The organism is Streptomyces sp. NPDC033136 (genome assembly GCF_055578235.1).
Genome location: NZ_JBVIPD010000008.1, coordinates 1 through 57,671, shown reverse-complemented (window position 1 = coordinate 57,671; position 57,671 = coordinate 1). Strand labels below are relative to the sequence as shown.

General features: G+C 71.9%; 40 protein-coding genes, 1 tRNA gene and 3 pseudogenes (1 of these 44 running past the window's edge). 27 read left to right on the top strand and 17 right to left on the bottom strand.

The window, feature by feature from the left end:
- The 3 genes from ACZ5TL_RS17130 to ACZ5TL_RS17120 all read left to right on the top strand — a co-directional run.
- Window positions 1–3,543, top strand: the 3' portion of a protein-coding gene (locus ACZ5TL_RS17130) for an nSTAND1 domain-containing NTPase (RefSeq protein ID WP_468590585.1). The gene continues 198 nt to the left of window position 1, outside the view; the window shows 3,543 of its 3,741 coding nt (coding positions 199–3,741); its start codon lies off the left edge, out of view; the stop codon is at window positions 3,541–3,543.
- Window positions 3,544–3,720: 177 nt separating this feature from the next.
- Window positions 3,721–4,377 (top strand): hypothetical protein, encoded by a 657-nt coding sequence (locus tag ACZ5TL_RS17125; RefSeq protein ID WP_468590584.1) that lies wholly within the window; start codon window positions 3,721–3,723, stop codon window positions 4,375–4,377.
- 1,291 nt (window positions 4,378–5,668) lie between these two features.
- Window positions 5,669–5,741: transfer RNA gene (locus tag ACZ5TL_RS17120), tRNA-Arg, on the top strand.
- A gap of 309 nt (window positions 5,742–6,050) precedes the next feature.
- On the opposite strand, the gene ACZ5TL_RS17115 is transcribed toward ACZ5TL_RS17120, so the two are convergent.
- From ACZ5TL_RS17115 to ACZ5TL_RS17085, 7 genes and pseudogenes are all read right to left on the bottom strand, one after another.
- On the bottom strand, window positions 6,051–7,481 hold the full coding sequence (locus tag ACZ5TL_RS17115; RefSeq protein WP_468590583.1) for a glycoside hydrolase family 43 protein: 1,431 nt from the start codon (window positions 7,479–7,481) through the stop codon (window positions 6,051–6,053).
- A 100-nt stretch (window positions 7,482–7,581) separates the two neighbouring features.
- A complete protein-coding gene (yjfF, locus tag ACZ5TL_RS17110; protein ID WP_468590582.1) occupies window positions 7,582–8,613 on the bottom strand; it encodes a galactofuranose ABC transporter, permease protein YjfF in 1,032 nt (343 codons plus the stop codon).
- Window positions 8,610–9,704, bottom strand: a complete 1,095-nt coding sequence (locus ACZ5TL_RS17105) for an ABC transporter permease (RefSeq protein WP_468590581.1) — start codon at window positions 9,702–9,704, stop codon at window positions 8,610–8,612. Before ACZ5TL_RS17105 ends, yjfF begins: the two co-directional genes overlap by 4 nt.
- On the bottom strand, window positions 9,701–11,239 hold the full coding sequence (locus ACZ5TL_RS17100) for a sugar ABC transporter ATP-binding protein (RefSeq protein ID WP_468590580.1): 1,539 nt from the start codon (window positions 11,237–11,239) through the stop codon (window positions 9,701–9,703). The genes ACZ5TL_RS17105 and ACZ5TL_RS17100 overlap by 4 nt, the downstream gene beginning before the upstream one ends.
- A 95-nt stretch (window positions 11,240–11,334) precedes the next feature.
- Window positions 11,335–12,339: an ABC transporter substrate-binding protein gene (locus ACZ5TL_RS17095; protein ID WP_468590579.1), complete on the bottom strand. Its 1,005-nt coding sequence runs from the start codon at window positions 12,337–12,339 to the stop codon at window positions 11,335–11,337.
- Between the two features lie 1,127 nt (window positions 12,340–13,466).
- A pseudogene (locus tag ACZ5TL_RS17090) lies at window positions 13,467–13,601 on the bottom strand (IS481 family transposase); the annotation flags it as partial.
- Window positions 13,602–14,101: 500 nt separating this feature from the next.
- On the bottom strand, window positions 14,102–15,442 hold the full coding sequence (locus ACZ5TL_RS17085; protein WP_468590577.1) for a ferredoxin reductase family protein: 1,341 nt from the start codon (window positions 15,440–15,442) through the stop codon (window positions 14,102–14,104).
- A 329-nt stretch (window positions 15,443–15,771) separates the two neighbouring features.
- On the opposite strand from ACZ5TL_RS17085, the gene ACZ5TL_RS17080 reads away from it, so the two are divergent.
- Both ACZ5TL_RS17080 and ACZ5TL_RS17075 read left to right on the top strand, forming a co-directional pair.
- A complete protein-coding gene (locus ACZ5TL_RS17080) occupies window positions 15,772–17,019 on the top strand; it encodes an alpha/beta hydrolase (protein WP_468590576.1) in 1,248 nt (415 codons plus the stop codon).
- A gap of 316 nt (window positions 17,020–17,335) precedes the next feature.
- Window positions 17,336–17,800 carry a hypothetical protein gene (locus ACZ5TL_RS17075; RefSeq protein WP_468590575.1) on the top strand — a complete coding sequence of 155 codons (465 nt, stop codon included), beginning with the start codon at window positions 17,336–17,338 and terminating at the stop codon, window positions 17,798–17,800.
- A 129-nt stretch (window positions 17,801–17,929) separates the two neighbouring features.
- On the opposite strand, the gene ACZ5TL_RS17070 is transcribed toward ACZ5TL_RS17075, so the two are convergent.
- The 4 genes from ACZ5TL_RS17070 to ACZ5TL_RS17055 form a co-directional block, all read right to left on the bottom strand.
- Window positions 17,930–19,150, bottom strand: a complete 1,221-nt coding sequence (locus tag ACZ5TL_RS17070; protein WP_468590574.1) for an alpha/beta hydrolase — start codon at window positions 19,148–19,150, stop codon at window positions 17,930–17,932.
- A gap of 145 nt (window positions 19,151–19,295) precedes the next feature.
- Window positions 19,296–19,841: a sigma-70 family RNA polymerase sigma factor gene (locus tag ACZ5TL_RS17065; RefSeq protein ID WP_468590572.1), complete on the bottom strand. Its 546-nt coding sequence runs from the start codon at window positions 19,839–19,841 to the stop codon at window positions 19,296–19,298.
- A gap of 136 nt (window positions 19,842–19,977) precedes the next feature.
- Window positions 19,978–20,832, bottom strand: a complete 855-nt coding sequence (locus ACZ5TL_RS17060) for a hypothetical protein (RefSeq protein ID WP_468590570.1) — start codon at window positions 20,830–20,832, stop codon at window positions 19,978–19,980.
- Between the two features lie 21 nt (window positions 20,833–20,853).
- Complete coding sequence (locus ACZ5TL_RS17055) at window positions 20,854–21,711, bottom strand: transglycosylase SLT domain-containing protein (RefSeq protein WP_468590569.1); 858 nt, start codon at window positions 21,709–21,711, stop codon at window positions 20,854–20,856.
- Window positions 21,712–22,272: 561 nt separating this feature from the next.
- On the opposite strand from ACZ5TL_RS17055, the gene ACZ5TL_RS17050 reads away from it, so the two are divergent.
- The 8 genes from ACZ5TL_RS17050 to ACZ5TL_RS17015 all read left to right on the top strand — a co-directional run bounded on the left by ACZ5TL_RS17050 (window position 22,273) and on the right by ACZ5TL_RS17015 (window position 31,029).
- Entirely contained in the window at window positions 22,273–22,716 is a 444-nt protein-coding gene (locus tag ACZ5TL_RS17050) for a hypothetical protein (RefSeq protein ID WP_468590568.1), read from the top strand.
- Window positions 22,713–23,003, top strand: a complete 291-nt coding sequence (locus tag ACZ5TL_RS17045; RefSeq protein ID WP_468590567.1) for a hypothetical protein — start codon at window positions 22,713–22,715, stop codon at window positions 23,001–23,003. The genes ACZ5TL_RS17050 and ACZ5TL_RS17045 overlap by 4 nt, the downstream gene beginning before the upstream one ends.
- A gap of 86 nt (window positions 23,004–23,089) precedes the next feature.
- Window positions 23,090–23,374, top strand: a complete 285-nt coding sequence (locus tag ACZ5TL_RS17040) for a hypothetical protein (RefSeq protein WP_468590565.1) — start codon at window positions 23,090–23,092, stop codon at window positions 23,372–23,374.
- A 21-nt stretch (window positions 23,375–23,395) separates the two neighbouring features.
- The gene (locus tag ACZ5TL_RS17035; RefSeq protein WP_468590564.1) at window positions 23,396–24,280 is read left to right on the top strand and encodes a DUF8175 domain-containg protein; all 885 of its coding nucleotides are present in this window, start codon (window positions 23,396–23,398) and stop codon (window positions 24,278–24,280) included.
- A gap of 1 nt (window position 24,281) precedes the next feature.
- A complete protein-coding gene (locus ACZ5TL_RS17030) occupies window positions 24,282–25,538 on the top strand; it encodes a hypothetical protein (RefSeq protein WP_468590563.1) in 1,257 nt (418 codons plus the stop codon).
- A 276-nt stretch (window positions 25,539–25,814) separates the two neighbouring features.
- On the top strand, window positions 25,815–27,308 hold the full coding sequence (locus ACZ5TL_RS17025) for an SCO6880 family protein (protein ID WP_468590562.1): 1,494 nt from the start codon (window positions 25,815–25,817) through the stop codon (window positions 27,306–27,308).
- Window positions 27,309–27,565: 257 nt separating this feature from the next.
- On the top strand, window positions 27,566–29,134 hold the full coding sequence (locus tag ACZ5TL_RS17020; RefSeq protein WP_468590908.1) for an ATP/GTP-binding protein: 1,569 nt from the start codon (window positions 27,566–27,568) through the stop codon (window positions 29,132–29,134).
- Window positions 29,122–31,029 (top strand): type IV secretory system conjugative DNA transfer family protein, encoded by a 1,908-nt coding sequence (locus ACZ5TL_RS17015; protein ID WP_468590561.1) that lies wholly within the window; start codon window positions 29,122–29,124, stop codon window positions 31,027–31,029. Before ACZ5TL_RS17020 ends, ACZ5TL_RS17015 begins: the two co-directional genes overlap by 13 nt.
- Window positions 31,030–31,066: 37 nt before the next feature.
- On the opposite strand, the pseudogene ACZ5TL_RS17010 reads toward ACZ5TL_RS17015, so the two are convergent.
- A pseudogene (locus tag ACZ5TL_RS17010) lies at window positions 31,067–31,573 on the bottom strand (DUF418 domain-containing protein); the annotation flags it as partial.
- A 644-nt stretch (window positions 31,574–32,217) separates the two neighbouring features.
- Complete coding sequence (locus tag ACZ5TL_RS17005; protein WP_468590560.1) at window positions 32,218–32,610, bottom strand: hypothetical protein; 393 nt, start codon at window positions 32,608–32,610, stop codon at window positions 32,218–32,220.
- Window positions 32,611–32,796: 186 nt separating this feature from the next.
- Here ACZ5TL_RS17005 and ACZ5TL_RS17000 point away from each other — a divergent pair, with 186 nt between their 5' ends.
- The 5 genes from ACZ5TL_RS17000 (at window position 32,797) to ACZ5TL_RS16980 (ending at window position 38,693) form a co-directional block, all read left to right on the top strand.
- Window positions 32,797–33,837, top strand: coding sequence for a C40 family peptidase (locus ACZ5TL_RS17000; RefSeq protein WP_468590559.1), 1,041 nt, complete (start codon window positions 32,797–32,799; stop codon window positions 33,835–33,837).
- A 114-nt stretch (window positions 33,838–33,951) separates the two neighbouring features.
- Window positions 33,952–35,133, top strand: a complete 1,182-nt coding sequence (locus ACZ5TL_RS16995; RefSeq protein WP_468590558.1) for a hypothetical protein — start codon at window positions 33,952–33,954, stop codon at window positions 35,131–35,133.
- Between the two features lie 66 nt (window positions 35,134–35,199).
- Window positions 35,200–35,697: a DUF4913 domain-containing protein gene (locus ACZ5TL_RS16990; RefSeq protein ID WP_468590557.1), complete on the top strand. Its 498-nt coding sequence runs from the start codon at window positions 35,200–35,202 to the stop codon at window positions 35,695–35,697.
- Window positions 35,698–35,795: 98 nt separating this feature from the next.
- Window positions 35,796–37,037 (top strand): hypothetical protein, encoded by a 1,242-nt coding sequence (locus ACZ5TL_RS16985; RefSeq protein WP_468590556.1) that lies wholly within the window; start codon window positions 35,796–35,798, stop codon window positions 37,035–37,037.
- A gap of 33 nt (window positions 37,038–37,070) precedes the next feature.
- A complete protein-coding gene (locus ACZ5TL_RS16980) occupies window positions 37,071–38,693 on the top strand; it encodes a glycosyl hydrolase (protein WP_468590555.1) in 1,623 nt (540 codons plus the stop codon).
- A 117-nt stretch (window positions 38,694–38,810) separates the two neighbouring features.
- Here ACZ5TL_RS16980 and ACZ5TL_RS16975 read toward each other — a convergent pair whose 3' ends face one another.
- The gene (locus ACZ5TL_RS16975; protein WP_468590554.1) at window positions 38,811–41,849 is read right to left on the bottom strand and encodes an AfsR/SARP family transcriptional regulator; all 3,039 of its coding nucleotides are present in this window, start codon (window positions 41,847–41,849) and stop codon (window positions 38,811–38,813) included.
- Between the two features lie 192 nt (window positions 41,850–42,041).
- On the opposite strand from ACZ5TL_RS16975, the gene ACZ5TL_RS16970 reads away from it, so the two are divergent.
- The 3 genes from ACZ5TL_RS16970 to ACZ5TL_RS16960 all read left to right on the top strand — a co-directional run bounded on the left by ACZ5TL_RS16970 (window position 42,042) and on the right by ACZ5TL_RS16960 (window position 45,462).
- Complete coding sequence (locus tag ACZ5TL_RS16970; RefSeq protein WP_468590553.1) at window positions 42,042–43,622, top strand: hypothetical protein; 1,581 nt, start codon at window positions 42,042–42,044, stop codon at window positions 43,620–43,622.
- A gap of 390 nt (window positions 43,623–44,012) precedes the next feature.
- Entirely contained in the window at window positions 44,013–45,266 is a 1,254-nt protein-coding gene (locus ACZ5TL_RS16965; protein ID WP_468590552.1) for a lactonase family protein, read from the top strand.
- A gap of 43 nt (window positions 45,267–45,309) precedes the next feature.
- Window positions 45,310–45,462, top strand: a complete 153-nt coding sequence (locus tag ACZ5TL_RS16960; protein ID WP_468590927.1) for a hypothetical protein — start codon at window positions 45,310–45,312, stop codon at window positions 45,460–45,462.
- On the opposite strand, the pseudogene ACZ5TL_RS16955 reads toward ACZ5TL_RS16960, so the two are convergent.
- Window positions 45,448–45,657, bottom strand: a pseudogene (locus ACZ5TL_RS16955) (hypothetical protein); the annotation flags it as partial. The gene ACZ5TL_RS16960 and the pseudogene ACZ5TL_RS16955 sit on opposite strands and share 15 nt — an antisense overlap.
- Window positions 45,658–45,991: 334 nt before the next feature.
- Between ACZ5TL_RS16955 and ACZ5TL_RS16950 the strand changes: the two are divergent.
- Window positions 45,992–47,740 (top strand): PucR family transcriptional regulator, encoded by a 1,749-nt coding sequence (locus tag ACZ5TL_RS16950; protein WP_468590550.1) that lies wholly within the window; start codon window positions 45,992–45,994, stop codon window positions 47,738–47,740.
- A gap of 63 nt (window positions 47,741–47,803) precedes the next feature.
- Here ACZ5TL_RS16950 and ACZ5TL_RS16945 read toward each other — a convergent pair whose 3' ends face one another.
- Window positions 47,804–49,417, bottom strand: a complete 1,614-nt coding sequence (locus ACZ5TL_RS16945; RefSeq protein WP_468590549.1) for an alanine/glycine:cation symporter family protein — start codon at window positions 49,415–49,417, stop codon at window positions 47,804–47,806.
- 532 nt (window positions 49,418–49,949) lie between these two features.
- On the opposite strand from ACZ5TL_RS16945, the gene ACZ5TL_RS16940 reads away from it, so the two are divergent.
- The 5 genes from ACZ5TL_RS16940 (at window position 49,950) to gap (ending at window position 56,795) form a co-directional block, all read left to right on the top strand.
- Entirely contained in the window at window positions 49,950–50,930 is a 981-nt protein-coding gene (locus tag ACZ5TL_RS16940; protein ID WP_468590548.1) for a hypothetical protein, read from the top strand.
- A 63-nt stretch (window positions 50,931–50,993) separates the two neighbouring features.
- Complete coding sequence (locus tag ACZ5TL_RS16935) at window positions 50,994–53,057, top strand: ATP-binding protein (RefSeq protein WP_468590547.1); 2,064 nt, start codon at window positions 50,994–50,996, stop codon at window positions 53,055–53,057.
- Between the two features lie 5 nt (window positions 53,058–53,062).
- The gene (locus ACZ5TL_RS16930) at window positions 53,063–54,697 is read left to right on the top strand and encodes an ABC transporter substrate-binding protein (protein ID WP_468590546.1); all 1,635 of its coding nucleotides are present in this window, start codon (window positions 53,063–53,065) and stop codon (window positions 54,695–54,697) included.
- Between the two features lie 31 nt (window positions 54,698–54,728).
- Window positions 54,729–55,685, top strand: coding sequence for a GlxA family transcriptional regulator (locus tag ACZ5TL_RS16925; RefSeq protein ID WP_468590544.1), 957 nt, complete (start codon window positions 54,729–54,731; stop codon window positions 55,683–55,685).
- Window positions 55,686–55,796: 111 nt separating this feature from the next.
- On the top strand, window positions 55,797–56,795 hold the full coding sequence (gap, locus tag ACZ5TL_RS16920; protein ID WP_468590542.1) for a type I glyceraldehyde-3-phosphate dehydrogenase: 999 nt from the start codon (window positions 55,797–55,799) through the stop codon (window positions 56,793–56,795).
- Window positions 56,796–56,912: 117 nt separating this feature from the next.
- Here gap and ACZ5TL_RS16915 read toward each other — a convergent pair whose 3' ends face one another.
- The gene (locus tag ACZ5TL_RS16915) at window positions 56,913–57,437 is read right to left on the bottom strand and encodes a GNAT family N-acetyltransferase (RefSeq protein WP_468590541.1); all 525 of its coding nucleotides are present in this window, start codon (window positions 57,435–57,437) and stop codon (window positions 56,913–56,915) included.
- Between the last annotated feature and the right edge of the window lie 234 nt (window positions 57,438–57,671).

Here is a 57,671-nt window from a genome sequence, read left to right as displayed (position 1 = left end):
GTGCGGGCCTGTGGAGGAGACCCGGCCGAGTGGGAGTCCCGGTGGAAGGCGGCTCAGGCGGAGGCCGCGGGCACCACACGCGAGGACGACGAGGACGCGGCGCCGCCGTATCGCGGACTGGCGCGGTTCGAGCCCGACGACCGGGCGCTGTTCTTCGGCCGGGACCGGCTGGTGGAGGAGTTGCAGGAGCTGGTGTGCGAGCACCGTTTCGCGGTGGTGTTCGGCGCGTCCGGCAGCGGGAAGTCCTCGCTGCTGCGGGCCGGACTCATCCCCCGCCTGCGGGAGAAGATCCTGGAGCTGGGTTCCCCGGCAGTCCTGCGGATCCTCACCCCGGGGCCCCGGCCCGCCTCCGAGTACGGCCGCCTGCTGGCCCCGGCGCAGGACGAGCCGGAGAGCTGGGTGGTGGTGGACCAGTTCGAGGAGGTCTTCACCCTCTGCCGGGACAGGGAGGAGCGGGCACGGTTCATCGACCTGCTGCTGGCCGCCCGGAAGCCGGACAACCGACTCCGGGTGCTCATCGCCGTACGCGCCGACTTCTACGCCCGCTGCGCAGAGCACCGCGACCTGGCGGACGCCCTGCGCGGCGCCGGACTGCTGGTCGGCCCGATGACCGCGGACGAGCTGCGGAAGGCGGTGGTCAAGCCCGCGCAGGCGGTCGGGCTCCTGGTCGAGCGGGAGCTGACCGCGCGGCTCGTCGAGGAGGTGCTCGACGAGCCCGGCGGACTGCCGATGCTGTCGCACGCCCTGCTGGAGACCTGGCGCCGCCGCAAGGGCAGGATGCTGACGCTGACCGCGTACGAGGCGGTCGGTGGAGTGCGCGGTGCGATCGCGGCCAGCGCCGAGGAGGTGTACGGGCAGCTGTCGGCGGCACAGGCCCACACCGCCCGCCGCCTGCTGCTGCGGCTCGTCGAACCCGGACAGGGCACCCCCGACACCCGCCGCCCGCTCTCCCGGTCCGAACTGGAGGAGTGGGGGGACCCCGACGTGCCGCCGGTGGTGGAGCGGCTGTCCGGCGCCCGCCTGCTGACCGTCGACGAGGAAGCCGTCCACCTCACCCACGAGGCCCTGCTCACGTCCTGGCCCCGGCTGCACGGCTGGATCGAGGAGGACCGCGAGCGGCTGCGCCACCACCGGAAACTGACCGACGCCGCCCGCACGTGGCTCGAGCACGACCGCGACCCCGGCGCCCTGTACCGGGGCACCCGGCTGGCCCGCGCGGAGGAGCTGTTCCCCGACCACGAGCGGGACCCCGCACTGACCGCGGCGGAACGGGCGTTCCTCACCGCCACGCTCGACGTCCGCGATGCGGAAGCCCGGGCCGCCGCCCGCTCCACACGCCGGGCGCGGGCCGCGGTGGGCGTGCTGTCGGCCGTCCTCGTGGTGGCGCTGGTCGCCGGTCTGGCCGCCTGGACGCAGCGCCGGGACAACCAGCACCGGCGCACCGACGACACGGCCCGCCGGATCGCCGACGTCGCGGACGCCCTGCGCACGACCGAACCTCGCGTCGCGCAGCTCCTGGGCGTCGCCGCGTGGCGGGTGGCCCGCCTGCCGGAGACCCGGCGGGCCCTGCTGGGCTCACTTGGCCAGCAGGAACTGGACACCTTCAGCGATCACGCGCCGGGCGACAGCGCCTCCCGCTACCTGACGGACTCGGGTCGCACGTTGCTCAGCGTCGAGGGCCGTACCTGGCGGACCTGGGACGTGGCACGGCACCGGCGGATCGCCTCGGGACGGGTGCCGGTGGGCGGGCTGGTGCTCGGGGCGAGTCCGGACGGCCGGCTGCTGGCGGTCCACGCGGACGACGGCGTACGGCTGTGGGACACGGCCGCCGGACGGTGGAGCGGTGACCGGCTTCCGGCGTCGTCCCTCGTGGACTTCGCCGGGAGCAGCTACGCCGTGAGCGGCCTGGACGACTTCCGGGCGCAGGTGCGTTCGAACGCGGACGGCAGGCTGCTGTTCGAGACGCAGTCGGCGACCGTGGCCCCCAGCGCGGACGGCCGACTGGTCGCGTTCTGCCATGCCGATGACGGGCTGCGGGTGCGGGACCTGCGAAGCGGGCGCACGGTGCCCGGGCGCTGGGAGCATGGCGGCGAGGTCTGCGGCGACGAGCGGGCACAGCTGGTGCTCGGCGACGGGAAGCGGCTCGCCGCCGTGAACGGCACCGGCGTGCGCGTCTTCGACGTCCGGACGGGGCGGCAGCTGGCCGACCTGCACGACGCGGGGGTGAAGCTGGCCGCCTTCAGCAAGGACGGGAACTTCCTGGCGACCGCCGACGGGGAGGAGCTCAGGGTGTGGCGGCTGGGCGTCGACGCCCCGGTGTTCCGGCACTCCCTCAACAACCAGCATCTGTACGGCGCTCTGGCCTGGGACCCGGCCCACCCGGTGCTGCGGTATCTGGAGGGCGGCACGGTGCACTCGCTGGACGTCGCGACGGCCGTGACCTCCGCCTGGCAGGACCGGCCACTGGACAGGGTGCTGATCAGCCCGGACGGCCGTACCGTCGCCACCGCCCGGCGCACCGGCGACCGCTACGGCTTCGAACTGCGCGACACCCGCGACGGGCGGCTGCTGCGGACGCTGCCGTCCCCGCCGCTCCCCGTCTCCCGCGACCCCTCCCGGCCGGTGGACGCCGAACAGACCCTTGCCCTCCTGGCCTTCGGCCCCGACGGCACGTCGCTCGCGTACGGCGTCTCGGCTCCGAGCAGCGAGGCGTCCGCGCAGCGCATCACGATCTGGGACGTCACGCGGGGACGGGCCCGCACGACGGTGGATCTGGCGCCGGGCGGGCCGGACGGGGCGGTGATCACGCTCGCCCTGGGCCCGGACGCCCGCAGGCTCTACGCCGCCCGCACCCTGGCCGAAGGCACGCTGAGCAACGAGGTCTGGGACACCGCGCACCACCGCAGGACGGCGGTCCTCCCGGCGCTGTCCAGCCACCACCTCGCCGTCCGCCCCGACGGCGGGCTCCTGGCCGGCGACAACCGTTCGGCGGTCCTGCCCGGCGGCAAGGTCGCCGGACAGGACCTCGTCCAGGGCGAAGAGCTCGGCGCCCTCGCCTTCTCCCCCGACGGTTCGCGGCTGGCGGCGGGGGACCAGACGGGCCGGGTGGCGCTGTGGGACGGGACGCTGCGCAGGCGGGCGGGAGTCCTGCGGAGCGTCTTCCCCCCACTCCCGGAGGGCCTCTCCGACTCACTCCTCGGCGACACCTCGGAGGCCGTCAGCGCCCTCGCCGTCAGCCCTGACGGCAGCACGCTGGCGGTGGGCGGCGAGGCAGGGACTCTCCAGCTGTGGGACATCGCCACGCAGCAGCCGATCGGCGGTCCGCTGACGACACCGGGCGAGGCGATCGACACGGTGGCATTCGCCAAGGACAGCTCCACGGTGTACGCGGGGAGCGCGCACGTACCCCTCCAGCGCTACACGATCCGCCCGTCGGAGGCCGTCGAGTCGGTGTGCGCGCGAGCGGGCGGCGGCGACCTCACTCGGGCGCAGTGGCGGACGTACGTGCGTGACGTGCCGTACCGCGAGGTGTGCGGCGACTGAGCCGTCCGGCGTTGATTTCCCTGGTCAGAGGCGATTGATTGACCTGATGGAAAGGCTGGCCGATCAACCCCCCCGGGCCTGACGATCGACCCGTCGCTGCCCCGGTCCGACTCCCCCCTCGGCCGGGGCAGTGGCCGACCCGACCAGCGGGTCGAGGAATCGACGGGAGAACCACCCATGAAGATCCGGAAGACCGGCCGCCGCCGGACGGCCGTGCTGACATCGGCCCTCGCCCTGGCACTGATCCCCCTCTCCACGGGCACGGCCAGCGCCAACACCAGCCCTGGCTGGGGTGACGACAAACCCGACGTGATCTGGGACTGCAACAACGGCAAGGCCGACCTGTGCCAGTACCACGAGGTCAACGCCTGGACCCAGCTGGGCAAGCGGCGTCAGGTCGGCAACCCGGTGTACAACTGTGCGGGCAGCAGGGACCTGGGCTTCGACCTCGCCTTCAGGACCGACCGCAGAACCTCGTACTCCTTCCAGCAGGAGACGAAGGTGGAGGTCAAGGCCGGCTTCTCGGACGTGCTCGAAGGGGGCATGTCCGCCAGCCTGTCGCAGACGGAGAAGTGGGAGGTCGGCAGGACCACCAGCGCCGGCACCACGCTCAAGGGCGTCATCCCGCCCCGTATGGCGGGCGGGTACTGGTTCGCGCCGTACTGGCGGAAATCCCAGGGGTGGCTGGAGGTCCACTACGGCAAGCGCAAGCACGGCCACTACTTCTGGTACTACCCCGGCAAGGGCACCACGGGTGTCCGGATCGCCACGCCGGTGGTGAACTCGGACGGCTCGATGAAGGGCAAGTGGTACTGGGCGACCTGGAAGTGCTGACCCGGCCGGCTTCGTGATTCACATCACCGGAGCGGACTCGGGCGACTACGCTCCGGTGATACGGCGCACGCTCGCGAACTCGATCCCAGTGCCTCGCCGTTGGACTACTGGCGCCGTTGGACTACTAGCACCGTTGGACTACCAGGGCGACGCCCACTTCGGTGATCTCTGGCCTTGCGGCCGCCACAGTGACGTCCCCGTCGCCAAACTCGCGGTCGTCGCTGGCCCGAACACCCAATGACCGCGCTCTCGAGGACTTACCCGACGAAGCAGGCCGGACGACCGTCGGCACCGGCCGGGTCCGGTTCCCGCTGGTGCGGTGAGTGCTCGCCCCGCGCACGACACGGCAGGCCCGGCGTCTGGACGCCGACTTCGGTGAAGGGATGGACGCCAGGACCGCGTGGGTGATGGCGCGCCTGGCCCACCACCCCGAGGAAGGCGGCTTCGCCATGTCCCATCTGGACGACGAACGCCGTGCTGCGGACTGAGCGGAACGCCGACCAGACGGCCACTTTGGGTTGCGGTAGCGGCCGTGAAGGATCTTGACGGTGCCGGTCCACACGCTATAGGCCTGCTATGGCAGGTGATGGCCGGCATGGTCGGCCGGCTGCCGGTAGATCGGGTGCATGATTCCTGCCTCGGTGGTGATCAGGTCGGTGAGCAGGGCTGGACGCTGAGGCTTCGGAAGGCTGGGAAGACGAGGCACCCGCACCTACCGCTGGTACCACGTCCTGGAAATCCCCTGCCACCGCGGGTCCCATACCCACCGCTTCGCCGTCGCCACCACCAGCCGTGCCGGTGAACGCCCGCCCGGCGAAAGCGACGAGGAACGCGGATTCCACCGCGCCGAGCACCTTCAACAGATCCCCGAGTTCACCCGCACCCACCAGCTCGTCTACCCCTACCGCATCGACGCCGAGTCGGGTCACTCCCAGCTCGACGCCTCACCGTGGAACGGGCGCCTGATCTCCTACGGCGTCGAGGCCCAGAAGCTCCTCACCCTCGGCTTCGTCCTCGCCCAGAACTCAACGAGCCGGGCCCTCCACGAAGAGGGGTCACCCTTGCTGAGCCCCACCGCCTGAGCACCCCACCGCCGACCCACCCACACCAGCGCCCGCCCGAGCCCCGATCCGGTACCCTGTGGATCGAGCGCCCCGGCGGGCGCTGCGGCATGTCACCAGGCCCAGCCTGTCCACGCCTCAGCGGTCGCCCCCAGGACGCTCAGGGCTTGACAGACAGACCTGGCCACGGACACTTCACCGAGTTCCGTGCAAGGTTTCGATCAAGCCCCGCCTTCGTAGCTCAGGGGATAGAGCACCGCTCTCCTAAAGCGGGTGTCGCAGGTTCGAATCCTGCCGGGGGCACAGAGCTAAGGGCCAGTTCAGAGGCTTGATCCTCTCGAGCTGGCCCTTTCGCATGATCACGGTCGTGCCACACGGTCACGGCCGTTGACCATGTGCTGCATTCCTGGTGTGTCGAAGAGCCCCGGCGGCCCCGGCAGCCACGGCCGCGTCCATGTCGGCACCAACGGACGCGGCCTCCGGTACGGCAACCCGCCCTGCCCTCAACACCCGAGCGGGGCCGCAGACACAACCGCCTGCGGCCCCGCCGTGGCCGAGGGACCTCGCGCAGGCGTGGGCGCGTCACTTCATGGGATCGCCTGTCGGCGTGGGTCAGTTCGTCACGCGGAAGGTGGCGTCGCTGCGGGCCGTCGTGGTGGTGATCGGGTCGAGGCGGAGTTCGTAGGCGTAGTGGCGGATGTACCGGTCGGGGTGGCTGTACGACTGGAAGGACGACCATGTCGGGTCGGCGAGGCCGGCGACCTGGCGGAAGGTTGCGTCCGCGGCGAACCGGGTGGTGCCGTCGTTGTAGGCCAGCTGGAAGTCGTAGTTGGAGTGCCGCAGGAAGTGGCCGGGGAAGTTGACCGACTCGAGGGAGACGGTGCCCGAGCCCGCCAGGCCGGGCCGCAGCCGGAACTGGGCGTCCGGGCCGGTGACGTTCTGGTCGATGCGCACGTCGAAGTTGGCGTGCCGGACGTACCGGTCCTGGAAGTTGAACGACTGGAGCCGCTTGGCCGGGGTGTTGGCCCAGCGTGCGAGCACGCGGCTCTCCTCGGCGGTCGTCAGGTTGAGGATCGTGCCGTGGCGCTTCTTCGTCCCGCCCAGGTTGTAGCTTCCCGACGCCGGGAGCCGGTAGGTGCCGGCGGCGGAGGGGGTGGTCGTCGTGACCGGCATGTAGCCGCGTCCGGAGGCGTACTGGTCGAGGTACAGGGTCCACTCGTCGCGGTCCCTGAACTTCATCCACATCGGGCCTTCGACCTGGGAGCCGGTCAGGCCGATGCCGGAGAGGTTGCCGAGGTCGGTCCACGTACCGAGGATCGAGTTGCTGCCTTCGAGCGTTATCTGGCCGTCGCCGGAGGCCCGTACGTAACGGAAGTCACCGACGCCGGACGGCACTTCGACAATCTGGGTGTCGATGATGTTCTGGGTGCCGGGTCGGTCGATGTAGAGCTGCGGGGTGGTGATGGTGCGGAAGTCGGTGGTGCGGGCGTAGTAGATGCGGTGCTTGAGCACGCCGCCCCGGGTCGCGTTCGTCGCCCAGTACAGGACGTAGTCGTTGGTCTCGGGGTTCCAGATCGCTTCCGGCGCCCAGGCGTTGCGCCCGTCGGGGATCGCGCCGGCCACATTGAGCAGCCGCGGCTGCGACCAGGTGACCAGGTCCGTGGACTCCCACACCACGAGGTTGCGGCTGCCGTTGTTCATGGAGTCGCCCCATGACTGCCCGCAGCCGATGCACAGGTCGGTCGCGATGATCCAGTACTTGTCACCGCCGGGGGCTCTGACCAGTGCGGGGTCGCGCACACCACGAGTTCCCACCGTGGAACGCAGGGTCATCCCGCCGCCGTTGAGGTCACTCCAGTTCAGGCCGTCCGTGCTGTGCGAGAAGTAGATCTGCTGACCGGTCGATCCCTCCCCGATGAAGTGCGTCATCAGGTAGCCCGGGTCGGCGGCGGCGGCCCGCTGAGGTGTGGTCAGGGCCTGGCCTGTGAAGAGGAGGCAGGCGGCCAGCAATATCGCCGACAGCCTGGGGAGAAGCGTGCGCATGTGCGTTTCCTGTCCTTTCTCCGACTTTCCGTTGCCCCCGTGGACGCTGCGTCGGCGGCGTCGAATCACTGGCCGCTGTCGCGGCTCTCAGCAGCGCCCGTCAGGTCTTCCGGCGTGACGTCATGGTCCGCTGGATCAGGATGAAGGCGCACAGCAGCACACCCGTGGCGATCTTCGTCCACCAGGAGCTGAGCGTCCCCTCGAACGTGATGACGCTCTTGATCAGGCCGAGCACCAGCACCCCGAAGAGCGTGCCCAGCACATACCCGGAACCGCCGGTCAGCAGGGTGCCGCCGATGACCACGGCGGCGATGGCGTCGAGCTCCATGCCGATGGCGTGCAGCGGGTCGCCCGACTGGATGTACAGCATGAACAGCAGACCCGCCAGGGCCGAGCAGAAGCCGCTCACCGTGTACACGGCGATCTTCGTGCCGCCCAGCGGAAGGCCCATGAGCAGGGCCGACTGCTCGTTGCCGCCGATGGCGTACACACGGCGTCCGAAGCGGGTGTAGTGGAGCACGTAGGCGGCGACGGCGAGGACGACCAGGGCCACGACGGCGCCGATCGACAGGTCCCCCACGCCCAGTGACACCCGCGTCTGAGCCAGGGTGCCCACCGAGGCGTCGCTGATGGAGATCGACTCCTTGCTGATGACCAGGCACAGTCCGCGGAAGAGGAAGAGCCCGGCGAGCGTGACGATGAACGGCTGGATCTCGAAGTTGTGGATCACATAGCCCATCAGGAAACCGCCGAAGGCGCCGACGGCCAGTGCGAGGGGGACGACCAGGAGCAGCGGCAGTCCCTGACGTTCCACCAGCCACGCCGTGAACATGGTGGTGAAGCCGATCAGCGAGCCCACGGACAGGTCGATGCCGCCCGACATGATGACGAAGGTGGCACCGATGGCTGCGACCAGCAGATAGCCGTTGTCGATGAACAGGTTGAGGAACACCTGGGGTTCGCCGAACCCGTAGTTCTGGTACCGGCTGAGGCCGCCGACGTACATGGCGATGAACAGGGCGGCCGTGACCAGGACGGGCAGACGCCGGTCGCCGAGCAGGCGCGCGGCACGGGCACGGGGGGCGGTACTGCCGCTCGGAGCCGCCTTGGGGGTCTGGGCGGTCGCGCTCATCGCGACACCTCCATCTTCGGGGCGGCGTCGGCCGCCGGAGCGGGCTCCACCGGGGCGGCGTCCCGGCGCGGGCCATTGGGGCCCTTCGCGCCGAAGACCTTGGCCCTGAACTTCGGGGACTGCAGCAGGCAGACGACGATGACGACGGCGGCCTTGAAGACCAGGTTGGTCTGGGTCGGCACGCCGATGGTGTAGATGGTTGTGGTCAGGGTCTGGATGACGAGGGCGCCCACCACCGTGCCGCCGATGGAGAACCGGCCGCCGAGCAGCGAGGTGCCGCCGATCACCACGGCGAGGATCGCGTCGAGTTCGATCCACAGACCGGCGTTGTTGCCGTCCGCGGCCGAGGTGTTGGAGCTGATCATCAGGCCCGCGATGCCCGCGCACAGCGCGCAGAACATGTAGACCATGATCTTGATGCGGGTGGACCTGATGCCGACCAGGCGGCTGGCCTCGGCGTTGCCGCCGACCGACTCGACCAGCAGGCCGAGCGCCGTGCGGCGGGTCAGCGCCACTGTGACGGCCACCACCGCCGCCACCACGAAGACGGAGAAGGGCAGGGTCAGCCAGTAGCCGCCGCCGATCAGTTTGTACGGCTCGCTGTTGACGGTGATGATCTGGCCGTCGGTGATCAGCTGGGCGACACCTCGGCCCGCGACCATGATGATGAGGGTCGCGATGATGGGCTGGATTCCCATCCTGGCCACCAGGAAGCCGTTCCACAGACCGCAGACGACCGCGGCCACCAGCCCGATGCCCATCGCCAGGAACACCGCGGACAAGGTGTTCTGGTCGGCCTGGTCGCTGATGTACGAACAGGTCAGGGCGCCGGTGATGGCGACCACGGCACCGACGGAGAGATCGATGCCGCCGGTGGCGATGACCAGGGTCATGCCGACCGCGACCAGGATCAGCGGTGAGCCGAACAGCACGATGGAGACGAGGCTGCCGTAGAGGTGGCCGTCCGTCATCCTGATCGAGAAGAAGTCGGGCGTGAAGGGGACGTTGACGAGCAGCAGGGCGATCAGGACCGCGACCGGCCAGAACAGGTGGTGATGGGTCAGTGCTCGCCAGCGGGAGGTGGTGGTCACTGGTGTTCTCCGCTCGCGATGGTCTCGAGGATCTTGCTGGTGGTGATCTCCGGCCCGTTGGTCAGCCGCGCCACCAGCCGGCGGTCGCGCAGCACTCCGATGGTGTGGCTGAGCCGGAGCACCTCCTCCAGTTCGGCCGCGATGTACAGCACCGACATACCGTCCTCGGAGAGGGACACCACCAGTTTCTGGATCTCCGTCTTGGCACCGATGTCGATGCCGCGCGTCGGCTCGTCAAGGATCAGCAGCTTCGGCTGGGTGATCAGCCAGCGGGCGAGCAGTACCTTCTGCTGGTTGCCGCCGCTGAGCCGGCCCACGCGGGCCTCCGGGTCGGCGGGGCGGATGTCCAGCGCCTTGATGTACGAGGCGACGAGTGCGTCACGCTGGGAGGCCGGGATGGGCCGGGTCCAGCCGCGGGCCGCCTGGAGAGCGAGGACGATGTTCTCGCGCACCGTCAGGTCGGGGACCAGGCCCTCGCTCTTGCGGTTCTCCGAGCAGAACGCCACGCCGGCCGCGATGGCGTCGTTCGGGGCGCTCATCGAGACCTGCTTGCCGCCGATGGTCACCTTGCCGCTGTCGGGCTGGTCGGCTCCGAACAGCAGCCGCGCGAGCTCGGTGCGGCCCGATCCCAGCAGACCGGCGAGTCCGAGCACCTCACCCTTCTTGATCTCCAGGTCGAAGGGGGCGATGCCCCCGGTGCGGCCGAGCCCTTCGGCCTTGACCAGCGTCTCGCCGACGCCGGAGTGCGACTGGTGCTCGTGCAGTTCCTCGAGCTGGTCGAGGGCCTTGCCGATCATCAGCTCGATCAGCCCGACCTGGTCGAGGTCGCGGACCAGGTGCTCGCCGACCAGGGTGCCGTTGCGCAGGATGGTCATCCGGTCGCAGACCTCGTAGATCTGGTCGAGGAAGTGCGACACGAACAGGATCGCGACGCCCTCGTCCCTCAACTGCCGCATGAGGCGGAAGAGTTCGAGGACCTCGTCGCGGTCGAGGCTGGAGGTCGGCTCGTCGAGGACCAGCACCTTGGTGCCGGACCCCGCGGCGTCACGGCCCCCGGTGCCCACCGACCGTACGATCGCGACCAGTTGCTGCACGGCCAGCGGGTACGAGGACAGCGGCGCGGCGACGTCGATGTCGAGTCCGAGCCGGTCGACCAGCTCCGCCGCCTCCTCGCGCATCCGCTTCCACTGGATGCGGCCGGCGCGGGTGGGTTCGCGTCCGATGAAGATGTTCTCCGCCACCGACAGGTTGGGGCAGAGGTTGACCTCCTGGTAGACCGTGCTGATGCCGGCCTGCTGCGCCTGCAGCGGGCTGCCGAACCGTACCGACTCGCCGTCCAGGGTGACTGTGCCGCCGTCCAGGGAGTAGACGCCCGTCAGCACCTTGATGAGAGTGGACTTCCCCGCACCGTTCTCGCCCATCAAGGCGTGGATCTCACCGGGGAAGAGCCGGAAGTCGACGCCCGACAGAGCCCGTACCCCCGGAAACTCTTTGACTATGCCCGTCATCTCCAGGACGGGCTGCGGCTCTGCCATGGCAGCGCTCCTCGTGAATGGTCCAGGTCCGCAGGGAGCCCCCCGGCCGAGGGATGTCGGCCGGCCGGAGGCTCCCTGCCGGTGGGGACGGTCGGTCAGTACTTGCGAGTGGGGAGCGCGTCCTTGGCCTGGTCCTGCATGAAGTCGCTCTCCTTGGTCTTGATCCAGCGTTCGACCGTCTCGCCGTCCTTGACCTTCTTCACGACCTCCATCAGCTGCGGGCCGAGCAGCGGGTTGCATTCGACGATGGCGTTGATCTTGCCCTCGGACATGGCGACGAAGCCGTCCTTCACGCCGTCGATGGAGACGATGAGGATGTCCTTGCCGGGCTTCTTGCCGGCCGCCTCGATGGACTGGATGGCGCCGATGGCCATGTCGTCGTTGTGCGCGAAGAGCACGTTGATGTCCGGGTTGGACTGGAGGAAGGCCGCCATGACCTGCTTGCCGCCGGCCCGGGTGAAGTCACCGGTCTGGCTGACGACGACCTTCCAGTCGTCCGCGTGGTCCGCGTCCATGACCTCCTTGAAGCCCTTGGCGCGCTCGATCGCGGGGGCGGCGCCGGTGGTGCCCTCCAGCTGGGCGATCTTCACGGCGCCCTTGTGACCTGCCTTCTCCAGGACCTTCTCCAGGATCTTGGCGGCGCGCCGGCCCTCGTCCGTGAAGTCGGAGCCCACCAGGGTCACGTACAGGGAGTCGTCGGAGGTCTCGACGGAGCGGTCGGTGAGGACCACCGGGATCTTCGCGGCCTTGGCCTCCTTGAGCACCGCGTCCCAGCCGGTGACGACCACCGGCGAGAAGGCGATGACGTCGACCTTCTGCGCGATGTAGTTGCGGATCGCGGAGATCTGGTTCTCCTGCTTCTGCTGGGCGTCGGAGAACTTGAGGGTGTAACCCGCCTCTTTCGCGGCCGACTTCACCGAGTCGCTGTTGGCGGTGCGCCAGCCGCTCTCCGAGCCGACCTGGGAGAAGCCGAGGGTGATCGCCTTGCTGCCGCTGCCGGCGGAGGCGGAAGAGGTGCCGTCCTCCTTGGCGCAGGCCGCGAGTCCGGTCGCAGCCGCCACACCGACCGCGGCGGTGAGGAAGTTTCTTCTGCTGAGCATGCTTGATCTCCTTCGTTGAGCCGGCCCGGGGACGGGACTCGGTTGCTGCGGCTTCTGACGTTCCGTCGGAAACCAGGGAAGTGATGCCGTTCTGCGGGCCGACCGACGTTCGAAATATTGAACATGCGTGGCGCGTGCCGTCAGAGGATGGTCAGGGTGGAGTGCGGCCGGGAACGGCCGGACGCAGAGGGCGGGGAGCCGGCGAGTCGCTCGGCACCGGAGGAGCGGATCGGCGGGCAGGGCGGGATCAGGGAGGGGCCGGCGAAGTGGTCGTGGCGCTGATGTCGCCCGGCCGACGCGGGCGACGGGTCCGGGCTCGATGACGACCGGAGGCGCTCCGGTCGGGCCGCGCCCTCGTTCCACTCCTCGACGGCTTCAGGAGCAGGGCGCGGCTTCACTCCGCCACTGCGAAGAGGCACTGGCGGACCGCGCTCAGCAGGGGTGTCGAGAACTCCGGCTCCGGGGCGCGAACCCTGAACCGGCGGCGTCGCAGGGAGTACGGGCGCTCACTTCGCCCGGCTTTCGCAAGGAGAGGTTCGGTAATCGTTGGCCGCAACCTGTCAGGGAAGTGCTGCTGTGCGCCGGATGTGCCACGGCCGTACCTCCCTCAAGTGGTCAGTGATGGGGAGGTCATATGAGCGCCCACCGTCCCCCCTGGTCAAGAGGTTGCGCCAGAAGCAGGCCATCACGTTTGGGTAACGCGGGGCAGCGGGCGAGGCGGACTGCCTGCTGGCCGCCCGGCGCGAAGGTGCCTTCTTCGGCAGGGATATTGACGCTCGGCCGACATGCCCATACTTTCGAACACCGAACGAAGTACCGAACTGCGTACGACATCCCGGACGATCGACCCCGCTGACGGTCCCTCCTTGCACGCTGGTCCGGGTCGGAGCCACGAAATGAGGGCACCGTTATGACGGCGACAGATCCGGCAGCGCCGCGGTCCGTGCGACCTGTCCCTGCCTGCTACCGCCCACGGGACGGGATCGCGAACGCCGGACGCCTCGCGCCCGGACCACGGCACGGCTCGGCTTGGGGCGGCGCCCCTCATCGCACGGTGCGCACCTGAGGAGCTGGGCATCGGGCGCAGGCTGGATGAAGTCGAAGCCCATGCCGCTGCGTGTGGCCCGGCCAGCCTGGCGGCCCAGCGCCTTGTGCCCGCCGCCGTCGGAAATCCGGCCGAGCTTCTTGCCGTCGGCGTGGACCAGTTCGCCGGGCCGGTCGCGTTCGCAGCGGCGGACGACCTGGCCGGTGGGCCGGTCCAGGACACGGGACGCCATCCGGGCCCCCGCCCGTCGGCTCGTGCGTGACCACCGTCCTCCCAGCGACCGGTGGTCGTGGTCCAGCAGGAACACTGTGTCCGCGGTGATCACCGTGCCGGAGAAGAACGGCGGCCCCATGAGGCGGGCTGCGACTGCCCGCAGGGGCGGCTCGTGCGCTGTGGGCGATGCGTGAGCGGATGGCGGAGACCACCCGCCATGAGCGGGATCGAGAATCATGCCGGCCGGCTTCGACCTGCGAGGACGGCACCACCCGGCATGAGCCAGCAGCCCCGATCAAGGATTCGCCCCCGGGGGTCGCAGGTCCTCGGCGTGGGGTGCGTAGCCGTCGGCGGAGAAGCCGGCGAGCGCCGCATGCGGGGAGCCGTCGAGTCCACCGAGTCCGACCTCTTCTGACCGTCGTCGCTTCAAGGGCTCCCATATGGCGGCGTCGTTACGCTGCTGACCTGGGGTTCCTTCCTTAGGGACCCTCTCCCCTTTCCGGTTCAGGCCAGGCCGAACCTCTCGGCGTGCACCTGTCGTGCGGGGACCCGCAGGTCTCGTAGGCCGGAGAGCACGGCCGTGGTCATGGCGGGCGGGCCGCAGACGTACACGTCGCGTTCGGTGATGTCGGGGACCAGCCGGTGCAGGCTGCTCGGGCCGAACGGCGGGGCGTCGCCCTCGCCGGTTCTGCCGGTGAGCAGGTGCAGCCGTCCGCCGCGGAGCGCGACAAGCTGGCGCACCTCGTTCAGCAGCACGGCGTCGGCTTCGCTGCGTACCCGGTACAGCACGACGACGTCGCCCGTCGTCTGCTCCTCCAGCATGGCCCGCACGGGCGTGATCCCCACGCCGCCGGCGATCAGCAGGGTGCCGGGCCGGGTCCGGTGCAGCGAGGTGAACGCCCCGTACGGTCCCTCGACGAAGGCGCGGCTGCCGACCGGGACGTTCCGCAGGCCGGCGCTGGTGCTGCCCGCCGCCTTCGCCGTCAGGCGCAGTCCTTGTCCGCCCGGCGCCGCCGACAGGGAGAAGGGGTTGGCCAGCCACCAGTGGTTGTGCCCGGGGAACCGCCAGATGCAGAACTGGCCGGCCCGGGCGGGGAGTTTGTCGAGGTGCCGGCCGGTGACATACACGGAGACCACGTTGTCCGACTCCGGTACCACTGCCGTGACGCGGAACCGGTGGTAGGCGTTGCGCCACAGCGGCATGGCGACACGCCCTATCAGCAGGGCGCCGAAGGCGAACAGCCACAGGATCCACCAGTAGGCCGTGGCGAACGCGGAGGACGTGAACGTCGTGGTCTCCTGCAGCTGGTGGACGAACGACAGGCCCAGGGCCACGTAGAGCAGCAGGTGCAGGCCGTGCCAGACCTCGTACCGCAGTCGCCGCCGCATGGGCCGGGTGGAGATCACGGCGATCACGACGATGACGGCCGCGGCGAGTATGCCCAGCAGGGAGGCCGGCACGCCGCTCAGCGCGACGAACGTCTTCCCCATGGACGCGTCGTCGAGTGTCGCGTAGCCGAGCACCACCAGTGTGGCGTGGGTGAGGACGGTCCACAGCAGCAAGAAGCCGACCCAGCGGTGCCACACCGTGAGCCGGTCCATCCCGATGCGGCGGTCCAGCCACGGCAGCCGGGCCACCAGCAGCAGTTGGAACAGCATCAGCAGGGCTGCGTGCACTCCGAAGAACTTGGCGACCGTGAGCACCCCGTTCTTGCCCGAACCAGCGCTGAGGAACAGCGCCTCGACGATCACCACGTTGGCGATGACGAACGTCCACATCGCCCAGCGCGCCGCGTCCACCGGAAGTACGGTGCCCCTGCGCACCGTGTTGCTCGCCGCCGTCATGGTTGCCTCTCATCCCCCGTGACCGCAGTACTCGCGGCCTGTGTGTACAGACCCCGCCAGGACCAAGGAACGCGGCCGGATGCGCACCTCGATCGGGTAAGGATACGGCGCGCGGATCCGATCCGTTCACGCCGGAACCATCCGATCTGACCGGCTTTTGGTGCGTTCGGCGGCTTGGGGTTCCGCGGTGGTTTGCGTGGTTGGGGACCAGCGCGTCCGATCGAACCGCCCGCAGACGGGATCAGCGAGCACGGCCGCGATGCCCACGTACGCGTGCCCGTGGAATCGTCCATGTGTACGGCGATAAACGAGAGTTGTACGCTGCGACAGTGGAGGGGGACACGTATCGCTTCGGGGAGTACGAGCTGGACATGGCTCGGCACGAGCTCCGCCGGGCCGGTGGCGAGCCGGTCCACGTCGAGCCCCGGGCGCTGGATCTGCTGTGTCATCTGTTCGAGCACCGCGACCGGGTCGTGCCGAAGAGCGAGTTGCTCGACGAGGTGTGGGGGGACCGCTTCGTCAGTGAGGCCGCGCTCACCACGGCGCTGCGGACCGCGCGCCGGGCCCTGGGTGACACCGGCAGCCGGCAGGAACTGATTCGTACCGTCCACCGGCGGGGATACCAGTTCGTGGCCCCGGCCACGGTTGTCGGGGCCGGCCCGTCCGCCGGCTCCGAGCACAGGGCCGGCGTGGCGCCGGTGGCGGTCGGCGGACCGGGCGGTGGACCGGGCGGCGCCGAATGTCAGACCATCCGGTTCTGCCGTGCCGGTGACGGCACCCGCATCGCCCATGCCTCCGTCGGCTCGGGTCCGCCCTTGCTCAAGGCGGCCAACTGGATGACCCACCTCGATCTGGAGTGGATGACCCCGGTGTGGTCGCACTGGCTGGGCGGGCTGGCCCGCAACCGCCGGCTGATCCGCTACGACGCGCGCGGCTGCGGCCTCTCGGACTGGGCCGTGCCCGGCTTCACGTTCGACGACTGGGTGGACGATCTCGACACGGTGGTCGAGGCCGTGGGGCTCGACCGTTTCCCTCTGCTCGGGGTGTCCCAGGGCGGTGCGGTGGCGGTGGCCTATGCGGTACGCCGTCCCGAGCGGGTCAGCCGGCTGATCCTCGCCGGGGCCTATGCCCGCGGACGGCAGGTGCGGGCGCGGGACAAGGCCGAGCGCGAGGACGCGGCCCTCGACCTGGATCTGGCCCGGGTGGGGTGGCGGGACCAGGACCCCAGATTCCTGCGGGTCTTCGCCTCCCAGTTCCTGCCCGAGGGCACTCCGGAGGACTGGGACGAGTTCACCGCCTTCCAGCGGCAGACGACCTCACCCGCCAACGGCCTGCGCTTCCTGGAGCAGTTCGCCCGCATCGACGTCTCCGGCATCGCCCACCGGGTGCGGTGTCCGACGTTGATCATCCACTCCCGCGACGACGAACGTGTGCCGGTCTCGCAGGCCGGTGAGCTGGCCGCGCTCATTCCCGACAGCCGGCTGGTCCTGCTCAAGAGCCGCAATCACCTGTTCACCGCGTACGAGCCGGCCTGGGACGAGTTCCTGTCCCACATCGACGCCTTTCTGTCCGAGTGACCTCGGCGGCCGACTGCCGGTAGCGCCGGGAGCACGGCCGTGGCCGGGGTCGTCGGCGGCTCCGGCCGGACTTCGGGTTCCGGCCGCTGTCTCCTTGTCGCGGCGCTCTGCGTGGGGCGGCGTCCTCAGCTCCCCCTCAGGAAAGCCTCAGAGTTCCACCAAGCTCCGGCCCGGTGGTGGACCCGATGCTGGAGCGGTGCCGGGCCGGGTGCGGTCGTACGGACATCGCTCCCGGCCCGGGGTTCACCTCTCGGACGAGACACGAGACCCGAGAGACAAGTGACAAGTGACAAGTGACAAGAGAGAAGGACAGAGGATGCGAGTCGACAACACCAGGACGTCCGGCCTGATCCGGACGCGGCGGGGGCTGGCGCTGCTGATCGCTTCGGGGGCCGGGCTGGGCTCCCTGCTGCTGGGAGCGGTTCCCGCACACGCCAACGCCACCACCAAGCACGTCGCGGCGGATGGCCAGTCGGTCATGTTCAAGACGAGCGACAGCAGCCACCGTGTGAGGGGCGACATCACGTTCACCGTGAAGGCGGACGGCAACTGGGAGATCGACGCCGACGCGACCAATCCGCGCCCGGCCGGCCGGAACGTCCACTGGATCTGCGACCTGTCGTGGGACGCGTCGGACGTCAGGCACTCGACCGGAAAGAAGTGGGTGCCCCGCAAGTCGACCCGCACCCTCACCGCGGAGGCGTACGACCCCTTCATCCAGGCGGACTTCGCCACCATAGTCGCCCGCGGGACGGCCGACTGCGACATCGTCATCGGCTAGCCGGGACGGCCCCGGCATCCTGCCGGAGACCGCTGAAGATCTCGTCGAAGGGCTGCCCGGCCGCGAGCCGGGCAGCCCTTCGCCCTGTGCGTCGGCGCGCGGGCCCGAGGAGGCGGCCTGTCCGCCGGGCTACTCGGAGAGGAAGTTGTCGAGGTGGGAGAGGAAGGTGGGCCAGGCCGGGTCGTCGGCGGTGAACAGGTGGTTGCGGCTCTCGAGCAGGACCAGCCGGCTGTCGGGGATGAGCGCGGCCAGTTCCAGGGCCTGTGCGACGGGTACGCGCGCGTCGTCCCGGGAGTGGATGATCAGCGTGGGGCAGGTCACCTGGTGGGCGATGCCGGAGACGTCGATGCGGGCGAACTCCTCCAGGAAGCGCAGGCCGTTGGCGGGTGAGGTCGTCTGCCGCTGGTAGGCGGCGAACGCGTCCCACTCCGCGGGTGTGGCGTCGGCGAGGAACTGCGAGGCGAAGTAGCGCAGGAAGCTGCTGTCCTGGGAGCGCCACCCGGCGCGGGCGATGTTCAGGTCCACCTCCGCGGCGTCGCGCTCGGCTTCGTCGCCGGCACGGATCAGCTGTCCGCGGGCGTAGGCCGCGGTGAGGATCAGCCGGCTGACCCGCTCGGGGCGGCGGGCGGCGTAGGCGACCGCCACCGCGCCGCCCTGTGACACCCCGAGCAGGGGGAAGCGGTCGAGGCCGACGGCATCGACGACGGAGTCGAGGTCCTCGACCAGGTCGTCGAGGGTGAAGCTGCCCATGCTCCATTCGGAGAGGCCGCAACCCCGCTCGTCGTAGCGGATGAGCTGCCGGTTCCGGGCGGGGCCGTCGAACCAGTGCGCCCACATCGGGGTGGTCCGGTCGAGGTCGAGGTGGGTGAGCCAGTTCGCGGTCTTCACCAGGGGCGGGCCCTCACCGGTGAGGGCGTACGCGATGCGGGTGCCGTCGGCGGAGCGGGTGAAACGGATGACCTCGTGGTCCGCCTCCGCCGCCGCCCCGGTGACGTGGCCGGTGGGCGGGGCGGGCGCGGTGGTGGTGGCGGTGGCCACTCCTGCCGGCGCGACGAACTGGTAGCCGCGTCCGCGCACGGTACGTATGGACTGCCGGCCCGTCTCGCCGTCGCCGATCGCGAGGCGGACGGTGCGCAACCATGTGGACAGTGCGGTGACGCCGACGTCGCGCCCGCGGCCCACCGTGTCGACGAGTTCCTTCCTGGACACGACGCGGTCGCGGTGCTCGACCAAGTGGCAGAGCAGGTCCACGGCTTGAGGTTCGAGGTGGACCTGCCGTCCGTCGTGGCTGAGCCGACGACGGTCGGTGTCCAACTCGTACTGCCCGAAGTGGTAAACCGCGCCGTCCACACCGACGACTGTATAGTGGCTGTTCGGCCGCGCGGGAGCCGAACGCCGGACCACCGTGCCCCGCTCGGCCGGATGATGAGGTGCGCCACCTGGCGGCCCCTGTACGTAGGGGCCGGTCCCCGGGGTGGGCGGGCGCGTGGTGCGGTCAGTGCATGCCTCGTTCCTCCAGGGCTGTTCTGAGGCTGCGCAGGGCGTAGTAGACGCGGGACTTCACCGTGCCCTGGGGGACGCCCAGGGCGGCGGCCGCCTGTTGGGTGGTGTGGTCGGCGAAGAAGGTGGCCTCCAGGACCTCGCGGTGTGCGCGGGTCAGGGCCCGGAGGGCGTCGTGCAGCACGATCGACGACAGCATGCGTTCGATGTCGTCGGCGTCGCTGCCCAGTTCGGTCAGCCAGCTCGCGCCGCCTATCTCCTGCGGGCGGGCCATCTTCGTACGGTGTGCGTCGATCACGATGTTGCGGGCGATGCGGAACATCCAGGGGCGTACGGCCATTCCCTCGCCGTCCGCCAGGGTCTGCTTGTTCCAGCAGCGCAGCAGTGTCTCCTGGATGACGTCCTCCGTGCGGTGGGTGTCCCCGCCCAGCATGCGCAGCACGTACGAGTAGAGGGCCGGGCCGTGCTCCAGGTAGAGGTCCCTCAGCGCCCGTTCCTGGGGGGACACCGCGCTGGCCGACCCGATCACCGTCACGTTCATGGTGTGCTCCTGCTCCTTGGGGTGGCCCGTCCAGCCGTGGCGACTGGAACCGGAGCCTCCGGAGGAACGGAGTGTGGTCAGGGGTGTTCCACGTTCGTTTGACGCTCGATCCACGGCTCGTACAACGCCCGCCCCCTCACACGTAGGCCGACAGCGCCTCCACCTGGGCGCGGACCTGGTGGGCCAGTTGTTCGTCCGCCGGAGAGAGGCGCCCGCCGCCGTGCAGCCTGTTCCACATGTGCAGCAGTTCGTTGCCGTGGATCTCCGCCGCCCTGTCGTCCTCCAGCCGCTGCCACGCGGCCGCCGCCCGTGCCACCGCCGCCGGCGCCTGTGGGTCGCCGGCCCCGCACAGGATGCGGGCCACCGACAGGGCCAGCACCGTGGCCTCCCTGTGGTCCCCGCGCAGGTGCGCCAGGTACGCCTCCATGGCCCGTGCCTCGAGTGCGTCCGGGTGCTCCGTGCCCGCCGAGCGCGTCAGCGCCTCGCGCAGGGCGGTCGCCTCTGCGGACGCTTCCTCCAGCCGGTCCGCGGTCGCCAGCGCGTTGATGTGCGCTATCCGCTCCGCGAGTTGCGGCGGGAGGGGGCGGGACGGCGGGGAGGGCGGGGGCGGTGCGGGGGGTGCCGTCGCGGCGGCTCGGGCCCGGGCGACCGCTGTGGCGAGGGCCGAGGCGGGAGTGGGAGCGGGGGTGGGGTCGGGGATGAGAGCGGGGGTGGGTAGCGGCGTCGGTTCGGGGGCGCGGTCCGGCGGCTCCGTCTCCTCCATCGGGTCGAGGAGGCGGCTGGAGCCGTCGGGTGCCACCTGAAGGACGAAGTGGGCCGCTCCGGGGCCGTCGTTCACCGTGGCCTCGACCGCTGCGGCGCGCTCCTGCGCGTACTGCTGCAAGCGGTCCAGTACGGCCTCGTGCATGGACTGGCCCGGCTCGGGGACCAGACGCACTCCGTTGATCTCGGCGAGCCCCTCACCCGGGATGCGCACCGTGAAGTGGGCCATGACGGCGAGTCCTCCTGATGTTCAAGCGCCGGAAGCGGCGGATGCGGACGGGGATGCGGAGGGGGAGGGGGAGGGGGAGGGGGAGCCCGTGGGGTTCGGGTCCGCTCCGGGGGTGACGCCCGGGGTGGAGCCGGGAGGCGGGGCGGCCACGCCCTCGTACTTGGCGAACTGGGCGCGGATGGCGAGGACGTAGCCCTGCGCCTCGTTCGTCTGTGGCACCCCCTCGGCCGCGCGTACGGCGTCCATCCCCACGTGGTAGCCGGCCAGGGCGACGTCCAGGACGCTGCCGGTGGCCTCGTTCGCGTCGATCATCCGCTGGGCCTCTTCGGCGAGGTCGCACAGGTAGCGGCCCTGCGCCATGATCGAGTCCTCCGCGTCGAACGCCGAGGTCTCGTCGTTGTCGTCGTCGTCCTCGCCGTACTCCTCGAAGACGGCGGGCGGCAGCTGGGAGATGCCCTCCTCGCCGTTCTCGCCGACCAGTTCCTCGTTGAAGCCGGACTCCCGCTCGATCTGCGAGGCGATGACGACCGGGCCGATCGCCTCGCACAGGTCACCGGCCTCCTCGATGGGGTCCGCCAGGCCCTCCGGCACCGTCGAGGTGTCCAGCTCGCCCCTGCCGTCGCCGTTGAAGACGGCGATCACCTCGTCCGCGTCGTCCGCACCGGCGGAACCGTCTCCGCCACCGCCCGAGAACAGCAGGATCAACGCGATGAGCGGGGCCAGCAGGACCCCGAACCCTCCGATGATGATGATCACGACCAGGGCGCCGAGCAGGGCGAGCGGCGACAGCAGGCAGCCGCAGCCGGTGCCGGCGGCGATGGTGTTCCTGACGGCGGTGGAGGTTCCGCCCTCCCCGCTCTCTCCCGTGCCCGCGCTCATGCGTGTCTGCCTTCTTCCTCTCCCCTTGAACCGCGACGGCTGGACGGCCCGTTGTGCTGTCGGCGGGCTCGGGAGATCGAAACGGGCCCCGGCGCAATTCAGTTCAAACCCGTGGATATCAGATGAGCCAGAGCAGCCGAAGCGCGAGCGGAGAAGGGGGGTTGATCGCACATGGGCACTCCTGAGGCGACGCCGTCGAGCCCGCGGTCATGGGTCCGGGGGCCGAAGGCCGCGCGGCCGACGGCCTCCGGTGGCGGTACCCCCGGAGGCGGCACCCCCGGTACGAGCACCGCTCCGAGCGCAGGGAAGGGCCCGGTCCCCACGGCGAGCCACGCCCCCACGACGACTCCGGGCCCCGCCCGGGCGCCCGCTCCCATGACGGCTCCGGGCCCCGCCAGGCCCCCCGCCCCCACCACGACGCCCCGCCCGGGTCCTGGGACCGGACACCGCCGCCCTGCGCCGGCCCCCGTCGCCCGCAGAGGCGCAGCTGTCTCCCCCCGCAGGGCCTCCCCGGCCTCCGGCGGCACGGCCCCCTGGGATGAGCCGAGGCGGCGTACGCCGGTGCGTGGGACGTCGCGGGACGAGATCGGGTGGGTCAAGACCCACGGCGGGGCCGGCGCCACCTCGCTCGCCGAGGCTCTCGGCGGGGTCGACGTGGGGGCACGCTGGCCGGAGCCCGCTCGGGGCGAGCCGTGCCGGATCATGCTGGTCGGCCGGACGAGTGCGCGCGGACTGCGCGCCGTGTCGCGGGCGTTGGGCGCGCTGAGGGACGGCAAGGCTCCGCAGGGGATCGACCTGCTGGGTGTCGTCCTCGTCGCCGACGCCCCCGGGCGGCTCCCGCTCGGCCTGCTGCGCCGCATCCGGGTCGTCCGCTCGGCCACCCATGTGCAGCGGGTGCCGTGGATCCCCGCCTGGCGCATGGGCGGTCAGCCCACGTACCTCCCCCGGCAACTCAGCGCGCTCGCCGACCTGGTGGGCGTCGACGGCGAAGGAACCGAGTCATGACCTCCCCTCTCGTGGGCCTCGCTCTCCCTGCCGGCGGTCGGCTCGCCGCGTACAACCCGACCCCCGACGCGGGCGCCATCCTCGGCGTCCTCGCCTGGTGCGCCTCGGCCGCGGGAGTGGCCGGGCTGCTCATCGTCGGCATGCAGATGGCGATCCAGCTGCGCCGCGGCGAACCGGGGGAGGGCGGCACGTACTTCCGCGGCTTCTTCTTCGTCACCCTCGCCTGCCTGCTCGCCACGACGGCCGGTCCGATCGTCGCGTTCCTCGGCGACCTGTCCCTCCACTGAGGGCCACGAACGTCCTCCGCACCACTCACCTCGCCCGCTCTCACGCCCGCCGCTCACGCCGCGGGCGCCGACCACTCGGAGATCCCATGTCCCTGCTCCTCGAAGCCACCCACCTGCTCGCCGCCGGCGTGCCCCAGCCGCAGAGCAACGCCCCCGGCGAACTGACCAGCAAGGTCAACACCGTGCTCGGCATAGCCGCCTGGGCCGGCACCGCCGCCGGCGTCGCCGGGGTGCTGATCACCGGCACGATGATGGCCATCTCGGTCAAGCGCGGTGAGAGCTCCGAGCACATGAGCCGCCTCGGCATGGTGCTCGGCGGCTGCGTCCTGGTCGCCACCGCGGGTCCGCTGGTCGGCTTCGTCTTCAACTGAGCCGACGACGGGACGGTCGAGATGTTCACGCGCAGGGAGTACCGGGAGCCACGCCGGTACCGGTCCGATCCGTCGGGGCCGTACTGGAGGCAGCGCGGCTGGCAGGTGTCGGCGGCGTTCCTCGGCGTCGTCGTCCTGCTGAGCGGGATCGTGGCGCTGACGGCCGACCGGGACACCGCCGGTGACCGCGCGGGCGCCCCGGCGTCGAAGGGGCCGCTGTCCGGCTCCCCGGCCATGAAGGACGGCCGGCCCGACGGGTGCCGCACGGACGACAGCGGCGGCGACGTCATGCCCACGGCTCCGCCCAGCGACGTCGACTGGCACACCCTCGACGTCACGCGTGTGCCCGTCTCGGCCTCGGCCGGTCCGACCCTGACCCAGGGGCCCGTGTGGTGGTGCTTCGCGCACACACCGGCCGGGGCCGTACTGGCCGCCCACATCATTCCCTCGCAGATGAGCGGGCCCGACTGGCGGACCATCGCGCGAGAGCAGGTCGTGGCCGGCCGGGCCCGGGACCTGTTCGTCTTCAAACGCTCCACGGTCCGGGACGACGCCCCGGGCGACGGCGACGGCAGCCGACAGGACACCGGCTCGGATGTGGGCTCGGGTTCGAAATCGGGGCCGGGTTCGGGTTCGGGCGCGGGCTCGGGCTCCCGTCCGGGCGCGGGGGCCGGGACCGGCAGCTCGTCCGTCGCCTCCTACGCCGGATTCTCGGTGCCCGCCTACTCCGGTGCGGCGGCGACCGTCGAACTGCTGCTCAAGACCGGGCAGGGCTACGCCACGACCTCCGTCACCGTGCGCTGGAGCGGTGGCGACTGGAAGGTCCAGCCCTCCGGCAACGGTGCCCTGCACACGCCGGTGAAGGCGGTCCAGGGAACGAACGGCCATCTCCTGTGGGGGGTTTGACATGGCGTGCCCGACCGGGAATCCCATCGTCGACATCGCGGTCGGATTCTTCAGCTTCCTCGGCGACCCCATCGGGACCATCGTCGAGGGAGTCGCCAACGCCGTGCTCGCGGGCGCCATCGCGGTGTTCGGGGCACTGACCACCAGCATCCCGACCCTCTCGGGGACCACCACGGCCCAGGACATCAACAGCCAGACCCAGTGGATCGTGGTCTACCTGGCGGTCGGCTCGCTGCTGTTCGCGTCCGCCCGGATGGCGGTCGAACGGCGCGGTGCGGCCGGCACGACCGCGCTGAAGGGCATCATGCGGGTCGTCCTCGTCTCGGGGGCCGCCACCACCGTGGTCACGGCCGCCGCCGCCCTCGCGGACGACTACTCGACGTACCTGTTCAACGCGGGCGCGGAGAAGCAGCTGAGCGCCGTGGGCGCCTGCTCCGACGGCAACGGCATCGAGTCCTTCCTGCTGCTGGTCCTCGCCTTCCTGCTGCTGATCGCCGGGATCATCCACACGATCCTGCTCTACATCCGCCTCGGCGTCATGGTCCTGCTGCTGGGCACCCTTCCGCTGGCGGCCGCCGCCTCGATGACGGACTGGGGCGGCGGCTGGTGGCGCAAGCACCTCGGCTGGATGATCGCCTGGCTGTTGTACAAGCCGGCGGCCGGTCTGGTGCTGTATGCGGGCTCGGCCATGATCACTTCGGGCCGGGACGGCGGGAGCGACATCAACGAACGCATCGCCGGTATCGGCGTGATGCTGTTGTCCGCCGTCGCCCTGCCCGCACTGCTGAAGCTCGTCGTGCCCGCCACCGCCGCCCTCGGCGGGGCGTCCGCGATGTCCGGGGCGATGTCCACGGCGGGAGGGTCCCTGGCGTCCGGCGCCCGTTCGCTCGGCGGCAGCGGTGCCGGCGGCAGCGGTGTCGGCGGCAGAGGCAGCGGGGGCGCCGGCGGGCAGAGCGGTCCGCGGGGCGCGTCGGGGGCGTCCGGTGCGGGCGGCTCGGGCGGTTCACAGGGCTCCTCCGGTTCCGGCGGCGCGTCGGGCGCGCCCGGTCCCGGCAGCGCGGGACCGCCGGGTGCCCCGGGAGCCGGGGCGGGCGGCGGCTCCGGAGGGGCGGCCGCCGGCGCGGGCCGGGCCGCCGCGGCGGCCGGCGGTCCGGTCGGGGTCGCGGTCGGGGCGGCGGTGACCGCGGCGCAGGTCCTCGGCCGCACCGCCTCCGGATCCCTCGAGGGCGCCGACCCGGACAAGGGGCACAACACCTGACCCCTGCGCCCGTGCCCCCTGCGCCCGTGCCCCCTGCGGCCCCGGACGGGCCCGCCGTCCCCGCAAACGCCCGTCCCGCCGCACCACCGAACAGCCGCACCACGAACGGCCGCACCACGAACGGCCGCACCACGAACGGCCGCCGGGCTCCCGATCCCCCCGAGGAGCCCGGCGGTCCCCTCCCCCGCCACCCTCGCCTCCCCCGCCCCGCGCCCGCGCCCGTTGCCGTTCCCGTTGCCGTCACCCGACCACTCCACGAAGGGAAATCGGACCCTCATGTCCACGGAAGCCGTCACCCAGCCGACCTACGGGAACTGGCGCCGTCCCAGGCGTCCGGGGCTCGGTCCGCTCGGACTCGTCGGCACCTTCGGTGTCTTCGGCGGGCTCGTCCTCACGCTGCTCGCGTCACTGATCTCGCTGTACGCGGCGATGGTCGTGTTCACCCCCGTCGCGGTGCTCCTGGTCCCGCTCGCCATCCGCACCCAGGACGGCCGCAACGTCTACCAGCTGATCGCCCTGCGCATCGGCTGGCGGCGGCGCAGGGCCCACGGGGCGCACCTGTACGTCTCCGGACCGCTCTCCGCCCGGCCCGGCGGCCGGTTCCGTCCGCCGGGTCTCCTCAACAAGGTGACAGCGACCGAGGGCCGGGACGCCTACGACCGTCCCTTCGGCGTGCTGCACCACCCGAACCGCAACCTGTACACGATCGTGCTGGGCTGCGACCCCGACGGCGGTTCGCTCGTCGACCCCGACCAGGTGGACGTCTGGGTCGCCCTGTGGGGCGAGTGGCTGGCCCGGCTGGCCCACGAGCCCGGCCTGCGCGGTGCGTCCGTGATCGTGGAGACCGCCCCCGACCCCGGCACCCGGCTCGCCCACGAGGTACTGCCCCGTATCCGGGCGAACGCGCCGGCCGCGGCTCGTGCCGTGATGGAGGAGGTCGTCGAGCGCTACCCCACCGCGTCCTCCGAGATGCACACCTACGTCAGCCTCACCTACGGCGTCCCCGCGCACCAGAAGCGGAAGAAGGAGGACGTGATCACCGACCTCGCCATCCGCATCCCCGGCCTGCTCAGCGGTCTGGTGGCGGCCGGTGGCGGAGCGGCCTACCCGCTGTCGGCGGAGCGCATCGCGGAGGTCGTGCGGGTCGCCTACGACCCGGCCGTCGCCGCCGACGTCCTCGACGCCCGCGCCCAGCACGGCGGTACGGGCCTGGAGTGGGACGACGCCGGTCCCGCCGCCGCCGTCGAGACCGTGGGCAGCTACCAGCACGACTCGGGGGTGTCCCGGACCTGGCTGATGACGCTGGCGCCGCGCGGCACCGTACGGTCCTCGGTGCTGAGGGGCATGCTGGAAGCGGCGCCCGGCACACGTCGCAAGCGGGTCGCGCTGGTGTACCGGCCGATCGACCCGGCCACCTCGGCCCGGATCGTCGAGGCGGACCGGCGCAGCGCCCAGTTCATGGCGACGTCCGGCCGGGGCATGGTGCAGGCCCGTGCGGCCTCGGAGATGCGGGCGGCGGAGCAGACCGCGGCCGAGGAGGCGTCGGGCGCGGGGCTCGTGGAGTTCTCGCTGATGCTGACGGTCACCGTCGACACCATGGAGCAGCTGGCCGACGCGAGCGTCACCGTACGCAATCTGACGGCCGCCTCCCGGGTGCTGATGCGGCCCGCGGACCGGATGCAGGCGGCGGCGTTCAGCTGCACGCTGCCCGCCGGGATCCTCCCGTGGGAGCAGACCCTGATCCCGCACGAACTGCAGGAGGCGCTGTGAGCCGCCGCGAGGAGAAGAGGGCCGAACAGGCCGACCGGCTGGCCGAGTTGCGGGCGCGCGAGGAACTGGCCGCGCTGCGCGCCGGAGCGGGTGCCGCCCGGCCGGAGAAGTCCGGGCGCGGGGGCCGCAAAAGGCGCAAGGAGCGCGAAGAGCGCGAGGGGCGGGGGAAGGCCGGGCGGAGCGAGGGGCCGGGCGGGGACGGCGGCAGGCCGGGCGGCGGTGGGAAGAGGGACGGCTCCCGCCCGCGCGAGGTCCATGTGCCCCCGCGCGGCTGGTACGGGGCCGGGGGCGGGCGGGTCGGCTATCTGGACCCGCCGACCATGTGGCGGGCCACCACGGTGCAGGCGTGCGGCATGTGGCCGTTCGCCGCCGGTTCCGGCTCACCCATGACGGGCGTACCGCTGGGGCAGCACCTGTTCACCGGGGCCACGGTCTGCGGTGACCCGCTGAGCTGGTTCACCCGGGCCCGCTACATCTCCAACCCGTCGCTGTTCATGCTCGGCATGCCGGGTCTGGGCAAGTCCACGCTGGTCAACCGCATGCTGATCGGGCTCTCCGCGACCGGGGTCGTCCCGCTGGTCCTCGGTGACCTCAAGCCCGACTACGCCGACACGGTCCGGGCCCTCGGGGGCCAGGTGATCTCCATCGGCCGCGGCCGCGGCGGCATCAACGTCCTCGACCCGGGCGCCATGGGCGCGGCGGCGGCGCGGATCGGCGGCGAGGCGGGCGAGGTGCTGAAGGCGGAGACGCACGGCCGGGTGCTGAACATGGTGGCCGCGCTGATCACCATCGTGCGTGGCCGTCCGATGGACGACCACGAGCAGTCCGTGCTCTCCGCCGTCCTGCACCACCTGCGCGAACGCACCCCGCCGGGCCGTACGGTCCTGCTGCCGGACGTGCTCAGGGTGCTCGCCGAGGGACCCGACCGGGTGCGCGCGGTCACCCTCGACCGGGGCGACGACGCCCGCTACCGCGACGCCGTCGACCCGCTGCACCGCTCCCTGCTGGGCATCCTCGACGGTCCGCTGGGCGACACCTTCGCCTCCGAGACCTCCACCCGCATCGACCCGGCCGCCCCCGCGGTGTGCATCGACATCTCCGGCATCGGTGAGGCCGACACCCAGCTGACCGCCGCCGCGATGCTCGCCGCCTGGTCCGACGGGCTCGGCACGGTGGCCGCCTCGCACGCGCTCGCGGACGCCGGGCTCGAGCCGCGGCGCTGGTTCTTCACGGTGCTCGACGAGTTGTGGCGCCCGCTGCGCGCCGCTTCCGGCATCGTCGACCGCATCGACGCGCTGACGCGTCTGAACCGTTCCCTCGGCCTCGGCGACGCCAAGATCACCCATACGCTCAAGGACGCCGAGGCCCTCGGCACCGACGCCGACCGGGCCAAGGCCCGCGGGTTCGTCGAGCGGGCGGGGATGGTGGTGTGCGCGGGGCTGCCGAAGGCGGAGATGGAGGACCTGGGCAAGGTGGTGGGTCTGTCCCGGCGTGAGATCGAGCTCGTGTCGTCGTGGTCCTCACCGCCCGGCTGGGGGGTCTCCGGGGAGCACGAGGAGCCGCCCGGACGGGGTCGCTTCCTCATCAAGGTCGGCGGACGCCCCGGCATCCCGATCAAGGTCGCCATCACCGACGCCGAACGCCGGCTGCACAACACCAACACCCGGTGGACGCCGGACGAGGAGGCCGTCGAGCGGGCGGTCGAGCAGGAACTCGCCCACACCGCCGCCCAGGTGGCACGGGCCGCTCAGGAGGGGGCGTACGCGATGCCGGGCGCACCCGACGGCCCGGTGGCGGGGGGCGACGCGGGGAGGTGGACCGCGTGAGGGCTCCGGGCACCGGTTCCGCGCACGAGCAGCTGCCGTGGGCGATCGTGGCGCTCGCCGGCACCGGACTGGTCATGTTCACCGTCGCCTGGTCCGGCGGGACCCTCGGGTCCGGGCTGACCGGCCATGGCTGGGACGGCCCCCCGTTCGCCCTGTCCACCGTGTCACAGCTGGTCTCCGCCGGGCCCGCCGGCCTGTGGCCCGGGGCCCCGGCCGCGGCGCTCTACGGGGGCATGCTCGGCCTGCTGGGGCTCGTCGCCCTGCCCGTCGCCCTCCTGGTGCGCTTCCTGCTGGGCCGGACCGGCGGCACCAAGGGCCTGGCCGGGCGGCGCGAGCTCGCCGCGATGTGCCCCAAGGGCATCGAGGCCCGCGCCCGCGAACTGCGCCCCACCCTGGCGGGCCGCGATCGGCTGCACCCGGACGAGACCGGCAACCTCCTGGGCGACCTCAGCCCCAACGGACCCGAGCTGCGCAGCAGTTACGAGGACGTGGAACTGGACCTGATGGCGCCGCGGGCCGGCAAATCGACCGGCATCGCGGTCCCCCGGGTGCTGCGCGCCCAGGGCGCCGTCCTGCTCACCTCCAACAAGTCCGACGTGTACGCCGTCACCCGCGCCGAGCGCGAGCGGGCGGGCACGGTCTGGACGTTCGACCCGCAGGGCATCGCCCACACCCCGCGCGCCATGTGGTGGAACCTGCTCGGCGAGTGCCACACCATCGAGGGCGCCCGCCGCATGGCCGGTCACTTCGTGGCGTCCGTCAACGACGACACGGCGAAGAAGGACTTCTGGATCTCGGCCGCCCAGAACACCCTCACCGCCCTCTTCCTGGCCGCCGCCCGCAGCGGCACCCCCCTGCACGAGCTGCTCGGCTGGCTCGCCGACCCCGCCGACCGCACCCCGGTCGACCTGCTGCGCGACGCCGGACTCGTCGCGATGGCCGAGCAGTTGCAGGGGACCGTCCGCGGTGCGGTGGAGACCCGGGACGGCATCTACGAGACCGCCCGCCAGACGGTGTCCTGCCTGCTCGACCCGGAGATCCTCGCCTGGGTCTCGCCCGATCCCCGGCTCCCGGAGTTCCGTCCCGACCGGCACGTCCTCGGCGAGGACACGCTCTACCTGCTCTCCAAGGACGGCGGCGGTTCCGCGGCCGGCGTCATCGCGGGACTCGCCGACGCGACGATGCGGGCCGGTGTGGTCGCCGCCGAACGCATGGGCGGCCGGCTCGATCCGCCGCTGACCGCGGTCCTCGACGAGGCCGCCAACGTCTGCCGCATCTCCGATCTGCCCGACCTGTACTCGCACTTCGGCTCCCGCGGCATCAACGTCGTGACGCTGCTGCAGAGTTACCGCCAGGGCGCCCGGGTGTGGGGCGAGGTCGGCATGGACGCGCTGTGGAGCGCGGCGACGGTCAAGCTCCTCGGCGCGGGTCTGGACGACGCCGACTTCGTGCAGAAGATCTCCACGCTCGTCGGCCAGCACGACGTCCGTACCCCCACCGTCTCCCGGGGCAAGGAGGGCACGTCGCGGTCGTACTCCTACCGCCAGGAGGCCGTCCTGCCGCCGGACCGCATCCGTGCCCTGCCCAAGGGCACGGCACTGCTGCTCGCCACCGGCGTCAAGCCCGCGCTGATCCGGCTGCGCCCCTGGTACAAGGAGCCCGGCGCCGCGGCGATCTCGGCGGCGGCGAAGGCGGAGACGGCGGCCATCACGGAGCGCGCGGCACGCCGTCTTCCGCCGGGTCCGCCCGATGGTCCGGGTCTGCCGTGGCCGCAGGGGGTGCCTGGGGTGCAGGGGACGCCTGGGGCACAGGGGGCACCGGATGTCCTTGGGCTCTCTGGGGCAGGTGGGGCGCCTGGGGCCCCTGGGGTGCCGCTGTCCAAGCAGGTGCCGTGACCCTTCGCCGACAGCCGCCGCGCCCGCCCAGCGTCACGGCACGCAGCATCTGCTCGGCCGGCCCGTACCGCACCCGCGCCGACAGCCGTGCGCCGAGGGCCAGTTGGGCGGCGTAGAGCAGGACGCACCCGGTCAGGACCATGACCGTACCGGCCCGGTCGTGCAGTGCGAGCCCGTACCCGCTGAACACCCAGGCGAGGACGAGTGACTGGGTGAGGTAGTGAGTGAGCGCCAGGCGCCCGGCGGCGGCGAGCACACCGGCCGCCGCCGGGAGTCGGTCCTCGACCCGCGGGAGCAGCAGGAGCAGACCACAGGCGTACGACGCCGTGAGCGCCGGGGCGGTCAGCACCGTCACCGCCTGCCCGACCAGGAACCAGCGGCTGTCCAGCGGCCCGCTCGCGCAGCAGGCGGCGGCTACGCCACCGGCCAGGCCCGGCGGCAGCCATCGCAGGGCGGTCCGGCGCAGCCACTCACGGTCCCGGCCGCGCCGCTCGGCCAGCCGGGACTTCGCCGCCGCCTGCCCCGCCAGGAACGCGGCCAGCATGGCGGGCGCGTACAGCAGATCGGTGCCGATCGCGGCCGGCAGGTCGCGCAGATGGGTGCCCAGCACAGAACCGGCGTCACCCCGGTAGGCGGCGACCCGCTCGGCGGCACGGGGCGCGTCAGCGCCGGCGGCGAGCGGCTCGGTGAGGGCCACGGTCAGCAGCCCGTACCCGAGCAGCAGCGCCGAGAGGAGCAGCAGCAGGGCGGCGGCGACCCGCAGCGCGGCCCGGACGGAGAGCCCGCGCAGCCCGTACAGCACCAGGGCGAGGACGGCGTACGTCGTCAGGATGTCGCCTGGATACAGCAGGACCGCGTGCGCCGCCCCGAGGACGAACAGTCCCGCCGTGCGCCGCAGATGGCGGGGTGCGAAGGCGGCACCGGCACGGCGCGCCGACCGGGCCTGGAGGACGAAGCTGTAGCCGAAGAGGAAGGAGAACAGGACGTAGAACTTGGCGGTGACCAGCGCGGTCACCGCCCACGCGGCGACCCGGTCCGGCGCCGGCGCCCCCGGCGCACCGCCGAAGGCCGTGTACGGGCCCGCCACCAGCAGGGCGTTGACCACCAGGATGCCGAACAGGGCGAACCCGCGCAGCACATCGAGTTCGCCGAGCCGCGGGGGCCGGTCCTGCGAGGCGCCGGCCGGCCTCACCCCGCCGTCACGACCCCGGTGCCGAACGCCACGGTGGCGGACAGGAACCACCCGAACGACGGCGCAAGCAGATGCCGGGTCGTCCACAGCCTGGCCCGGGTGGGGCGCTCCCGCTCATACACCACGGGCACGGTGCCGCCGACCGGGGGCACTCCGTAGAACGGCCCGTACGGTCCCGGATCGAGGACGATCTCCCTGCCGAAGTGGTCGCGGAACACGACGAGTCCGCCGCGCCGCGGGTCGGCCGCCTCGCGCGGCGTCACGCGGCCCGTCACCCGCCGGCCGCGCACGTACAGCGCGGCGGCCGTCGCCACCGCCCGCACGGCGGCCAGCAGGAAACCGAGACCGAGCCCCGTGCACAGCGCGAGCAGCACCAAATGCGCGTTCATACCCACCCTTTCGCCTGGCGCCCTGAGCGCACAACGGGCCGGGGGTCCGTTGCGGTTCACACCTTCCTTGAACCTCCGTGCGGCACGGGCCCGTTGTGTGGGCGACCCGATGACTCCTCCACGTCGCACCATCCCTGCCGCACCATCCCTGCCCACGCGGCGCCTACGAAGGGAGCCACGAACCGCATGAGACGGATACCCGGCGCGCACGGCCACCGGACGGGGGCCGCTGTCGCACTGGCCCTCGCCCTGGCCCTGACGGCGACGCTCCACCCACCCGCCCGTGCCGAGCCGGCGACCCTCCCCGAGGTGCGCGCCGCACTCGACCGCCTGTACCACGACGCCGAGGCCGCCACGGAGAGGTACAACGCCCTTGACGGCAAGGTGACCCGGCAGGAGAAGCACCTCGGCACGCTCAAGGCCCGAGTGGCCGCCACCGAGCGGAAGCTGGGCCGCCTGACCGCACTGGCCGGGGCGGCGGCCCGCTCCCAGTACCGCGGCGGCGGTGTCCCCGCCGAGGTGCAGTTCGTCCTCGCCGACGACCCCGAACACGCCCTGGACAACGCGGCGCTGGTCCGTCAGGCACACCTGGGCACGAACCGGGTGATCAAGACCCTGACCGCGACGGAGGACGAGCTGCGCACCCGCAGCGACGAGGCGGCCGACGAGCTGAAGCGGCTGCGCCGGAACCGCGGTTCCCTGAACTCCCACCGCAGGACGATCCAGACCCGCATCGACCAGGCGCAGGCAGTGGAGTCGCGGCTGGAGGAGAAGCAGCGCCGTGAGCTGGCCGCGCTCGAGCGGAGGACCGCCGACGCGGCCCAGGCGGAGTGGGTGGGGTCGGGCGTCCTCGACGGTGCCGGCACCGAGGGCAGCACCGCGGGCCGCAAGGCCGTGGCCTTCGCCACCCGGGAGCTCGGCAAACCGTACGTCTGGGGCGCCGAGGGCCCCGACTCGTACGACTGTTCCGGTCTCACCTCGCAGGCCTGGCTGAAGGCGGGTGTCGCCATCCCACGTACCTCGCAGGAGCAGTGGCGGCTGCTGCACCGCGTCCCGGTCTCACAGATGCGCCCCGGCGACCTGATCATCTACAACGCCGACGCCACCCACGTCTCCCTCTACATCGGCGACGGCCGGATGATCCACGCCCCTCGCCCGGGGCGTCACGTGACGGTGGCGCCGGCCGGGTCGATGGAGATCCTCGGGGCGGTGCGGCCGGACGCCTGAGGAGGCGGACCGGCTGCCTGAACCCGTTCCGTCCGGTTTCCGTTGTTGTCCCTCAGCGAGCCGGGGCCGGCCACGAAGGGCCCGGCTCCGCACCGGACCACAAGGAGGTACGGCATGGCACCCAAGGACAAGAAGCGCAAGAACTCACCCACTGGGTCGTCCGGAAGCCGGGAGAGCGAATCGAGCGCGTCCAGCATGGGACTGCGCGAACTCTTCGAGACGCTGCCGCCGGCGCCCCCGTCGGACCGCGTCCTGAGGGACGCCCCGAACCTGGACCCGGAGTCCCTGCGCGAGATGCCGCAGAAGACCCCCTGGTCCCCGGCGGGCAGCAACGAGTGGTTCTACCGGGTGGGCGACAAGGTCGTCTCGGGGATGAAGAAAGGTGCCAACTCGGCCGCCAAATGGGTCGCGGAGAACGACACCCGGCTCATCGAGTCCCTCGGCGTCGGCGGCGGCGCCGTCCTCCAGGGTGCCGGTATCGCGGGCCAGCCCGCCGCGGCGCCCGCCGCCACGGCCGGGCAGGGTGCGTACGGCGGCGGCGTCACCATCTCCGGGCTGGTGTCGGCGTACCGGGGCGTCAAGGAACTCTCCAAGCTCTGGTCGAACTACCGGCACCCCGAGAAGTCGCCCGAGAAGGTCAACTACACGCAGATGAGCCTGGACCTGGCCGCGGCCGGGTTCGCGGGCGTGTACGGCGGCTACAGCACCGGTGCGGAGCAGAACCCGGGCGCCGCCCAGGTGGGCATGGCCGTGGGCGCCATCGGCTCCGGGCTGGCCGCCGGGGCGGCCCCCTGGTTCTCGAGCCGTCCCCCGGCCCCCACGCCCGCGCCCCCCCTGCCGGTCAGCCCCGTTCCGCCCGTACCGGCGGGCGGATACCAGCTGGGCACGCCGTACCACGCCAGCATGACCTCGCTGACCCAGCAGATGCAGGACTACCGGCTCTCCGACCTCGCGCCGTCCAGCACCCGGCACAGCTCGACGTCCTCCGGCAGCGACCCGTACGGCCGGCCGCCCGCCCAGACGCCCTACCCGCGGCAGTCGTACGGCTCGGGCGACTACAGCCCGCAGCAGTCGTACGCGTCGGGTTCCTACACCCCGCAGCAGCCGTACCAGCAGAGCACCTATCCGGCTCCGCAGAACCCGGTGTCCAGGTCGGTCTCGTCCTACTCCTACTACCCGACGGACGGGCAGAACAGCCAGCAGTCCTCCAACACCACCAGGCACAGGAACAGCCACCAGCACGGACAGGGCCACCAGCAGAAGCGCGGCGGCGGCAGCAGCGGCCCGGCCCTGTAGCCACGACGCATGACGTTCGGCGGGGGCCGGTCCGGCCTCCGCCGAACACTCGCCCCTGGGAGCACCATGACGACCGACACCGCGGCCGGCAGGCAGAAGCGGATGTGGGAACGGGAGCCGGAGAGGGGGCAGGAGTCCGCGCCGCCTCCCGCACCAGCGGAACCGGCCCCGCCCAAGTTCATCCTCTACCTGGAGGGCTCCGAGTACGCGGATGCCCTGCGGCGCCTCACCCTGTGGACGCACCACGTGCTGCTGCCGGTGTACGGCAGGGAGGTGACCTCCACCGCTCCGTGGTGCGGTCGCTGGTGGGAACACCCGGAGGCAGTCGCCCAGTTGCACGGCCTGTGGCTGGCCTGGGGGGACATGACGGGGCCCGGCTCCGAGGCGATCGGTCCCGCCAACTGGCATCGCGACTATCTGGGGCCGGTGATGGCCGCCCTGCGGGATCCGCAGGGGCCCTTCGCCGGCTGCAAGCCCGGCGCGCATCGGGGGAAGGAGACTCCCCCCGTCGACTTCCTCGACCCGTTCGGACCGCCTCCGCCGCCCCCGCCGGACGCGGCGTGACGGAGGCGGAGCCGAGGCGCACCGGGCATTGAACCGCCCGCCCTCCCCGGTCCGTTGTCGCCTCGTGTCCGCACCTTCCGACCTGAGTGAGGGGCACCGTGGCGGATGACAACGCGGCCTCCCCGGGCCGGAACCGGCTGGTCAAGGACCGTCCCGAAGCCACACTGGCACGTGACCTGATCAGGACCGAGTACCGGCTGAGGGACGAGCGCCGCGACAACGAACGGCACGCGAACGACAGGGCGGGCCTCTGGACACGCCTCGGGGCGCGGCTGCGCCGGTTCGTCGACCGGCTCTCCGGCCGGCCGGCGGTGGCGCCGCCGGGCGGGGACCACGCCGTCGCTGACGGAGCCGGGCCCTGGCAGCCGGCCCCGGCGGCGCGGGCGCCCGCCCGGATTCCCGCTCCCCGAGAGGCACCCGAAGCGGCCCCCGCGCCACCGCCGCATCCCGACCTGGCACGCCTCGGGGAGCGGATCGGCCGGCTGTCGACGCTTCAGCACGAGGCTTTCGAGGACGCGGTCCTCCACCTGGTCAGGACCGACGAGAGCTGGAAGCAGGCGTTCGAGCAGTCACCGGAGAGCATGCCGGCCGTCGCGCGGTACGCCGCCAACGCGTACATGCGGGAGTCGCTGCGGGACACGTCCGCGAGCGCGGCCCCGTCGCGACGGGGGCGCACGTCCGCGCAGGACGACGCACCTCGGACCGCGCAGGTCACGTCCACGAACGCCGCCACCGACGACAGTGCGCGAACGGATCAGAGCAGGAGCACCCTCACCGCCGGTGAGGCCATGGACGCCGCCCGGATCCGGATCATGGCGGACGACCAGAAGCAGTTCCAGGCGCTGCGTGCGCGCTGGGAACGCACGGCGCCGGATCGGCAGCCTGCCGTGGGGCAGGGCGGGAGCAGTTCGGGGGCACCCCGCCGGAACGACCTGAGCGACGGGCAGGCGTTCCTGGCTGCCGAACGGGCGGAATGGGAACGCCGCGGCACCACCCCCACCAACACCCCGAACCCCCACGACACCGCCGACGGGCAGGCCTTCCAGGCGGCCGAGCGGGCCGCTCAGCAGGCCGAGCGGCCCTCGTATGCGGCCGGGTCGGTGGAGGGCGTCCTCACGGGCGGGCCCTCGAGCCCCGTGACCCCGGTGTCGCCCCCGACACCGGCAGCGCCCCTGCCGTCGCTGCTCAGCGGTGAGGGACACGCGGCCGTGCGCGACACGCTCGCGACCCGACGCACCCCCACGGCCCCGGGCGCCCCCGACTCACGGACGAGTCCCCACCGCCCGGCGTCCGTCCACCGGCCCACCACGCCCACCACCCCCCAGAAGAGAGGACGTTGATGACGTACGTCACCCCCACCGGAGGCGCGATCCATGCGTAGGCCCCTCATCCGCAGACGCACCTCGTTCCTGCTCGCGCTGCTCCTGGTCGTCGCCGGTGTCACCGGCACTGCCCTGCTCATCCAGAGCGGGCGCTCCAACGAGGTGGACATCGCGGGGACACCGGCCGCCGGCGTCGGCTCCCCCGAGCACACCGTCACCTTCCGCAACACGACGGACCACCGCATATGGATCGGCAGTACGGTCAACGCCGACGGGTCGGCCGCTCTCACCGGGCTGCCGACGCTGGACCCGGGCCAGTCGGCCACCGTCACCATTCCCGAGCACTCCGGCGCCGGACACTGGCGCGGCAAGTTCTTCGCCCGTGAGGGCTGTACCGGCGAGGAGGGGACCACGTTCCACTGCGCCGTCGGCGACTGCGGACCCTTTGCCGACCGGTGCGTCACCGGTGAACAGCCCACAGGTCTGGCCGAGTTCAACTTCGATCCGAAGGACGGCCTGGCGCCCTGGTACAACGTCAGCTACGTCAACGCCGTCGCGTCGCCGATCACCGTCACGCCGGACGGCGTGGCGCCGCCCGAGTCGGGCGAGTGCACGCCGGCGGGCTGCGCCACGGACCTGCTGGCCGCCTGCCCGGCGGACAACCTGGTCAGAGACGAGGCCACCGGCCGGCCCCTGGTGTGCGTCAACCCGAACCGGGACGCGAAGACGCCCTACAGTGACGCGCTGGCCGCGACCTGCCCGACCGCGTACAGCTGGTCCAAGCACGACGCCGAGCAGGGCAACCAGGTCGTGTACCAGTGCCGGAAGTGCACCGGCATGACGGTGACCTTCCACGGCACCGGCGGTGCCGGCCCGTCCGACGCCGGTACCGAGCCCGCGCCCGGCCCCGCGGTCACGGAGCGGCCAGGCGGGGGCGGCACCCCGGCGGCCTCCCGCAAGGGCGTCGGCCTGAATCCCGTCGCGGGGGCCTCCGAGGCCCTGGCCGGTTCCCGTTCGTCCTGGTACTACAACTGGGCCTCCACCGCCGACGGCGTCACCGCCCCGGAGGGTGTCGAGTTCGTCCCGATGATCTGGGGTCCCGGGTCGGTCACCGACACCGAACTGGGACAGGCCACGCGCGAGGGGAAGGCGCTCCTCGGCTTCAACGAGCCGGATCATCCGGGCCAGGCCACCATGTCGCCCGAACAGGCCCTCGACCTGTGGCCCCGGCTGGAGTCCACCGGCCTGCGCCTGGGCGCGCCCGCGGTCGCCTCCGGCGGTGACGTCGAGGGCGGCTGGCTGGACCGGTTCATGAAGGGGGCCGAACGGCGCGGTCTGCGGGTCGACTTCATCCCCCTGCACTGGTACGGCGCCGACTTCGGTCCCGGCGCCACCGACCAGCTGCGCGGCTATCTGCAGGCCGTGCACGACCGCTACAAGAAGCCGGTCTGGCTCACGGAGTACGCCCTGATCGACTTCTCCGGGGGCACCCCGCGCTACCCGGGCGAGCAGGAGCAGGCCGACTTCATCCGGTCCTCGACCGAGATGCTGAACGGGCTGGACTTCGTGGAGCGGTACGCGTGGTTCGCGCTGTCGAAGGAGACCAGCCCGACGGGTCTCTACGACGGAGCGGAGCCCAACGCGAGCGGACGCGTCTACCGCGAGGTGCGCTGAGGCACCGCCTCCTGGTGAGGACGGCTCGCCGGCATTGAACCATCCTCCCCCCGCACCCGTTGTCCGGGGGCCCGCCCGCGGTGCGCCGGCGGGCCTCACGATCGAAGGAGATCCATGTCAGGCGGTCCGTCTCGGCGCGGCCTCTCGGGTACACGCGTCGGCCGGACCGTCCGGCAGGCGGTCGAGCCGCTCGCGGACCTGCTCGGCGTCCGGGTGGCCGAACTCCGCGAAGATCGCGAGGGCGTGCCGCCAGCTCGCCCGGGCCGCCTCGGTCTGCCCGCCGTCGAGTTGGACGTCCCCGAGGTGGCCCAGCGTGTGGCCCTCGCCCCAGCGGTTGCCGATGTCCCGGTGCGTCGCGAGTGCCCGGCGGTAGTACTCGACGGACTCACCGTGGCGGCCGCGCCGGTGGTGGATCGTGCCGAGGATGTCGAGGGTGACGCCCTCGACCCAGCGATTGCCGCCCGCCCGCAGCACGACCAGCGCCCGCTCGAGGCAGTCGACGGCCTCGTCGTAGCGGCCCATCCGCTGGTAGGCGTCCCCCAGGTTGCACAGGGCGATGCCCTCCCCCCAGACGCTGCCCGCGATGCGGTCGAGGGCGAGCCCGCGGCGGGCGTACTCGACGGCCTTGCGGAGCTGGCCCGCGTGCAGGTAGGCATCGCCCAGATTGGCGATCACCGACGCCCTGTCCCCCAGTTCCCGGCGCAGTCCCAGCGCCTGGTGCAGGTGCTCGATGGCCTCGTCGAACCGGCCCGCGTTGCGCAGCGCGGCGGCCGTGTCGCACAGGCCCTGGGCCTCCCCCTGCCGGTCCCCGGCGTGGCGGGCGGCGGCCAGCCCCGTACGCGCGGTGTCCAGCCAGTCGTGCAGGTGGCTGCGGAGGTAGAAGAACCCCCACAGGACGGCGGGCAGCCGCCACGCGATGCCCGTCTGCCCGGCCTCGGCGGCCTGATGCGCCGCGACGATCAGGTTGGACCGTTCCGTCTCACACCAGTCGAGCGCCCGTTCGTGCGTCGTGAACTCCAGCGGTCGGCACTCCTCCGGCGGCGGCTCCAGCGGGATGCGACGGCGGTTCGGGGTGATGTGCGGGTAGGCCGCGTCGGCGGTGTGCAGGTACCAGGACAGCAGCCGTCTCAGGGCGAGGTCCCGCTCCTGCCGGGTCTCCTCGGCGCGCACTCGTTCGGCGGCGTACACGCGGAGCAGGTCGTGCAGGACGTAGCGACCCGGGAAGTGCTCGGTGAGCAGGTGGGCACGGGTCAGTTCGGCGAGGGGCCCGCGCGCCTCACGCGGGGGGAGCCCGGCGAGAGCGGCCGCCGCGGGCGCGGAGATGTCCGGCCCCGCGTGCAGCCCCAGCAGCCGGAACAGACGCGCGGCCGGAGCGGACACGGCCTTGTAGGACCAGGAGAAGACGGCCCGTACGTCGGTGGTGATGTCGTCGCCGCCGGCGAAGGCGTCCAGGCTGCCATGGCTGTCGTTCACCTCGTCGGCGATGGCGCTGAGCGGGAAGGCGGGGTGGGCGCGGGCGTGCGCGGCGACGATGGCGAGGGCCAGCGGCAGGCGGCCGCACCGCGTGATGATCTCCTCGGCGGCCTTCGGTTCCGCGGCCAGCCGGTCGGTGCCGAGGCGCAGGGCCAGCAGGTCATGGGCCTCGGCCGGGGACAACTGGTCCAGCGTCAGGGGGTGCGCCCCCTCGCCGGCGACCAGGCCGGTGAGCCGGTTGCGGCTGGTGACGATGACCAGGCAGCCCGGGGAGCCGGGCAGCAGCGGGCGGACCTGTTCGGCGTCGCGGGCGTTGTCGAGCAGGATCAGCACCCTGCGGCGGGCGAGCAGGCTGCGGTACAGGGCGATCTGCGCGTCGAGACCGGCGGGTATGCGCATCGGCGGGACGCCGAGTGCGTCGAGGAAGCTGCGCACGGCGTCGTCCGGCGTCACCACGGAGCCGGTCGGGTCGAAGCCGCGCAGGTTGACGTAGAGCTGTCCGCCGGGGAACCGGTCGGCGATCCGGTGGGCCCAGTGCACGGCCAGGGTGGACTTGCCGATCCCGCCCATGCCGCCGATCGCGCTGATCACCACGGTCGCCGGGGGGCTGCCGTCCTGGGGCAACAGGTCGCCGATCCGGTCGAGTTCGGTACTGCGTCCGGCGAACGTGGGCAGGTCGGCGGGCAGTTGCGCGGGGCGGGCCGGCTGGAACGGAGGGCCGTGCGGGTCGGCGGGGTCGAGGCGGGCCGCATGGTCCGGCGGCGTCCCACCCGCCGGCGTGCCCTCGGCCGATGTGCCCTCGGCCGTCGTGCCCTCCACCGGTACGGCGCCGGGCGGTGCGGCCCCGACGGACGGACGGGCCGGTCCGGGCGCCGCCGGTGCCGGATTCGGAGCTCGGTGCGGCATCAGGGCCGGGTCGGCCGCCAGGATGCGCTCGTGCAGCTCCTGGAGCGACACCCCGGGTTCGACGCCCAGCTCCGCCACCAGGGCACCGCGTGTTCTGCGGTACGCGGCCAGCGCCTCGGCCTGCCGTCCCGACCGGTACAGGGCGAGCATGAGCAGGCGGCACAGCTCCTCGCGCAGCGGGTGGCTGCCGGTGAGCGGGATCAGCTCGGCGATCACCTCGTGGTGGCGTCCGAGCTCGATGTCGGCGTCCAGCCGCGCCTCCAGCGCGGACAGCCACTCCTCGTCCAGCCAGGAGCACACGGTCTCGGCCAGCGGGCCCGGGAGTCCGGTCAGCGCGGCGCCCCGCCACCCGTCGAGCGCGGCGCGAAGCAGGTCCGCGGCACCGGACACGTCACCCGCGGCACGCGCCTTCTTCGCCTGAGCGACGCGGCGCTGGAACACGGCGAGGTCCAGGCCGTCGTCCGGAACGCGCAGCACGTAACCGTCCCCGACGGAGACGAGCACCCGGGGCCGCCCCGCCGGGCCGCGGTCGGGCTCCAGCACCTTGCGCAGGCGCGACACGTAGGTCCGCAGGACGGACACGGCGGCGGCGGGTGGCTCCTCCCCCCAGACGGCGTCGATGAGTTCACCGAGCGGTAAGGGGCGTCCGCGTCGTAACAGCAGCGCCGCCAGCACCACCCTCTGCTGCGGCGAGCCGAGGTCCAGTTCCCGTTCCCCGCGCCATGCCCGGACCGGCCCCAGCACAGCGAAACGGAAGGCATTCACGTAGTGGTCCACCCTCGGACTCTAATGCGCCCCCGCTCCGGCACGGCCACGTCGGCGGAGCGCACCGTTCCACCGACGTGACCGTTCTCCCGTTTGTCACCCACGAGTTGAACCGAGTGCGGCCGGTGCCCGTTGCGGTACGCGGGCAACGCCGATACGGCCCCGGCCGCGCCATGCGGCCGGGAACGTCAGAGAGGAACGCTTATGAGCCGGGGTGGAGAAGCAGCGGACGAGCCGGTCACCGGAGGCGAACCCGCCGCGCACGGTGGGCCGTCCGAGCCGTCCCCGCACTTCACGGTGGTCATCTCCGGCGACGGGTCCGCCATCGTCGACGGTGAACCGGTGCCGGTGGCGGAGGGGGAGGCGGCCGACGCCGCGATCCTCGACCTCCTGCACGGGCACGCGCGCGACCGGGACGCGCCCGTCACGGCGGCGGTCTCCGACCCCGCGGCGGGGTACGTGGCGTTCGTAGAGGTCTTCCCGGACGGCTCCAGCTCGCTGCTGGAACAGCAGCCGGAGGCTCCGGCACCGTCCCTCGTCAAGGGGGGCACCGCGCCTGCCGGTACGGGCGCCGAAGCGGAGTCCGACGGCCCGCGTCCCGGGCTTGCCGGAGGCAACGACCGCGACGCCCCCGATGCCCCCGATGCCCCCGACGTCCCCGACGTCCCCGACGACTTGGACGTCCCCGACGACTTGGACGAGGCGGCGTACGCGCTGCCCGAGCCCGAGGGAACGCCGACCGGGCCGCCGCCCGGCGTCCCGGAACCGGAACCCAGGACCGGACCGGGCGCGAACAGGCAACCGGCCCCCGGACTCCAATCGGAGCCGGCCCGCCCCCGCCCCGTACCACCGCCCGCGCCCGCCCCGGCGCCCGCCCGCAGGACCGCGTCCCGCCAGTCGGACGACGAGTTCGAGGGCCCCGGGCTGCTCAGCAGGCCCCTGGTGGTCGGGCCCGTGGCACTCGGTGTGGCCGCGCTGGTCGTCGTACCGCTGGTGATCCTGGGCAGCGGCGGGTCCGGAGACGGCGGGAACCGGGAGCGGGCCGCCGCGCGTGCGAGCGGCTCGCCCTCGGCCGAGGCCTCCCCCATCCTCAGGACGCCCCCGCTCCCGGTCCCGCCCCCGTCCGTCTCGGCGTCCGCCTCTCCGTCGGCCGAGGGCGAGAGCAAGGACAAGCGCAAGGGCAAGGACGAGCCGAAGCCGACGGACACCACGGATGCGAAAGGCAGGGGCGGAGCTCCCGTCACCGTCACGGCCAGGCCCCCCGCGGCCACCACCACCGTCACGGCGAAGCCCCCGCAGGACTCCGCGGCCAGTGCCGTGAAGCGGCTCGCGGCGAGCGACCCCTCCGGACGGCACATCTGCTACCGCGCGTACGTCTCCGGACGGGGCTGGCAGAAGCCGGTGTGCGACGGCACGATCGCCGGCACATCGGGTCAGAACCGGCCGATCAAAGCCCTCAACATCGCGGTGCACGGCGTCGACGGGTCGGCCGCCAACGCCTTCCGTCACGCCTCGAAGCCGGTGGACGGCCGCGGCGAGTGGCAGCCGAGCTGGACGGCCGTCACCGGCGACGGCAGGAACTTCACCATCGGCACCGCGAAGCGGAACGCCCCGAACATGCTGGGCTTCGCCATGAACGTCGGCAGCGGCGAGATCTGCAACACCGTCCGCCTGCGCCAGCGCGACTGGGGCAGGCGGGTGTGCAGCAAGCCCCGCCCCGACTTCACCTTCGGCGGCACCCTGGACAACGACGTCTGGCTGGAGGCCGTGAAGCTCACGGTGTGACCGCTCGGCGCCGCGTGGCCGACAGCGGTCCCCGTCCGACCCATGGCCAACTCGGGGCGCGTAAGACGTCATCATCGAAGGCGGCGACGAGCGTCTGCGCGATCAGGCCGGGAAGCTCGGTCCGTCCGTCGTCCTCGGCCCGGCGCACCAATGCCGTGTGCATGACCGCCAGGCAGGCGACTGCCGCCGCTCGGGCGCGGAACGCCGCGTCGGGATCGGTGCAGCGCATGCGCCGAGCCTTCGCCCGGGGCAGAGCCACCGCTTACGAGAGTCTGACGCGGAACTCGTTCCCCTCTCCTCCCACCCCACCCACTGGTCATTCTTGTCCCGTCCGCAGACACGGATGACGGATGCGGGTGCCATGGGCAACGAAGCTGAAGGAGACGGAACATGAGCGTGCACAGCGGTCACGGTGATCGGTATCGGCAGAGCGGCCAGGACGGAGCGGGCCGCGGTCACCGGCGAAAGTCCAGGACGCGGCGCATCGTGATGGGCGGCGGAGCCCTCGCCATCGCCGGGGCGGCCACGGTCGCCGTGTCCCTGGCCTCGGCCAGCCAGTACTCCGGGAGCACCGGTGCCGACCACGCCGTCTTCGTCCAGGGCAACGAGCTGGACGGCAACACGATCCACGTGTTCGCGCGAGATGACGACGGCAAGCTCGAACCCGCGGGGACCCACGAGACCGGCGGCAAGGGCGGTGACCAGGTCGACGCTCCCACCGACTCGCTCGCCTCCCAGGGTTCGCTGGTCTACGACGACGCCTCGGGGATGCTGCTGGCGGTCAACGCGGGCAGCGGCACCGTGACCTCGTTCCGTGTCGAAGGACAGGAACTGAAGGACCGCCACATCGTGGATTCCGGAGGGGAGTTCCCGGCCAGCATCGCGGTGCACGGCAAGGTCGCGTACGTCATGAACGCGGGCGGCGAGGGCTCCGTCCAAGGCTTCGAGATCACCAGCGAGGGGCTCGAGCCGCTGCACGGCTCCCACCGCTCGCTGGGCCTGAACAACGAGGACGTACCGCGCTTCGACACCTCGCCCGGCGAGGTCGAGATCACCCCGGACGGCCGCAACCTGGTGGTCACCACCAAGGCGGCCAACACGGTCGAGGTCTTCCCGCTGAAGAAGAACGGCCTGCCGGCCGTCTCCGAACCGGTCGTCAACGAGTCCGCGGGCGGTGTCCCGTTCGCGATCAGCTTCGACAGGACGGGGAAGCGGATGCTGGTCGCCGAGGCCGAGAAGTCCACGGTCACCACCTACAAGGTGAAGCACGACGGCAGGCTGGAGGTCCTTCAGGAGCCCCTCGCCAACGGGCAGGAGGTCCTGTGCTGGCTGGAGCGCGCGGGCAACTACTTCTACGGCGGCAACACCGGCAACTCCACCGTCAGCGGCTACCGCATGGACGAGCAGGGAGAGCTCTCCCTGACCAACGACGTCGGGGTAGCCACGCCGCCCTCCTCGAACTCGCAGGGGGTGATCGACCTCGCGGTGACGGAGGACGAGAAGTTCGTCTACGTCCAGAACGCCGTCTCCGGCACCGTGGACGGCTTCCGCGTCGAGTCCGACGGCGCTCTCACGAAGGTCACCACGGCTGAGGGGCTGCCCGCCTTCGACGAGTCGGGCATGGAAGGCATCGCCGCGGTGTGACATACCGCGTACGCATGCGGCCCGGGGCATGGGGGACTGGAAGGTGACTGTCCCCCAGGCCGGGGCGTCCGTGACCCCCGCAGATCCGGACGGCACCGCCGTCCTCGCGTTCTTCGCGGCCACCCCTCAGCTCGGAACCCGGGACAACCACCTCGGCGTCCCGCGGAGCGAGCCCCGTGCGGGAGCGGGCACTTGACGGGGCGGTGTGCACGACTGCGGCCTCGGACAGCCCCGACAACCGCTCCAGCAGCTCGGCCGAGAGCTTGAAGCCCACGGTCGTCAGCGCCGCATCGAACTGCCGCGCGGCGGTGGTTCCTTCCCCGGCAGAGCCCTTGGGGCAGGGAAGGCGGAGGGTGTGCCGGATGACCAGCGACTCGAGACTGTGCGCCATTCGGGGATGATCGCAGAGGTGCGCGAGCCGGCGCACAGGAGTTTCCTGCCTGCGCTCCGGCGCCCTGGCATCAGCAGCGCGATCGGTATCGGCATCGTGATCGGGGTCCTCGGCGGACTCGTCGTCGTTCTGGCTCCCGGAGCAGCCGGACCAGGCCGGACGTGTCGAGCAAGTGGATCACCGGCTGCGCTTCTCCGCCCTGGAGTCGGGGTGGCCCTGGAGTCGGCGGAGTCGTGGAGTCGGCGGACTCGTGCCGCGGGGGGCTTCCCGTCTTCGCCGCCTCTTTGTATGTTTGTCCTGTTTCCAACGGGGGCGGGTAGGACGGTTACTCATCGTGGACGAGACGGCGACGCCTCCGGCCGGCGCGGGCATACGGCAGTTGCTGCTCGCGCTCGGTGAGCCGGTCATCGACCTGGTCGCCGCGCCCCCCGGGCTGGAGGACGTCGAAGTCGGCGACGTGGCCATCCTCGACGCCGACGAGGAGCCGGAGCCGTACCAGGCGCATCTGGTGCTGATCATCGGCGCGCGTGGGCGCCGGGCGCTGCGCGTGGCGCGGGCCGCCGCCCGGCGCGGGGCCGCCGCGGTGGTCGTCAAGATGGACGCGGACGACGGCCGGGAGACGTTGAAGGAGCTCGCCGAGGACACCGGGACCGTGGTGCTCGGCATCCGCCCGGAGGTCCGCTGGGCGCACCTGGACTCCTTGGTCAGACGCGTGATCGCCGACACACGCCGGGCCGGTGAGCCGGAGCCCGCCGAGCGGCCCGCCGACCTCTTCGCGCTGGCCGAGACCGTAGCCGCCCTCACCGGGGGCAACATCAGCATCGAGGATGCCAGCAACCGCGTGGTGGCCTATTCCCGCTCCGACGACGGGGTGGACGAGCTGCGGCGGCGTTCCATCCTCGGCTGGGAGGGCCCCGCCCATTACCTGTCGCTGCTGCGCGAATGGGGTGTGTTCGAGCGGCTGCGGGCCGGCGGCGAGGTCGTGCGGGTCGAAGAGCGGGCCGAGCTGGGGATCCGGCGGCGGCTGGCGATCGGTATCCGGGTCCAGGATCAGTGGCTGGGCTCGATCTGGGTACAGGAGGGCAGCGGTTCGTTGTCCGACACGGCCGAGCAGGCCCTGGTCGGCGCTGCCCGTGCCGCGGCCCTGCTCCTCGTACGGCATCGGACCGGGACCCCGTCCGACCTTCAGGTGGAGGAGGCGCTGCTCGGGCGGATGCTCGACGGGCACATCGACCCGCGCACCTTCGCCGCCCGTATCGGGGCCGAGCTGACGAAACCGGCGGCGGTGGTGGCTTTCGCCCTGACGGACCTCACCCGGCCGGACTCCGCTCCGCCGGCCCCCGCCTCGACGGACTCCGCCCCGTCGGACTCCGCCCGGGCTGACGACTCCGCCTGTGTCGATCGCCCGGCCTTCGAACTGCGCCGGGCGGAGATGACCAGCCTGGTCACCGTGCACGCCGGCGCGTTCCGGCGCCGGGCCCTGGTGGCAGCCGGTGGGAGCCGGGTGTACATGCTGTTGCCCGGGCTGCCGGAAGGGGCGGGCGAGGGCATCGTCGCCGGGCTGGCGGGCGACATCGTGCGGTCGGCCGGGCAACGCCTGCACCTCGATGTGCGCGCGGCCGTGGGCTCGGTGGTCGGCGGGCTGGACTCGATCGCCGCGTCGAAGGCGGAGGCGGACCAAGTGCTCGGCATCATCACGCGCCAGGGCGATCCGCGCGTGGCCACCATTGCCGACGTACGCTCCGAGGTCCTCGTCGGCGAGACGCTCGCCCTGCTGGAGCAGCACCCGCGGCTGCGCGACCCGCGGATCTCCGTGCTGCTGGCCCACGACCGCGAGCACGAAAGCGGACTGGTGCCGTCCGTGCTGGCGTATCTTGCCTCGCAGTTCAACATGCGGGCGGCGGCCCGCCTCCTGCAACTGCACACCAACACCCTGCGCTACCGGCTGAAGCGAGCTGAGACGATCAGCGGCATCGACCTGGCCGACCCGCACCAGTGCCTGTTCGCGCACCTTCAGCTGCTGCTGGAGACGGAGACAGTGCCCGTACGGAACGCGTCACACACGTCGTCGTACGGGCACTGAGCCGGGGAGCCAGGGATCCGGCGGGCGCAGGCGGCCGCCGCCGAACCGGGGACCGGCCGGGAGTTACCCGGTGGTCTCCTCCGCGGCCTGCACCCGTGCCTCCGCAGCGCCTCGCTCACCGACGTCACCGGCGCGCAGCGCCTCCCGGAACCGGGCCAGCTCCTGCTTGACGAACGGGGCGAGGAGATAGAGGCCCACGATGTTGACCAGGGCCAGCAGGAACAGCACCGCGTCGGTGAAGTCCAGCACGCTGCCGAAGGTGAGCACCGCGCCGATCACGATGAACAGGCAGAAGATCAGCTGGTAGACGCGCTCGCTGGTCTTCGTCTTGCCGAACAGGTGAGTCCACGCCTTCTGGCCGTAGTACGACCAGGTGATCATCGTCGAGATCGCGAAGAGCAGGACGGCCACGGTGAGGACGTTCGGGAACCACGGCAGGACGGTCTCGAAGGCCGTGGAGGTGACCGTCACGCCGTCCGCCGTGGTGCCGTCGGCCGCGTACTGGGCCTTGGCCTCGTTCCAGAACGGGCTGTCGGCGATCACGATCGTCAGCGCGGTCATGGTGCAGATGACGACCGTGTCGATGAACGGCCCGATCAGCGCGACCAGGCCCTCGGTCACCGGGTAGCGGGTCTTCACGGCGGAGTGGGCGATGGGTGCGGAGCCCAGGCCGGCCTCGTTGGAGAAGGCGGCGCGGGTGAAGCCGACGATCAGGGCACCGATGACACCACCGACCACGCCCTCACCGGTGAACGCCTCGTGGAAGATCGAGCCGAACGCCGACGGGACCGACGTGACGTTGGTCAGGATGACGATGAGGCAGGCGCCGACGTAGATGATGGCCATGCCCGGCACGAGGCGGCTGGCGACCTTGCCGATCGACTTGATGCCACCGATGATCACGGCACCGACGACGACGGCCAGCACGATCCCCATGATCAGTGCGGAGCCGCTGCCGCCGAGCGCGCCGTCGCCGCCGCCGGTGATGTTGCGGATCTGGGTGACGGTCTGGTTGGCCTGGAACATGTTGCCGCCGCCGATGCCGAACAGCAGGATCATGACGGCCGCGAGCGCGGCGAGCACCTTGCCGACGACCCGGCCGCCGGCCCCCGGCAGCCGCTCGGCCAGCCCCTTGCTCAGGTACTTCATCGGGCCGCCCGAGAACGACCCGTCCGGGTGCTCGTCGCGGTAGCGCACGCCGAGCGTGCACTCGACGAACTTGGACGCCATGCCGAGCAGGCCGCACAGCACCATCCAGAACGTGGCACCGGCACCGCCGATGGTGACCGCCACGCCCACACCCGCGATGTTGCCGAGACCGACCGTGCCCGACAGCGCCGAGGACAGCGCCTGGAAGTGGGTGATCTCGCCCGGGTCGTCGTGCCTGCTGTACCGGCCGCGCAGGAGGTTCAGGGAGAGCTTGAGGGTACGGAACTGGATGAAACCGAAGTAGAGGGTGAAGACCGCACCGGCGACCACCAGCCAGGCGACGATCCACGGAAACGTGAGCCCGAAGACGGTGACGTCGGCGAAGACGAAGTCCCCGAGTCCCCTGGCGAGCGGATCGAACAAAGAGTTGATCTTGTCTTCCGTCTGCCCGAGGATGCCGTCCTCCGCCCCCTGAGCCTGGAAGCGGGCACCCCCGAGCCCGGGCTGCAGCGCCTGAATCCGATGCATTGCGATCCTTTCCTCCGGCCACCCGTCGACCGTGACGGGGCCGGCCGGCCCCGAACTGGGGGCGTCACCACCGGGAAATCGCCCGGTGCCCCGCGGGTTTGGGAAACCGTAGGAGCCGGCACGTGCCCGAGTTCCGGTACAAGTGCACAAAGAACCGGCCGGTACGCCGTCGATGTGACCGTCCGGGTCCACCAGGTGCCGATGGAGCTCCCGGCTGGAAAGCGGGAGGAATCGCCCGGCCGAGACCGTGAGCGGCGGAGGGGGCCGCTCCGACAGTCTGAGACCGTGGACGATCTCGTTGGCACCCAGGAGCCGATCATCCGCCTCGCTGAGCCCACAGAGGCTGTGGCGGCGCTCGAGCGTGACCCGACTTTCTGGCCGATCCCTGCGCAGCCACCAGAGGGCGGCGGCCAAGACGGTGTTGTATCTCTGCGTCAGGTGAATCGACCTGATTACAGGAGGGAAAACGGGGTATGTGCCGCAGCTGAGCCGTCGGTGCGAAGACGAACAGGATCCGTCATTGTCAGCCTCAGTGCCCGCGTTCAGGGACCACGACGGCTTCGCCGCGTACGTCGAGAGGTACGGCCCCCGCCTCCTGCTGTGGATCTGGGACAGGGCGGAGGGGGAGCCGGGCCACCAGGTCTCCTGCGCGGAGTTCGGCTCCTGGCAGAGCATTCCCATGAGCGCCGTCCGGGCCATCGTCGGCCATCTCAGCGCCGAGGAACTGATCAGCTCCCACGACGGACACGGCACGGACACGGGTGCTCCCGTGGTGACACTCCGGACCGCCGGGGCGGAGCGGGCCCGCGGGCTGCAGGCCCTGCGCGCGAACTCGGTCCAGCGGGGCCGTCACGCGGCACGCGCCGTACTGCACTGGATTCACGCCAACCCGCACCGGCAGCCGCTGCGGATCAGCGGGTTCCTCGATTCGCCGGACGTCTTCTTCCTCGGTGAACCCCTCTCCCGGAGCGAGGTCGCCCGGGCCCTCACCTATCTGGCCGAGGAAGACCTGATCACCTGTGAGGGGCCGCCGTTCCACAACGACGTCGGCTCACACGTGGCCCTCACCTCGCAGGGCGTGAGCGCCGTGCTCAGCGGCTCCTCCGACATCGTCGCGTACGTGGCACAGCAGCGCGAGCGCCGCCGACCCGCCCAGCACACCCATATAGAGGCCGAGACGATCGGGCACATCACCCAGGGCGACTCCGACAACAGCGTGCACCACAGCATCGAGGTGCACACCGCCCTGGCACCCGCCGACCTCGCCCGGCTCATCGCGGAGCTGGCACCGGGACTGGACCTCGAACCCGAGTCCCGCGCGGCCCTGTTGCGCAGCGCGGACGCCCTGGCGCGCGGCGACGACAGCGGCGGCGACGGTACCCCCGGGCCGGACCGGCAACGCGGGCTGATGGAGGGGATGCGACGCCTGCTGGGCAGCGCCCCCGACACGGTCGGCAGGCAGTTCCTGCTGGACGCCGTCGGCCAGGCCCTGGGGAGGCTGCTCGGAAGCTGAGCCGACGGGAGCACCCAGAACGACAACGACACCGGAGACGGTGGCAGAACGGGGGAGAGGGCGATGCCGATGCCCTTGTACGCACGGGACTCCATCCTGCGCGCGTTGGTGCCCCGGCTGGTCGGCCTGGCCGCCGACCGACGGGAACTCGTCCCCCAGGAACACCGCGACGACCTCCCCGTGACGCTGCTGACCGGCCGCCACGGCATGGGCAGGACAGCGGTCCTGGACTCCCTGGAAGAGGCCTACCGCGGGCGCGTTCCGCTCGGCAGGGTCGATGCCGCGCAGATCGAGCAGGGGCGGTGGTCCGGTTCCACGGCGGCCAACACGTCGGCCGTGGTGGAGATCCTGGAGCAACTGGTGTGCCGGCTGGCGCCCGTGGTCCCCGGTGCCGGGCGGCTGCGGTTCTCCCGTCTGCTGCCCGGACTGTTCGCCGTGTCCAGCTGGCACCGCGGCAGCGAGGTCGAACAGTCGCTGGCCCGCGACCGGATCGCGCGCCTCCTCGTGGCATGCGGTCTCGAGAAGGACACGGCCGACGCGGACGGCAGCCAGTGGACGTACGACGTCAGCGACCGCCTCGCCGACCCGGACCGGCGCCGGCACGACCTGGCTCCCGTCACCGAGGCGGTCGTCCAGCAGTACTTCAGCCGGCACACCCGCAGCCGCGCCGAACGGTCGGTGCACCAGTGGTACCAGAGCCGCTTCCCGGGCTCCGAGGACGGTGAAGCCGCCCTGATCCGGCTGAGCCTGCGCTTCCACCAGGGCGGCGACTTCCAGCGCGCGGTCGAGCACACCCTGATCGCCGCGTTCCTCGAAGACCTCACCGACGCCCACGGCCGGTGGCATCGGATCAACCGGACACCGCGCCCCCTGGTCCTGCTGGACAACGCGCACACCGCCGCCGGACAGCGCGTGCTCGGCCTGCTGCTCGAACACCGCGCCGCGCCCGAGACCGGCACCCGCGACCCGCTGGTCGTCGTCGCGACCCGGCTGGGCGACGGCGCGGACCTCTACCCGGACGCCACGCGCCGCGAACCGCCCGAACTGCTCCACGCCTCCGGCTGGCAGCGCACCGTCCCCGGCTCGCCGTCGGCGGGACTGCTCGTGATCCCCTTGACACCGCTGACCCACGACGACCTGCTGCTGATGCTCGACCCGGCCGAGGGCCCGCTCCACCGCCATCTGCCGTCGGCACTGCACGCCCTGACCCAGGGGCACCCGCAGGGCAGCAGGATGCTGTGCGAGGCGGTCGTACGCGCCAGTGGACGGCGCGCCGTCACGCCGGAGGAGTTGCTCGACCTGCCGGCCGAGGAGGGACGGCCGGTCGCCGAGGTGCTGCTGGAGCAGCTGATACCGCAGCCCCAGCTGCGCGCCCACCTGATACCGCTCGCCCTGGCCCGCGACCGGGAGGCCGCACAGGCGCTGGTGCCGGCGTCCGCACCGGCCGGTGGCGGCTTCCCGGGCGCCGGGCTCCCGTCCGCCGCCCAGTACCTGGAGGAGGAGCACTGGACGGCCGGGACGGACGGCGCCGCCCCCGCCGCGGGTTTCGTCTCCGACCCGTTCCTGCGCGCCCTGCTGCTCCACGAGGCCCGTACGACCTGCGCGGCAGCCCCGCCGGGACGGCGCTGGGAAGACCTGCACGCTCTCCTGCGCGAGCACCACGCGGCCCGGGGAGCCGGGCACGAACCCGACGTGCTCCGGCACACCCTGGCGGCGGGCGGAGCGGAGCCGGTGGTGAGCGCGCTGACCGGGTACTTCGGCACCTGGGAGGCGGGCCGCTGGCTGGACACCCTCCGGTACATCGCCGAGGCTCCCCGGCCTCCGTCGGACGGATGGACCGACGAGCGTGCCGAGATCGCCCGCGGTGCCCATGACCACCGCTACGCCGAGACCGACGACGTACGCAGGTCCGTCAACAGGCTGCTGCACACGCTCTGGTACCTCTCCGAGACCTACGCGGAGCCCCTGCCCGGCCTGTGTGACGACCTCGGCTCCGAGCTGGCGTTCCTGTCGATGCGGCATCCCTCAGGGCGCGCCGTGCTCAACGAGGCCGCTCGGGCCTGGCCGGCCGCGGCGCGCGAGCGAAGGCCCTACCCGAGGTACGGCTCCGCCCGAGACGAGGAGTGAGGACTGTGCTGCTGAACCGCTTCAGGAACCGTGCTCTGGGACCGGCCGACAAGGCGGTCGTCCTCGCGGTGGGCGTCGTCCTGCTCGCGGCGGTCGCCTTCGCGGTCGTACGGCTGCTGCCCGGGAAGTGCGGCGACGGCCTGGAGGCAGCCGGGGACGAGTGCGTGGGCGTGACCGCCGGGGTCCTGCGGGGCGATCCGGAGCTGGAGGGCCTGATACGCGCCGTGGCGGACGAGAACGCCCGGGTTGAGAGGCGCTGGACGCACCCGGAGAACGGGCACGCCAGCATCCCCTACGTGCGGATCGCCCTCATGATGCCGTTCACCAGCGATGCCACCAGCACCATGAGCACGGAGCAGATCGCCCGCGCACTGGCGGGTGCCCACGCCGGCCAGTTGCGGGCCAACGCGCAGGCGGGGCCGGGTTACCAACTGCTGCTGGCCCACGACGGGAAGGACCTGGACCAGTGGGAGCCCGTCGTCGGCCGGCTCGCCGGGATGACCGACGACAAGGCACCGCTGGTCGGCGTGTTCGGCATGCCGAGCAGCACTCCGGACACGCTCGCCGCGGCCGAGGCCCTCTCCGCTCACCGGATCCCGGCGATCGGCCCCGTCCTCACCTCGACCACCATGGAGGCCGGGTACCTCTTCAAGACGTCCCCGTCGAACGAGCTCTACGCCGAGGCGCTGCGGGAGTACCTCGACAAGAACCCGGGGAACGGCACGGGCTTCCTCGTCTCGGACCGGCGAGAGCGGGACAGCTACTCCGCCGACCTGCGCAGGGTCTTCCTGGCGCGCTTCGGCAAGGAGTACGGGCTGAAGCAGCGGCAGGCGTCCTACCTGGGACTGACCGGCGACGACAAGGGCGTCCCCCAGCGCTTCTCCGACACCGCCCGCAGCATCTGTCTGACCGAAGCGGACACCGTCTTCTTCGCGGGACGCGATCACGATCTGCCCCACCTGGTGGACCGGCTGGCGAACGAACCCTCCTGCGACCACGGGAAGCCGACGCGCATCCTGAAGGTGGGGATCGGCATGGATCCCGAGTCCACCACGGCGGACATCACCGAGCAGCTGCGGGAGGCCCGGATCACCCTCGTGGACGCCGCCTCCGTCGACACGCGGTCCTGGGCGGGCAACGAGAAGCTCCCGGCCGGGCCGCGCGGCTTCCTGAAGCAGTTCGAGAAGCTGCGGGCGAACCTGAACGACTCGGCACACGAGCACAGGAAGCCGTGGGGGAACAAGCCTCTGGACGACGGCTACGCGGTCATGTACTACGACGCCTTCACCGTGCTCTCCCAGGCCACCGGCCGGGCGTACGACGACATCAACGGCGAGAAGGAGGAGAGGGAAGGAGAGGCGGAGACCAGCGGGGCCGCGGTCCTGCCGCGGCATGACGACGTGTACAACACCGTCATCAACATGAACATCCTCGGCACCCGGTCCGGGGCGAGCTGCGTCAACTGCGTACGGGGAGCCAGCGGCACCTTCGGCTTCGACGACTCTCCGGACACACGGAAGTGGGCGGTCTGCAAGCCCGTGCCCGTCATCGAGTACCCGGAACCGGCCTCCGGCGCGAAGACGAAGGCGGCCGGGACCTACCGCAGCTACGAGGACATCTTCAACGGCACCTGTCCCTGACGGACCCCCCGGTCCCACGTAGCCTCTTCCCGTGCCAGCCTCCCGCCTGCATCGCGTCGCCGTCCTCGTCCTCGAGGGCGCGAAGCCGCTCGATGTCGGCATCCCCGCGCAGGTCTTCACGACCCGCGCGAGCATGCCGTACGAGGTGCGGGTGTGCGGGGCGGCCCCCGGTCTCGTGACCGGCGGCGACGGCCTGTCGTACTCGGTCGCCCATGGCCTCGACGCCCTTGCGTGGGCCGACATCGTCTTCGTCCCCGGCTACCGGCGACCGGACCGCGAGGACCCTCCGCGGACTGTGGTCGACGCACTGATCGCCGCTCATGCCCGGGGCGCGCGGCTCGCCGCGATCTCCACCGGGGCCTTCGCGCTCGCCGCCACGGGCCTGCTCGACGGCAGGCGCGCCACGACACACTGGCACTACACGCGGGCCCTCACGGCCAGACATCCGCTCATCCAGGTCGACGAGAACGTGCTGTTCGTCGACGAGGGCAGCGTGCTCACCTCGGCCGGCGCCGCCTCCGGCATCGACCTGTGCCTGCACATCCTGCGCGGCGACCTCGGAGTGGCCGCCTCGAACCACACGGCCCGCCGTCTGGTCGCGGCCCCCTACCGCAGCGGCGGCCAGGCCCAGTACGTACCCCGCAGCGTGCCCGAGCCGCTCGGCGAGCGCTTCGGCGCCACCCGCGAGTGGGCGCTGCACCGCCTCGGCGAGCCCCTCACCCTCGCCATACTGGCGCGGCAGGCGGGGGTCTCGCCGCGCACGTTCTCCCGGCGCTTCGTCGGGGAGACCGGCTACACGCCGATGCAGTGGGTGATGCGCGCCCGCATCGACCTGGCCCGAGAACTGCTGGAGCGTTCCGAGCTCAGCGTCGAACAGATCGCCGCCGACGTCGGGCTCGGTACCGGAGCCAACCTGCGCCTGCACTTCCAGCGCATCCTGGGCACCACCCCGAGCGAGTACCGGCGCACCTTCACCCGGGGCCAGTAGCCCCTGGCGGGATCCTTTTGAACCATGGCGATCCCGCCACTGTCAGCGGCGTGAGCCGCGGGCGAGCCTGGGGGCAAAGCCGGGCACCCGTACGGGGAAGGGACACCATTCATGACTCGCATCGCCATCAACGGTTTCGGCCGCATCGGACGCAATGTGCTGCGCGCCCTGCTGGAGCGCGACAGCAGCCTCGAGATCGTCGCCGTCAATGACCTCACCGAGCCGGCCACGCTCGCCCGGCTGCTCGCCTACGACAGCACCGCCGGCCGGCTCGGGCGTCCGGTGACCGTCGACGGGGACGCCCTCGTCGTCGACAGCCGCCGGATCACGGTGCTGGCCGAGCGCGAACCGGCGCAACTGCCGTGGGCCGCACTCGGCGTCGACATCGTCCTGGAGGCCACCGGCCGCTTCACCTCGGCCAAGGCCGCCCGCGCCCACCTCGACGCGGGCGCCCGCAAGGTGCTCGTCAGCGCGCCGTCGGACGGCGCCGACGTCACGCTCGCGTTCGGGGTCAACACCGGCGCCTACGACCCGGACCTGCACACGATCGTCTCGAACGCCTCCTGCACCACCAACGCGCTCGCCCCGCTGGCCAAGGTGCTCGACGACCTCGCCGGTATCGAGCACGGGTTCATGACGACGGTGCACGCCTACACGCAGGAGCAGAACCTGCAGGACGGTCCGCACCGCGACGCCCGTCGCGCCCGTGCCGCCGGCGTCAACATCGTGCCGACCACGACCGGCGCCGCCAAGGCGATCGGCCTGGTGCTGCCGAACCTCGACGGCAAGCTGTCGGGCGACTCGATCCGCGTACCGGTGCCGGTGGGCTCGATCGTCGAACTCAACACCACCGTCGCCCGCGACGTGACGCGCGACGACGTGCTGGCGGCATACCGCACCGCGGCCGAGGGGCCGCTCGCCGGCGTCCTCGAGTACTCCGACGACCCGCTCGTCTCCTCCGACATCGTGGGCAATCCCGCCTCGTCGGTCTTCGACTCGGCCCTCACCCGCGTCGACGGCCGCCACGTGAAGGTGGTCGCCTGGTACGACAACGAGTGGGGCTTCTCGAACCGCGTGATCGACACACTGGAGTTCCTCGCCACCGGCTGACCGGACCCCGAGACGCGACCAGGGGCGCTCATCGAGCCCCGCGGTGGTGGAGCCGCCCCTGGATCCGCGACGAGCCGGAGAGGTCGACGTGCGCACCGGATGACGGGGCGAGGCTGTTCAGGTGGGGAGTCTCACCGCGTAGATCCAGTCGGGACCGTCGTATCCGATGGTGTCGAGGTGCTCCGCCCGGCTCAGGCCGGCCCGGATCGCCACGCGCTGGGAAGCCGTGTTGGCCGGTCGGACTCTGGCGATCAGGGGGACATCGGGAACGCGCAGGGACGCCCAGGCCGTGACCGCACTGGCGGCTTCGCCCGCGAAACCCTGACCCCATGCCGAGGTGGCGAAGCGGTAGAAGAGGTTGAGGACCCGCGTCCCGTGCAGGTCCATGGGCTTGATCCCACAGAAGCCCAGCTGCTGATCAGAGCCATGGCACCGGACCACCCAGTACCCGTACCCGCACCGCTCCCACTGGTCGTTCCAGCGCTGATAGAGCTCCTCCGCCTCCTCGAACCGGGTGAGCGCGTCAGAAGGATTGTGCACGCAGGTCCCGGGATCGCTATGGATCCCAAAGATCGCCCCGATATCAGCTTCGTTCGGACGCCGCAGCGACAGCCGGGCGGTCTGCAGTTCCTCATCACGCATGTGTAGATCCCAGCTCCCGCCTTCGGTTCAACACGGACCCAGCTCTCACTTTCAACAACGGCAAAGATCATGGGTGTTGAATGCTAAGGGCTGATCTCCCGGACCTGGCAGGCCATCGCGAACGCGGGAGACGGCGATCCCGTTGCCGAGACCGTGGTCAGGTCTCAGCATTCCGGACGTTTCTGCCCGGACGGTCCGTCACATCACCAAAGCGTGAGGGCTTCGACTTGAGTA

Excerpts from the sequence above, each read along its gene's own strand:
- ACZ5TL_RS16935 (WP_468590547.1), top strand. The coding sequence starts at position 50,994 with ATGCCGATGCCCTTGTACGCACGGGACTCCATCCTGCGCGCGTTGGTG.
- ACZ5TL_RS16970 (WP_468590553.1), top strand. The coding sequence starts at position 42,042 with ATGAGCCGGGGTGGAGAAGCAGCGGACGAGCCGGTCACCGGAGGCGAA.
- ACZ5TL_RS17060 (WP_468590570.1), bottom strand. The coding sequence starts at position 20,832 with ATGGCCCACTTCACGGTGCGCATCCCGGGTGAGGGGCTCGCCGAGATC.
- ACZ5TL_RS17040 (WP_468590565.1), top strand. The coding sequence starts at position 23,090 with ATGTCCCTGCTCCTCGAAGCCACCCACCTGCTCGCCGCCGGCGTGCCC.
- ACZ5TL_RS17055 (WP_468590569.1), bottom strand. The coding sequence starts at position 21,711 with ATGAGCGCGGGCACGGGAGAGAGCGGGGAGGGCGGAACCTCCACCGCC.
- yjfF (WP_468590582.1), bottom strand. The coding sequence starts at position 8,613 with ATGAGCGCGACCGCCCAGACCCCCAAGGCGGCTCCGAGCGGCAGTACC.
- ACZ5TL_RS17005 (WP_468590560.1), bottom strand. The coding sequence starts at position 32,610 with ATGAACGCGCATTTGGTGCTGCTCGCGCTGTGCACGGGGCTCGGTCTC.
- ACZ5TL_RS17095 (WP_468590579.1), bottom strand. The coding sequence starts at position 12,339 with ATGCTCAGCAGAAGAAACTTCCTCACCGCCGCGGTCGGTGTGGCGGCT.
- ACZ5TL_RS16995 (WP_468590558.1), top strand. The coding sequence starts at position 33,952 with ATGGCACCCAAGGACAAGAAGCGCAAGAACTCACCCACTGGGTCGTCC.
- ACZ5TL_RS17035 (WP_468590564.1), top strand. The coding sequence starts at position 23,396 with ATGTTCACGCGCAGGGAGTACCGGGAGCCACGCCGGTACCGGTCCGAT.
- ACZ5TL_RS16980 (WP_468590555.1), top strand. The coding sequence starts at position 37,071 with ATGCGTAGGCCCCTCATCCGCAGACGCACCTCGTTCCTGCTCGCGCTG.
- ACZ5TL_RS17100 (WP_468590580.1), bottom strand. The coding sequence starts at position 11,239 with ATGGCAGAGCCGCAGCCCGTCCTGGAGATGACGGGCATAGTCAAAGAG.
- ACZ5TL_RS17030 (WP_468590563.1), top strand. The coding sequence starts at position 24,282 with ATGGCGTGCCCGACCGGGAATCCCATCGTCGACATCGCGGTCGGATTC.
- ACZ5TL_RS16965 (WP_468590552.1), top strand. The coding sequence starts at position 44,013 with ATGAGCGTGCACAGCGGTCACGGTGATCGGTATCGGCAGAGCGGCCAG.
- ACZ5TL_RS16945 (WP_468590549.1), bottom strand. The coding sequence starts at position 49,417 with ATGCATCGGATTCAGGCGCTGCAGCCCGGGCTCGGGGGTGCCCGCTTC.
- ACZ5TL_RS17115 (WP_468590583.1), bottom strand. The coding sequence starts at position 7,481 with ATGCGCACGCTTCTCCCCAGGCTGTCGGCGATATTGCTGGCCGCCTGC.
- ACZ5TL_RS17045 (WP_468590567.1), top strand. The coding sequence starts at position 22,713 with ATGACCTCCCCTCTCGTGGGCCTCGCTCTCCCTGCCGGCGGTCGGCTC.
- gap (WP_468590542.1), top strand. The coding sequence starts at position 55,797 with ATGACTCGCATCGCCATCAACGGTTTCGGCCGCATCGGACGCAATGTG.
- ACZ5TL_RS17075 (WP_468590575.1), top strand. The coding sequence starts at position 17,336 with ATGCGAGTCGACAACACCAGGACGTCCGGCCTGATCCGGACGCGGCGG.
- ACZ5TL_RS16915 (WP_468590541.1), bottom strand. The coding sequence starts at position 57,437 with ATGCGTGATGAGGAACTGCAGACCGCCCGGCTGTCGCTGCGGCGTCCG.
- ACZ5TL_RS17125 (WP_468590584.1), top strand. The coding sequence starts at position 3,721 with ATGAAGATCCGGAAGACCGGCCGCCGCCGGACGGCCGTGCTGACATCG.
- ACZ5TL_RS16990 (WP_468590557.1), top strand. The coding sequence starts at position 35,200 with ATGACGACCGACACCGCGGCCGGCAGGCAGAAGCGGATGTGGGAACGG.
- ACZ5TL_RS17085 (WP_468590577.1), bottom strand. The coding sequence starts at position 15,442 with ATGACGGCGGCGAGCAACACGGTGCGCAGGGGCACCGTACTTCCGGTG.
- ACZ5TL_RS17065 (WP_468590572.1), bottom strand. The coding sequence starts at position 19,841 with ATGAACGTGACGGTGATCGGGTCGGCCAGCGCGGTGTCCCCCCAGGAA.
- ACZ5TL_RS17025 (WP_468590562.1), top strand. The coding sequence starts at position 25,815 with ATGTCCACGGAAGCCGTCACCCAGCCGACCTACGGGAACTGGCGCCGT.
- ACZ5TL_RS17000 (WP_468590559.1), top strand. The coding sequence starts at position 32,797 with ATGAGACGGATACCCGGCGCGCACGGCCACCGGACGGGGGCCGCTGTC.